54 protein-coding genes and 1 pseudogene (1 of these 55 cut by a window edge) are annotated in these 57,671 nt (G+C 34.2%); 36 read left to right on the forward strand and 19 right to left on the reverse strand.

Features of this window, described 5'->3' with window-relative positions:
- The first annotated feature begins 25 nt into the window (after positions 1–25).
- From CJF12_RS18950 to CJF12_RS18985, 8 genes are all read left to right on the forward strand, one after another.
- Positions 26–1,045, forward strand: coding sequence for an NAD-dependent epimerase/dehydratase family protein (locus CJF12_RS18950; RefSeq protein WP_034682609.1), 1,020 nt, complete (start codon positions 26–28; stop codon positions 1,043–1,045).
- A gap of 24 nt (positions 1,046–1,069) precedes the next feature.
- Positions 1,070–1,816 (forward strand): glycosyltransferase family 2 protein, encoded by a 747-nt coding sequence (locus CJF12_RS18955; protein WP_034682610.1) that lies wholly within the window; start codon positions 1,070–1,072, stop codon positions 1,814–1,816.
- 105 nt (positions 1,817–1,921) lie between these two features.
- Positions 1,922–2,869, forward strand: a complete 948-nt coding sequence (locus CJF12_RS18960; protein WP_034682611.1) for a sugar transferase — start codon at positions 1,922–1,924, stop codon at positions 2,867–2,869.
- 92 nt (positions 2,870–2,961) lie between these two features.
- Complete coding sequence (rfbC, locus tag CJF12_RS18965) at positions 2,962–3,507, forward strand: dTDP-4-dehydrorhamnose 3,5-epimerase (protein ID WP_034682612.1); 546 nt, start codon at positions 2,962–2,964, stop codon at positions 3,505–3,507.
- A 94-nt stretch (positions 3,508–3,601) separates the two neighbouring features.
- Positions 3,602–4,903: a 30S ribosomal protein S12 methylthiotransferase RimO gene (gene rimO, locus CJF12_RS18970; protein WP_034682613.1), complete on the forward strand. Its 1,302-nt coding sequence runs from the start codon at positions 3,602–3,604 to the stop codon at positions 4,901–4,903.
- 415 nt (positions 4,904–5,318) lie between these two features.
- On the forward strand, positions 5,319–5,957 hold the full coding sequence (locus CJF12_RS18975; RefSeq protein ID WP_034682617.1) for a hypothetical protein: 639 nt from the start codon (positions 5,319–5,321) through the stop codon (positions 5,955–5,957).
- Between the two features lie 18 nt (positions 5,958–5,975).
- Complete coding sequence (locus CJF12_RS18980; RefSeq protein WP_228379072.1) at positions 5,976–6,713, forward strand: hypothetical protein; 738 nt, start codon at positions 5,976–5,978, stop codon at positions 6,711–6,713.
- A gap of 333 nt (positions 6,714–7,046) precedes the next feature.
- Positions 7,047–7,418, forward strand: coding sequence for a septal ring lytic transglycosylase RlpA family protein (locus CJF12_RS18985; RefSeq protein ID WP_034682619.1), 372 nt, complete (start codon positions 7,047–7,049; stop codon positions 7,416–7,418).
- 71 nt (positions 7,419–7,489) lie between these two features.
- On the opposite strand, the gene CJF12_RS18990 is transcribed toward CJF12_RS18985, so the two are convergent.
- The 4 genes from CJF12_RS18990 to CJF12_RS19005 all read right to left on the reverse strand — a co-directional run bounded on the left by CJF12_RS18990 (position 7,490) and on the right by CJF12_RS19005 (position 12,162).
- The gene (locus CJF12_RS18990) at positions 7,490–8,254 is read right to left on the reverse strand and encodes an exodeoxyribonuclease III (RefSeq protein ID WP_034682622.1); all 765 of its coding nucleotides are present in this window, start codon (positions 8,252–8,254) and stop codon (positions 7,490–7,492) included.
- Between the two features lie 85 nt (positions 8,255–8,339).
- Positions 8,340–8,717 carry an MliC family protein gene (locus CJF12_RS18995; RefSeq protein WP_034682673.1) on the reverse strand — a complete coding sequence of 126 codons (378 nt, stop codon included), beginning with the start codon at positions 8,715–8,717 and terminating at the stop codon, positions 8,340–8,342.
- A gap of 122 nt (positions 8,718–8,839) precedes the next feature.
- Positions 8,840–10,384 (reverse strand): T9SS response regulator signal transducer PorX, encoded by a 1,545-nt coding sequence (gene porX, locus CJF12_RS19000; protein ID WP_034682623.1) that lies wholly within the window; start codon positions 10,382–10,384, stop codon positions 8,840–8,842.
- A 134-nt stretch (positions 10,385–10,518) separates the two neighbouring features.
- Positions 10,519–12,162, reverse strand: coding sequence for a S41 family peptidase (locus tag CJF12_RS19005; RefSeq protein ID WP_034682624.1), 1,644 nt, complete (start codon positions 12,160–12,162; stop codon positions 10,519–10,521).
- A 122-nt stretch (positions 12,163–12,284) separates the two neighbouring features.
- Between CJF12_RS19005 and CJF12_RS19010 the strand changes: the two genes are divergently transcribed.
- The 9 genes from CJF12_RS19010 to CJF12_RS19050 all read left to right on the forward strand — a co-directional run bounded on the left by CJF12_RS19010 (position 12,285) and on the right by CJF12_RS19050 (position 20,581).
- Positions 12,285–13,511 carry an HD domain-containing protein gene (locus tag CJF12_RS19010; RefSeq protein ID WP_034682625.1) on the forward strand — a complete coding sequence of 409 codons (1,227 nt, stop codon included), beginning with the start codon at positions 12,285–12,287 and terminating at the stop codon, positions 13,509–13,511.
- A gap of 72 nt (positions 13,512–13,583) precedes the next feature.
- Positions 13,584–14,615 carry a UDP-3-O-(3-hydroxymyristoyl)glucosamine N-acyltransferase gene (gene lpxD, locus CJF12_RS19015; protein WP_034682627.1) on the forward strand — a complete coding sequence of 344 codons (1,032 nt, stop codon included), beginning with the start codon at positions 13,584–13,586 and terminating at the stop codon, positions 14,613–14,615.
- Positions 14,608–16,005 (forward strand): bifunctional UDP-3-O-[3-hydroxymyristoyl] N-acetylglucosamine deacetylase/3-hydroxyacyl-ACP dehydratase, encoded by a 1,398-nt coding sequence (locus CJF12_RS19020; protein WP_034682629.1) that lies wholly within the window; start codon positions 14,608–14,610, stop codon positions 16,003–16,005. The genes lpxD and CJF12_RS19020 overlap by 8 nt, the downstream gene beginning before the upstream one ends.
- A complete protein-coding gene (gene lpxA, locus CJF12_RS19025) occupies positions 16,006–16,800 on the forward strand; it encodes an acyl-ACP--UDP-N-acetylglucosamine O-acyltransferase (protein ID WP_034682631.1) in 795 nt (264 codons plus the stop codon). It begins immediately after the preceding gene.
- Positions 16,801–16,827: 27 nt separating this feature from the next.
- Positions 16,828–17,391 (forward strand): elongation factor P, encoded by a 564-nt coding sequence (gene efp, locus CJF12_RS19030; RefSeq protein WP_034682633.1) that lies wholly within the window; start codon positions 16,828–16,830, stop codon positions 17,389–17,391.
- A 72-nt stretch (positions 17,392–17,463) separates the two neighbouring features.
- On the forward strand, positions 17,464–18,366 hold the full coding sequence (locus tag CJF12_RS19035) for a UDP-3-O-(3-hydroxymyristoyl)glucosamine N-acyltransferase (protein ID WP_034682635.1): 903 nt from the start codon (positions 17,464–17,466) through the stop codon (positions 18,364–18,366).
- Entirely contained in the window at positions 18,366–18,932 is a 567-nt protein-coding gene (locus tag CJF12_RS19040; RefSeq protein WP_034682637.1) for a hypothetical protein, read from the forward strand. Before CJF12_RS19035 ends, CJF12_RS19040 begins: the two co-directional genes overlap by 1 nt.
- 90 nt (positions 18,933–19,022) lie before the next feature.
- Positions 19,023–19,895 carry a succinate--CoA ligase subunit alpha gene (gene sucD, locus CJF12_RS19045; protein WP_034682639.1) on the forward strand — a complete coding sequence of 291 codons (873 nt, stop codon included), beginning with the start codon at positions 19,023–19,025 and terminating at the stop codon, positions 19,893–19,895.
- Positions 19,896–19,912: 17 nt separating this feature from the next.
- Positions 19,913–20,581, forward strand: coding sequence for a porin family protein (locus tag CJF12_RS19050; RefSeq protein WP_034682641.1), 669 nt, complete (start codon positions 19,913–19,915; stop codon positions 20,579–20,581).
- A gap of 75 nt (positions 20,582–20,656) precedes the next feature.
- Here the strand turns inward: CJF12_RS19050 and CJF12_RS19055 are convergent, their stop codons facing one another.
- From CJF12_RS19055 to CJF12_RS19065, 3 genes are all read right to left on the reverse strand, one after another.
- Positions 20,657–21,967 carry an ABC transporter permease gene (locus tag CJF12_RS19055; RefSeq protein WP_034682643.1) on the reverse strand — a complete coding sequence of 437 codons (1,311 nt, stop codon included), beginning with the start codon at positions 21,965–21,967 and terminating at the stop codon, positions 20,657–20,659.
- Positions 21,968–21,971: 4 nt separating this feature from the next.
- A complete protein-coding gene (locus CJF12_RS19060) occupies positions 21,972–22,883 on the reverse strand; it encodes an ABC transporter ATP-binding protein (protein ID WP_034682644.1) in 912 nt (303 codons plus the stop codon).
- 105 nt (positions 22,884–22,988) lie between these two features.
- The gene (locus CJF12_RS19065; protein ID WP_034682646.1) at positions 22,989–23,339 is read right to left on the reverse strand and encodes a T9SS type A sorting domain-containing protein; all 351 of its coding nucleotides are present in this window, start codon (positions 23,337–23,339) and stop codon (positions 22,989–22,991) included.
- A gap of 119 nt (positions 23,340–23,458) precedes the next feature.
- Here CJF12_RS19065 and hemB point away from each other — a divergent pair, with 119 nt between their 5' ends.
- From hemB to CJF12_RS19080, 3 genes are all read left to right on the forward strand, one after another.
- Complete coding sequence (gene hemB / locus CJF12_RS19070) at positions 23,459–24,448, forward strand: porphobilinogen synthase (protein ID WP_034682647.1); 990 nt, start codon at positions 23,459–23,461, stop codon at positions 24,446–24,448.
- A gap of 222 nt (positions 24,449–24,670) precedes the next feature.
- Positions 24,671–25,681, forward strand: a complete 1,011-nt coding sequence (locus tag CJF12_RS19075; protein WP_034682649.1) for an endo-beta-N-acetylglucosaminidase family protein — start codon at positions 24,671–24,673, stop codon at positions 25,679–25,681.
- Between the two features lie 143 nt (positions 25,682–25,824).
- The gene (locus CJF12_RS19080; RefSeq protein WP_095591034.1) at positions 25,825–27,162 is read left to right on the forward strand and encodes an IS1182 family transposase; all 1,338 of its coding nucleotides are present in this window, start codon (positions 25,825–25,827) and stop codon (positions 27,160–27,162) included.
- Between the two features lie 181 nt (positions 27,163–27,343).
- On the opposite strand, the gene CJF12_RS19085 is transcribed toward CJF12_RS19080, so the two are convergent.
- Positions 27,344–27,637, reverse strand: a complete 294-nt coding sequence (locus tag CJF12_RS19085; protein WP_034685785.1) for a TM2 domain-containing protein — start codon at positions 27,635–27,637, stop codon at positions 27,344–27,346.
- A 103-nt stretch (positions 27,638–27,740) separates the two neighbouring features.
- Here CJF12_RS19085 and lptB point away from each other — a divergent pair.
- Positions 27,741–28,466: pseudogene (gene lptB / locus CJF12_RS19090) on the forward strand (LPS export ABC transporter ATP-binding protein); the annotation flags it as partial.
- Between the two features lie 357 nt (positions 28,467–28,823).
- On the opposite strand, the gene CJF12_RS20525 reads toward lptB, so the two are convergent.
- Genes CJF12_RS20525 through hmpA form a run of 3 tightly spaced genes read right to left on the reverse strand, consistent with a single transcriptional unit; the run spans position 28,824 to position 30,678 of the window.
- Complete coding sequence (locus CJF12_RS20525; protein ID WP_084675663.1) at positions 28,824–29,039, reverse strand: DUF2798 domain-containing protein; 216 nt, start codon at positions 29,037–29,039, stop codon at positions 28,824–28,826.
- Positions 29,020–29,469, reverse strand: coding sequence for an RrF2 family transcriptional regulator (locus tag CJF12_RS19100; protein WP_034685784.1), 450 nt, complete (start codon positions 29,467–29,469; stop codon positions 29,020–29,022). The genes CJF12_RS20525 and CJF12_RS19100 overlap by 20 nt, the downstream gene beginning before the upstream one ends.
- Positions 29,470–29,475: 6 nt before the next feature.
- Complete coding sequence (hmpA, locus tag CJF12_RS19105) at positions 29,476–30,678, reverse strand: NO-inducible flavohemoprotein (RefSeq protein ID WP_034685783.1); 1,203 nt, start codon at positions 30,676–30,678, stop codon at positions 29,476–29,478.
- A gap of 345 nt (positions 30,679–31,023) precedes the next feature.
- Here hmpA and CJF12_RS19115 point away from each other — a divergent pair, with 345 nt between their 5' ends.
- The 4 genes from CJF12_RS19115 to CJF12_RS20300 all read left to right on the forward strand — a co-directional run bounded on the left by CJF12_RS19115 (position 31,024) and on the right by CJF12_RS20300 (position 35,900).
- Positions 31,024–32,103, forward strand: coding sequence for a baeRF3 domain-containing protein (locus tag CJF12_RS19115; RefSeq protein ID WP_034685781.1), 1,080 nt, complete (start codon positions 31,024–31,026; stop codon positions 32,101–32,103).
- Between the two features lie 185 nt (positions 32,104–32,288).
- On the forward strand, positions 32,289–34,016 hold the full coding sequence (locus CJF12_RS19120; protein WP_084675665.1) for an ABC transporter ATP-binding protein: 1,728 nt from the start codon (positions 32,289–32,291) through the stop codon (positions 34,014–34,016).
- Positions 34,017–34,076: 60 nt separating this feature from the next.
- Positions 34,077–35,027: a helix-turn-helix transcriptional regulator gene (locus tag CJF12_RS19125; RefSeq protein ID WP_034685780.1), complete on the forward strand. Its 951-nt coding sequence runs from the start codon at positions 34,077–34,079 to the stop codon at positions 35,025–35,027.
- A 78-nt stretch (positions 35,028–35,105) separates the two neighbouring features.
- Positions 35,106–35,900, forward strand: a complete 795-nt coding sequence (locus CJF12_RS20300) for a hypothetical protein (RefSeq protein ID WP_051887329.1) — start codon at positions 35,106–35,108, stop codon at positions 35,898–35,900.
- Between the two features lie 136 nt (positions 35,901–36,036).
- Here CJF12_RS20300 and CJF12_RS19135 read toward each other — a convergent pair whose 3' ends face one another.
- The gene (locus CJF12_RS19135; protein WP_034685778.1) at positions 36,037–36,564 is read right to left on the reverse strand and encodes a DinB family protein; all 528 of its coding nucleotides are present in this window, start codon (positions 36,562–36,564) and stop codon (positions 36,037–36,039) included.
- A gap of 185 nt (positions 36,565–36,749) precedes the next feature.
- Between CJF12_RS19135 and CJF12_RS19140 the strand changes: the two genes are divergently transcribed.
- The 5 genes from CJF12_RS19140 (at position 36,750) to CJF12_RS19160 (ending at position 41,054) form a co-directional block, all read left to right on the forward strand.
- Complete coding sequence (locus tag CJF12_RS19140; RefSeq protein ID WP_034685776.1) at positions 36,750–37,334, forward strand: hypothetical protein; 585 nt, start codon at positions 36,750–36,752, stop codon at positions 37,332–37,334.
- 119 nt (positions 37,335–37,453) lie between these two features.
- Positions 37,454–38,023 carry a cob(I)yrinic acid a,c-diamide adenosyltransferase gene (locus tag CJF12_RS19145; protein ID WP_034685773.1) on the forward strand — a complete coding sequence of 190 codons (570 nt, stop codon included), beginning with the start codon at positions 37,454–37,456 and terminating at the stop codon, positions 38,021–38,023.
- Positions 38,013–38,660 carry a thiamine diphosphokinase gene (locus tag CJF12_RS19150; RefSeq protein WP_034685771.1) on the forward strand — a complete coding sequence of 216 codons (648 nt, stop codon included), beginning with the start codon at positions 38,013–38,015 and terminating at the stop codon, positions 38,658–38,660. The genes CJF12_RS19145 and CJF12_RS19150 overlap by 11 nt, the downstream gene beginning before the upstream one ends.
- Positions 38,657–39,532 (forward strand): tyrosine-protein phosphatase, encoded by an 876-nt coding sequence (locus CJF12_RS19155; protein WP_034685769.1) that lies wholly within the window; start codon positions 38,657–38,659, stop codon positions 39,530–39,532. The genes CJF12_RS19150 and CJF12_RS19155 overlap by 4 nt, the downstream gene beginning before the upstream one ends.
- A gap of 130 nt (positions 39,533–39,662) precedes the next feature.
- A complete protein-coding gene (locus tag CJF12_RS19160; RefSeq protein ID WP_034685767.1) occupies positions 39,663–41,054 on the forward strand; it encodes a type III PLP-dependent enzyme domain-containing protein in 1,392 nt (463 codons plus the stop codon).
- Positions 41,055–41,512: 458 nt separating this feature from the next.
- Here CJF12_RS19160 and CJF12_RS19165 read toward each other — a convergent pair whose 3' ends face one another.
- Entirely contained in the window at positions 41,513–42,175 is a 663-nt protein-coding gene (locus CJF12_RS19165; RefSeq protein WP_034685765.1) for an HAD family hydrolase, read from the reverse strand.
- Positions 42,176–42,361: 186 nt separating this feature from the next.
- Here CJF12_RS19165 and speB point away from each other — a divergent pair, with 186 nt between their 5' ends.
- From speB to CJF12_RS19180, 3 genes are all read left to right on the forward strand, one after another.
- Entirely contained in the window at positions 42,362–43,216 is an 855-nt protein-coding gene (gene speB, locus CJF12_RS19170) for an agmatinase (RefSeq protein ID WP_034685764.1), read from the forward strand.
- A gap of 68 nt (positions 43,217–43,284) precedes the next feature.
- Positions 43,285–44,127 (forward strand): bifunctional helix-turn-helix domain-containing protein/methylated-DNA--[protein]-cysteine S-methyltransferase, encoded by an 843-nt coding sequence (locus tag CJF12_RS19175; protein ID WP_034685762.1) that lies wholly within the window; start codon positions 43,285–43,287, stop codon positions 44,125–44,127.
- 46 nt (positions 44,128–44,173) lie between these two features.
- A complete protein-coding gene (locus tag CJF12_RS19180; RefSeq protein ID WP_034685792.1) occupies positions 44,174–44,782 on the forward strand; it encodes an alpha-ketoglutarate-dependent dioxygenase AlkB family protein in 609 nt (202 codons plus the stop codon).
- 40 nt (positions 44,783–44,822) lie between these two features.
- On the opposite strand, the gene CJF12_RS19185 is transcribed toward CJF12_RS19180, so the two are convergent.
- The 4 genes from CJF12_RS19185 to CJF12_RS19200 all read right to left on the reverse strand — a co-directional run bounded on the left by CJF12_RS19185 (position 44,823) and on the right by CJF12_RS19200 (position 50,812).
- A complete protein-coding gene (locus CJF12_RS19185) occupies positions 44,823–46,682 on the reverse strand; it encodes a CocE/NonD family hydrolase (protein WP_034685760.1) in 1,860 nt (619 codons plus the stop codon).
- A 373-nt stretch (positions 46,683–47,055) separates the two neighbouring features.
- Positions 47,056–49,827 carry a TonB-dependent receptor gene (locus CJF12_RS19190; RefSeq protein ID WP_034685758.1) on the reverse strand — a complete coding sequence of 924 codons (2,772 nt, stop codon included), beginning with the start codon at positions 49,825–49,827 and terminating at the stop codon, positions 47,056–47,058.
- A 77-nt stretch (positions 49,828–49,904) separates the two neighbouring features.
- Complete coding sequence (locus CJF12_RS19195; protein WP_034685755.1) at positions 49,905–50,324, reverse strand: SH3 domain-containing protein; 420 nt, start codon at positions 50,322–50,324, stop codon at positions 49,905–49,907.
- 5 nt (positions 50,325–50,329) lie between these two features.
- Complete coding sequence (locus CJF12_RS19200) at positions 50,330–50,812, reverse strand: BON domain-containing protein (RefSeq protein ID WP_034685753.1); 483 nt, start codon at positions 50,810–50,812, stop codon at positions 50,330–50,332.
- A gap of 202 nt (positions 50,813–51,014) precedes the next feature.
- Here CJF12_RS19200 and CJF12_RS19205 point away from each other — a divergent pair, with 202 nt between their 5' ends.
- Both CJF12_RS19205 and CJF12_RS19210 read left to right on the forward strand, forming a co-directional pair.
- Positions 51,015–52,265, forward strand: a complete 1,251-nt coding sequence (locus tag CJF12_RS19205; protein WP_034685751.1) for a dicarboxylate/amino acid:cation symporter — start codon at positions 51,015–51,017, stop codon at positions 52,263–52,265.
- A 278-nt stretch (positions 52,266–52,543) separates the two neighbouring features.
- Positions 52,544–53,401 (forward strand): hypothetical protein, encoded by an 858-nt coding sequence (locus tag CJF12_RS19210; protein WP_051887328.1) that lies wholly within the window; start codon positions 52,544–52,546, stop codon positions 53,399–53,401.
- 117 nt (positions 53,402–53,518) lie between these two features.
- Here CJF12_RS19210 and CJF12_RS19215 read toward each other — a convergent pair whose 3' ends face one another.
- Both CJF12_RS19215 and CJF12_RS19220 read right to left on the reverse strand, forming a co-directional pair.
- On the reverse strand, positions 53,519–56,320 hold the full coding sequence (locus tag CJF12_RS19215; RefSeq protein WP_034685747.1) for a GH92 family glycosyl hydrolase: 2,802 nt from the start codon (positions 56,318–56,320) through the stop codon (positions 53,519–53,521).
- A 109-nt stretch (positions 56,321–56,429) separates the two neighbouring features.
- Positions 56,430–56,891 carry a hypothetical protein gene (locus tag CJF12_RS19220; protein ID WP_034685744.1) on the reverse strand — a complete coding sequence of 154 codons (462 nt, stop codon included), beginning with the start codon at positions 56,889–56,891 and terminating at the stop codon, positions 56,430–56,432.
- A gap of 135 nt (positions 56,892–57,026) precedes the next feature.
- On the opposite strand from CJF12_RS19220, the gene CJF12_RS19225 reads away from it, so the two are divergent.
- On the forward strand, positions 57,027–57,671 hold the 5' portion of the coding sequence (locus CJF12_RS19225; RefSeq protein ID WP_034685741.1) for an Mrp/NBP35 family ATP-binding protein. The gene runs 465 nt beyond the window's last position; the window shows 645 of its 1,110 coding nt (coding positions 1–645); its start codon is at positions 57,027–57,029; its stop codon lies off the right edge, out of view.

Raw genomic sequence — 57,671 nt, forward strand, 5'->3', positions numbered from 1 at the left:
TTTAGATATATTTTTCAAAAAGACTATGAAAAAAATTGTGATACTAGGTGGTGGTGGTTTTATCGGTGGACATCTTGGAAGGAGATTAAAGCATGAAGGTCATCATGTGAGAATTTGTGATATAAAGAAACATGAATATTTTGATCATAATGAAATTTGTCATGAGTTTATAGTTGGTGATCTGACCGATCCTAGTGTTGTAAAGCTGGTAGTTGAAGAGGGCGTAGATGAAGTTTACCAGCTAGCTGCAGATATGGGAGGAGCTCTTTACATTTTTACAGGAGAACACGATGCTGATGTCATGCATAACTCTGCAACAATTAATTTAAATGTGGCAAGAGAGTGTGTTTTAAAAAAAGTAAAAAAAGTTTTTTATTCTTCTTCTGCATGCATGTATCCCGAACATAACCAATTGGATTCTGATAATCCTAATTGTGAAGAAAGTTCTGCATACCCGGCAAATCCGGATTCAGAATATGGATGGGAGAAATTATTTTCAGAAAGATTATATCTGGCATACAACAGAAACTATGATTTAAATGTAAGAGTTGCCAGGTTCCATAATATATTTGGGCCTCAGGGAACTTGGATGGGAGGAAAGGAGAAATCACCTGCGGCAATGTGTAGAAAGGTGGCTGAGCAGAATGAAGGAGGACAAATTGAAGTATGGGGAAATGGAAAGCAAACCAGATCTTTCCTTTACATTGACGAATGTATTGAGGCTGTTTTAAAATTTATGGAATCTGATTTTTTTGGACCTGTAAACATTGGGAGTGAGGAAATGGTATCTATTAATGAATTGGCACAGATGGCTATAGATATTTCTCAGAAAAACTTGGAAATAAATAATTTAGAAGGTCAAGACTTTTTTGATAAATATGGATTCAAATGTCCTTTAGGTGTTAAAGGAAGAAATTCCCATAATAAGCTTTATAAAGATAAAATGGGTTGGGAGGTATCGCAGCCATTAAGGGTTGGGATGGAGAAAACATATCAATGGATTTTAAAGCAAGTTGAAAATAAGGCTGTTGAACATTCTATTTAGTACAATTCTGAAGCACAAAATGAAATGAAAATTAGCATTATTACAGTTTGCTGGAACAGTGAAAAATATCTAAAAACTGCTATAGAGTCAATTCTGAATCAATCATATAACAATATTGAATATATTATTATTGATGGAGGGTCTACCGATAATACTTTAAATATTATCAAGTCTTATGAGCCATTATTTGAAGGCAGAATGCGATGGATAAGTGAGAAGGATAATGGTATATATGATGCAATGAATAAAGGCCTAACTATGGCTACCGGAGATATTCTTGGATTGCTTAATTCTGATGATTTTTACATTTCCCAAAATTCTATAGAGAAAATAGTTAATGGCTTTATTACCAATAAAGTAGATTCGGTTTTTGCTGATCTTTATTATGTAAAAGAACAAGATACAGATAAAATTGTCCGAAAATGGAAAACCGGAAACAGAAAATCATTTATAAAAGGTTGGCATCCAGCACATCCTTGTTTTTTTGTAAAAAAAGAAATATATGAAAAATATGGATTGTTTGATTTAAAATATAAAATAGCCGCAGACTTTGAAATTATGTTGAGATTCTTAGAGAAAAATAAAATTTCATCATTTTATCTTGAAGAATTTATTCTAAAAATGAGACTAGGCGGGGAGTCCAATAAAAATTTTTCTAATATAAAAAAAGGAAAGAAAGAAATTTTGGATGCTTTTCAAAAGCATAATATAAAAATACCATTTTATTATAGTTATAAACGATGGATATCAAAAGCGATACAGCATTTATAGATTAAATTTTAGAAATAACTAAATCATATAAAAATTTATATAATATATTTGTATTCCAGCGACTGGAAAAAATAGAGGTAGATTTTTTTGAGAACCTACAATAGCATGAAAAAATATTTACATCTTGCTCATCATAGTGAAAGATATCTTTTTATTAATATAAGTAATATTACGAGAAAAATTTTAGAAGAAGAACAATTTAAAAAATCTCATAAATCAGTTTTTTTTAATTCAGAAAATGATCAGAAAAGTATTTTTGAATATATTAAAAAATTGAATGTAAAAACTATAATCATCGAAACATCAGATCTAAACCGTCTTCCTGAAAAGATTACTAATGAAATTATTGAAGCAAAACTTCAAGGTGTAAAAGTCTTTGAAGTACACGAGTTTTATGAAAGGATTAATGGAAGAATTCCTCTCGTAAAGTTAAATACTGATGAGTATTTGGCAGATGATATATTTTCTATTGGATTAGAAAGAAATGATTTCATCTTAAAAAGGATTATTGATTTATCTGTATCAATAGTATTTATGCCTATTGCCTTATTGGTTATTTTAGTAGGCTCATTGCTTGTATTCATGAACTCTCCGGGAAATGTTTTTTTCTCTCAGGAGCGGGTTGGAAAAAACTCCAAAAAATTTAGAATTTATAAATTGAGAACAATGAGGTCTAAACATAATGGGGATTATACAAAAGACAATGATGACAGGCTTTTAACTGTAGGACGATTTCTAAGGATGACCAAAATTGATGAGTTGCCTCAACTTTTCAATGTTTTAAATGGGAATATGAGTCTTATTGGACCGAGGCCTGAGCAAGAGAAATATGTAGAGGAATCTGTAGCAGAAAATTCTTATTTTGATCTTAGGCATCTTGTAAAACCAGGAATTACTGGATGGGCACAAGTCAATTTGCCTAGGGCTACTCCTAAAGATAATTTGAAAAAGTTAGAGTATGACCTTTACTACATTAAAAACTATTCCCCACTATTAGATATAAAGATTTTAATTAAAACGGTTAAAGTAATATTTACTTTAAATAGTAATTAAATTGTACACCTGGAGGTAAAAATTTGACTTTTAAATACTGATATAATAAACAGCATTAATTCATATCAACATACCTATCATATAAAAACCTTATGAAGATTAAAGAAACACCACTTAAAGATTGCTATATTATAGAACCCACCATTTTTGAGGATGATAGAGGGTATTTCTACGAGAAATTCAATGAAAATAAATTCCAGGAATTAACCGAAATGAATGGTCATTTTGTACAAGATAATATCTCCAAATCATCTTATGGAGTATTAAGAGGATTGCATTTACAAAAAGGAGAACATGCACAAGCTAAATTAGTTTCGTGTCTCGAGGGAAAAGTATGGGACATTGCTGTTGACCTGAGAGAGGACTCACCAACGTTTGGAAAATGGTTTGGAATAGAACTTACAGAAGAAAACAAACTGCAACTCTATGTGCCAAGAGGTTTTGGACATGGTTTTTCAGTAGTAAGTGAAACTGCAGTATTTAGTTATAAATGTGATAATTTTTATAATAAAGAATCGGAAGGTGCTGTGAAATTTAATGATCCGGATCTCAATATTGATTGGAAGATTAAAGAAAGTGATATGATCCTTTCTGAAAAAGATCAGAATGCACCAAGCTTTAAAGAGAAGAACTTTTAAATAAAAAATTGAAAACCACTTTATTAAAGTGGTTTTCAATTTTTAGCATAACCTTTTTATTATTTCGTATCTTTGCAAACTCAAAATCAAAAAGATGCGCACAAAATCTGTAGGTAAAAAGAAAATCAATATTGTAACGCTTGGCTGTTCCAAAAATGTTTATGATTCTGAAGTACTAATGAGTCAGCTTAAAGCAAACGGTAAAGAAGTGGTTCATGAAGACAGAGGAGATATTGTTGTCATCAATACTTGTGGTTTTATTGACAATGCAAAAGAGGAATCTATTAATACTATTCTTGATTATGTAGATGCTAAGAATAGAGGGGAGGTAGAAAAAGTTTTTGTTACAGGTTGCTTATCTGAAAGATACAAGCCAGATTTGGTTAGAGAAATTCCGGATGTTGATCAATACTTTGGAACCAGAGATCTGCCTATCCTATTAAAACATTTAGGTGCGGACTATAAACATGAATTAGTAGGAGAGAGACTAACGACGACTCCTAAACATTATGCCTACCTGAAGATATCTGAAGGCTGTGACAGACCTTGTTCTTTTTGTGCGATCCCGTTAATGAGAGGAGGACATGTTTCTACACCAATAGAAAAGTTAGTTAGCGAAGCACAAAAGCTGGCAAAAGTAGGAACGAAAGAGCTTATTTTGATAGCACAGGATCTTACTTATTATGGTTTGGATATTTATAAAAGGAGAGCACTTGGTGACTTATTAAAAGAGTTAGTGAAAGTAGAGGGAATTGAATGGATTCGTTTACATTATGCTTTTCCTAGTGGATTTCCGGAAGATGTTCTGGATATTATCCGTGAAGAACCAAAGGTTTGTAACTATATAGATATTCCTCTTCAGCATATCAATTCAGACTTATTAAAATCGATGAAGAGAGGAACGACTCATGAAAAAACAGATGCTCTTTTAGCAAAATTCAGAGAAAAAGTTCCTGATATGGCTATTAGAACAACTCTAATTGTTGGTTATCCTGGAGAAACGGAAGAGAGATTTCAAGAGCTGAAAGACTGGGTAAGAGAGCAACGTTTTGATAGACTTGGCTGTTTTACTTATTCACATGAAGAAAATACAACTGCTCACGTTTTGGAAGACGACATTCCTCAAGAAGTAAAAGAAGTGAGGGTAGAAGAAATCATGGAGTTGCAATCTCAGATTTCATGGGAGAAAAATCAACAGAGAATTGGTGAAGTTTATAAATGTGTTTTCGACCGAAAAGAAGGAAATTATTTTATTGGACGAACTGAATATGATTCACCGGATGTAGATAATACTGTTCTTGTTTCTGCAGACAATACTTACATTTCAATAGGTGAATTTGCTATGGTTAAAATTACTTCAGCTGAAGAATTTGACCTGTATGGTGAATTAATTTGATAAAAATGTAAAATTAAGTAAAAATTTCATATAATATGGCGTAGAATTGTAATTTCTACGCCATATTGTTTTATTATTTATGTTATTTTGAATTAAATTCGCAAATGTATGTTATTTTGTTCTATTTTTATTTTTTTTTAGTAATATATTGTATGTCAATTGTTTGTGTTGTTTTTTTTAGTTGAAAACGACCATTGTAAAATCGTGAATTATGCATTCTGACAAATTAATCTTAACTTTGCCATAAGAATACGTTTATCAATTTCCGTTGCTAAATGCTATAATGTATATATTAAAACTATATTCAATTTTCGCTTTCCCTCGAATATTATTGAACAGGTTGGTATATGTACATTAGTATTATTAATATAAAGTTATTAATGGGAAAATAAATTAAACAATTTTTTAAAAACATATGAAAAAAAAATTATTACTAGCGACTGCACTTGTTTCATTTGCGGCGCTTTCACAGGCACAACAAAAAGGTGTTGGTATTAACACGACTACACCCGCTGCTACACTGGATGTAGTAGCAGATACAGCAAATAACAGAATGCCGGACGCTGTTTTAGTTCCAAGAATGACAGTTGACCAATTGGCGGCTAAAGATGGAGCTTATGCAGCTGCGCAAAATGGGGCATTAGTTTTTGTTACTTCAGGTAGAGGTTCCGGAGGAAAAACAGGAAACGTAACAGGAGCCGGTTTTTATTATTATGATGATTCTACTTCAAAATGGGCTGCTGTAGGTGGAGGTACAGCACCTAACCCTGCAATGAATATTACCGCAGAACAGACAAGTAGCTATACGGCTACTGTTACTGATGACATCATTTTATTAAACATTACCAGTGCTGGAAATACACTTACTTTGCCAACATCGGGTATACCAGTAGGTAAAAAATATTATGTAACCAACAGAGGTGGTAATAGTATGGATGTTAGTCCTCTTCCTCGCGAAGAAGGTACTCAGAATATTCCTGGTCAACAAGGTTTAATATTTATGTACTTAGGAGGATCTGGAAACGGTTCATGGTCTATAATTTCTGGTTTCTAATTTTTTAATATACAAATGATGAATAATTTTACAAAAAAGATATTGGCTTCTGCAGTTTTTAGTTTAGCTATTAATTTTTCCCATGCTCAAATAAGAATTGTAAACTCCGTAAATAATAGTTCCGCAAACAACAGCTCTGCCTTCATTGATGCTTCATCCAATTCAACGACGAATGCAACGACAAATGTTGGTAAAGGGTTGCTTTTTCCTAGAACAGACTTAACTACTTTTACCTCTCTTAGCGGAACACCTGTAGGTATTAGGACATCATATCCGACTCGTTTTGATGGTATGGTTGTTTATAATACTGCTACCAGCGGTGTTGCAGGGGTTGGAGAAACTCAAGGAACACTTACTCCAGGATTTTGGTATTATGACAATAAATCTAATACTGTTAATGGGGGTACTTGGAGACCAATTATAGGAGAATCTGGAAACTCTGGTTCTGGAACATTCAATATTCTTACTACTGAGACTCCTACCCATACTAAAGTAGACAGTGAACAAGTTTATGCTGTAAAGGGTACATTTACTGCAAGTGGAACTTCAACAACTGTAAACATTCCTCCTCCTGCCGGAATAACAGGTATGTATGGAATTACAATTTATAAAAAAGGAACTAATATGGTATATGCAAGAGAGCTTTATTCTTATGATATTGCAAATGCAACTGGAAATGCAATTACAGGCTCACCAACCATGTCTGTAGTTTACCCAGCAGGTACGTATGATTATGTATTAGAATATTTGAAATAAGGTTTATCCTTTCAATGTATAAAAAAACCAATGAAGATTCTTCATTGGTTTTTTCTTGCTAAAATTTACTTTTTTATTTGATATGTAATTAATTGATTTTCAGGTCTATTTTTGGTGTGTATTTACTGATTTAATAAAAATAAGTTAATTAAATTAACATTTAGACTTGTTTTTTAACGTTTTTTAACAGCCTGCTCTAGAAGCCCTATTGGTAGAGAGTTACAAGCTCTGTTAACGTAAAGTTTAGTTTTTGTTAACTCTTTTTAACATTTGAGCTATGGACTTAAGCAGATTCACAATACATTTGCCCAGTCAAAACCAATAAAATTCAAAATGATGAAAAGATTCATTCTTGTAATCATAATGATGATTTCAGCCCTTGGTATTTATTCTTTCAAGAATAGTGCCATAGATGCGAAAAAAACAAGTTATGCATCGTACTACCACGATAAATTTAACGGTAGAAAAACAGCGAACGGAGAAATTTTTGATAATTCAAAATTTACCGCAGCAAACAGAACGCTTCCTTTTGGAACTAAAGTGAAAGTTACCAATTTAAGCAATGGAAAAGAGGTTGTAGTAAGAATCAATGATAGAGGGCCTTTCCATTCAGCAAGAGCATTAGATATGTCTAAAGCCGCGTTCGATGAAATCGGAAATATCGATTTAGGTACTATTCCGGTTGAATATGAAATTGTCGACTAAATTTATGATTTTTAAATTTTAAAAGCCAACTGATTCAGTTGGCTTTTTTCTTTTATATCTATACAGAACTATTATATGTTTAATTCTATCAGTGCAGGGCAATGATCAGAATGTACAGCTTCTTTTAAAATGACTGCTCTGGATAACTGATCCTTTAAAGTATAAGAGGCGAAATTATAATCTAATCGCCAGCCTTTATTCTTAGCCCTTGAATTTTGTCTATAGCTCCACCATGTATAATTATCAGGTTCGTTATTAAAAAACCTAAAACTATCTATCAGTTCACATTCTTCAATGAAATTGGTCATCCACTCTCTTTCCATAGGCAGAAAACCTGAAACGTTTTTTAAGCGAACGGGATCATGGATATCGATGGTTTGGTGGCAAATATTAAAATCTCCCGATATAATAAGGTTGGGGATTTCCTTTTTAAGATTTTTAATATAGTTCAGAAAATCATGACAGAACTGCATTTTAAAATCCAGTCTTTCAATATTGGAAGCTGAAGGAACATAAACCGAAATTACGGAGTAGCCATCAAAATCAGCGCGAATAATCCTGCCTTCATTATCATAGCTTTCAATTCCGCAGCCATACTCTACATGAATAGGCTGAATTTTTGATGCTATTCCGACGCCGCTATAACCTTTTCTCACTGCAGAATGCCAATAGCTATGGTAGCCTAACTTTTGAAGACTGTCGATATCTATCTGGTCGTTTCCTGCTTTGCTCTCCTGTATGCAAATAATATCCGGGTCTGCTGTCTTTAACCATCCTAGGAAATCTTTAGTAAAAGCTGCTCTGATTCCATTGACATTGTAAGTAATTAATTTCATAAATAAGAATAAAATTTTTCAAATGTAGCAAAATTAAAAGAGCCGGTTCTGATTTCGGAACCGGCTCTTTTAATTACATAATATTTTATTGTTTAAAAATTACATTACCATCTTTTGAGAGTTCTATTTCTTCACCTTTTCCTCTTAACTCATAGTGGTCATTTTTATACCAGATTCCCGATGCTGGTTTCTGACCTTCCAATTCTATAGTTTCTCCATTGAATACCAGGGTAGCAGTATTCTTGGTGTTATTAAAACTCATGTCCAGAACCTTTCCACTTTTGTCTTTCGCTGTACTTTTAACAATATCATCCTTAGTTGTTGCAACAGATACGGAATCTGAGGATGAAGAAGATAGAGTATCAGAAGATGAAATAGATGAAACTGCCATGGTTTTCTGCTTATTGCATGAAGTTAATAATAATGCTGTAAAGGCAGCCAGGGCCAAAATGTTACTTTTCATAATAATATGCTTATAGTTGTGGTCTGAATTAATGCAAAACGGATGCCTTAAAAAATAAAGGCTGAAAAAAATGAAACCATTTTTTTCAGCCTAAATCCCAAATTAATAAACTATGAAAAAAACTATTTGGGTTCTAAAACGCTAATAGGAATAATACATTCTTCCAATGAGATCCCACCATGTTGATATGTTTCTTTATAATAATTGACAAAGTGATTGTAGTTTTTCGGATAGGCCAGGAAAATATTATTTTTTGCAAAGATATACTTCGAACTTAAGTTTCCTTTTGGCAAAAATAGTTTCTCCGGATTCGTAATAGCCCAAACGTCACTATCATCGTACGTTAAACTCTTACCTGTTTTATAACGGATATTAGTAGATGTTTCTCTGTCTCCAACTACTTTACTCGGTTTCTTCACATAGACAGTTCCATGGTCTGTTGTAATCACTAATTTATAGCCATTTTCAGCAGCTAACTTGATGATCTTAAGTAGTGATGAGTTTTCAAACCAGTTTAAAGTTAAAGATCTGAAAGTTTTATCATCACGAATCAATTGATCTACAATATGATTATCCGTTTTTGCGTGAGAAAGAATATCGATAAAGTTGTAAACAATTACTAATAAGTCATTGTTTTTATGTTGATTAAAATCATCGTAAATCTTTTTTTCAAAATCAGCATTCAAAACTTTCAGATATTTCATTGATTTAGATCCTAAACCAATTCTCTTCATTTGATCTTCAAGGAAGTCACGCTCAAATTCATTCTTATTTCCTTCTTCGTTATCATTAAACCATTTGTCCGGGAAACGTTTTTCTATTTCTGAAGGTAAAAGCCCGGCAAAGAAAGAGTTTCTGGCGTATTGCGTTGCTGTAGGTAGGATACTGTAATAGTAATCTTCAGTTACCTTATTATAATATTTAGTAAATAGAGGTTCAACAACCTTCCACTGATCATATCTCAGGTTATCTATCATTAAAAGAAGAACTTTACTCTTCTCTACTTCAGGCTTTACTTTCTCTTTGAAGAGTGTATGGCTCATAGCTGGTTTTTCATTTCCATTCAACCAATCCTCATAATTATTTTCAATAAATTTGGCGAACTGAATGTTGGCTTCTTCTTTTTGAGACTGCAAAAGATCTGCAAATTCATTATCTGCTACTTTGTCAAATTTAATTTCCCAGTTGAGGATTTTCTTGTAATATTCAGCCCAATCCTGATAAGATCTTAAATAAGAAAGCTCCATAGAAAGATTTCTGAATTCCTGCTGATATTGCAATATTGTTTTTTGCTCAACCAGGTTGTCTTCCTGAAGATTCTTTTTCAGTGATAATAAAATCTGATTAGGATTCACCGGCTTAAGAATATAGTCAGCAATCTGTGAACCTATTGCCTCCTCCATAATATGCTCCTCTTCACTTTTGGTAACCATTACTATTTTTAAGGAATTGTCCTTTTCTTTAATCATAGGAATTGCTTCAAGCCCGGAAATACCAGGCATATTTTCATCAATAAGTGTCAATGCAAATTTTTCGGAATCTATCAATTCTAAAGCCTCATTCACATTATTTACCGGAGTTACATGGTAACCCTTTTTTTCTAAAAATACAATATGAGGTTTAAGTAAATCTATTTCATCATCTATCCATAATATTTTTTCCGACATAATATTTATTTTTTACATGGTTATAGTATCAAAATTGCGACCAAATCTCTTTAAAATCTGTGAAAATGAGCAGATGAAAAGTTAAATTATAGTTAAATGAAAATACGCTAAATTATCCAGACTGAATACTTTTTTTAATGTCCCGTTTTCAGGTACTCCAAAGCTCTTTCCATAACTTCATCTTTTCCTTTTCTAATACCCTTTAAAGTAGGCTTTACAACAATATCAGGAATGATTCCGATTCTTTGAGTTTCTCTTTGGTCAGGATAGTAAGCGCCCAACCCGGTGAAGCTTGTGTCTAAATCAGCAATTTTGAAATAGATGACATCCCCATTGGCTCCCGAAGTATTGCTTCCGATAATTTTAGCTTTTGGATGCTGTTTAAACATCATTGTGGTAGTTTCTGCTTGGCTCTGTGTGTTCTCGTTGACCAATACTACAACATTTCCTTTATAGTAATCATTGTTTTTTGTGCCAATGATATTTCTTACGCTGTAAAACATGCTGAGGTAATTGGTTTCTGGAAAATTGAACCGATAATATATTGTTGGTTCAGGGAGTAGTAATATACTTAAAGGTCTGATGGTTTGTTTAGGGTAGTTTCTTAAATCAAAAATGATGGATTCTGTACTTTTTAGATTCAGATACATTTCATTTACATCTTCTCTTTCAATAACTTCCATATTTACATATCCTATTTTGCTATCTTCATCTAAAAATTTCCATTTTTCCGGAACCTTCTTTTTTTCATAAACAATATTTCCAGGAAAATAGGTCTTAGTTTTTAGAGTGAGGTTTTGTCCGTTCCTTTCGAGTCTTAGCATGATGCTGTCATGATTAGAAAAAAGAAACAGGTTTTTAACTTTTTTGATCTTTCCCCACGAGTTCGATGCCGGTATATACTTTGAAAAGGCATTGACTATTTGTGGAATTGTCCGGTTGTTGATATCATATATTATATCTCCGACTTTCAGAGCAGTTTCTTCATTGAATTTATTAGGATTAATTTTCGTAACCACTAATTTTCCCTCTGCATAAGAATAGTCTACCGGAACTTTCTTTCTTCCATATTGGTTTAAACTGATAAGTGGTGAAAACAAAAAAGCATGAGAATCGTCAGTTCTGGCAACCAGCTCAGCTAATGTTAAATGAAAACTTTCATCATTATTGACATTGAGAAATTTAGGGATCATTTCACTTAAGACATCATCCCAATTCTGATCAGTTGCATATTTATAAGGAAAGAAATATTCTACATAATTCCAGTATCTGAATAATTCTAAAAGAGCAATCGAACTAGAGCTAAACTTAGAACCATAAGAACGTTCATTTCTGAAAAATACTTTTCTTCCTCCTTTTCCAAAATAATAATGATCATCAATATTTCTATTTTCTTCGATGAACTGGAGTTGTTCACTGACCTCCTGCGTGAAGATACTTTTATCTTTAATCCATTCCAGATTGAAGTTCTTTAGAAAATAAACTTTGGTATTGTTTAATTTACACTCATGGCATTTTTCAACATTCCCAAGACTCTCCATCCATTGAGAATACAATTCATTCAGCTCGTTTTTACTGCTGACTTTATCAAGCTCTTCAATTTTGTTAATTAATTGTTTGTCCCAATCGAATTTTCCTTTGGCGACATTAGGATGGTAATATTTTAAAAATCCCCATACTTTACCAAAGGATTTAAGCTTTTGAGTTTGCGAAATATTTTGAGCGAAAAAAATATTTACATTGAAAAATAATAGAATGATTATGGAAATCGCTCTCATAAAGCTTGATGATTGTTTTAGACTTTCAAAGATATAAATCTATCCATTAAAGTTTATAGTAGAGGGATTAATACCTAAGATTAAATTTCCCTAACTTTGTTTACCAATACTTCAGTTTTCAAATGCAGAATAAATTAAAGATCATCAACGATCCAGTTCATGGATTTATTAAAATCCCCCACGAAATTTTATTTGATGTCATTGAACATCCTTACTTTCAAAGACTAAGAAGAATTTCTCAAACGGGACTTCTTAATTTAATTTTCCCCGGAGCTACTCACACCAGGTTTCACCATGCGCTTGGGGCTATGCATTTAATGTTTACAGCCTTAGAAACATTAAAGCAAAAAGGAGTTAAAATTTCTGAGGAAGAAGAAAAAGGGGCGATGCTGGCAATTTTGATGCATGATATTGGGCATGGTCCGTTTTCGCATGCATTAGAAAGTATGTTGATGGACGACTGGCATCATGAAAATCTGTCCTTATTATTAATGAATGAATTAAATGAGGTGTTTGGAGGGCAGCTGTCGTTAGCTATTGAGATGTTTCAGGGAAAATACCATAGAAAGTTTTTCAATCAGTTGATATCTTCACAGCTGGATGTCGATCGGCTGGATTATTTAAAAAGAGATAGTTTTTTTACCGGGGTCTCTGAGGGAAATATTAATACCCAGAGAATTATATCCATGATGAATGTTTGTAAAGAAGGAGAGTTGGTAATTGATGCTAAAGGAATATATTCAATAGAAAACTTTCTGACTGCAAGAATGTTCATGTATTGGCAGGTATATTATCACAAAACATCGGCACTGGCTGAATTTCTCCTGGTCAAAATTTTAGAAAGAGCAAAATACCTTGTCTCACAGGGTGCAGATCTTCCAGCGACTGAAAATTTGAAATACTTTTTAAACAGAGAGAAGAGTGCTGCTACTGATGAAGATATTAAAAGATTTACCCAGCTGGATGATAATGATGTTATTCAGGCCATGAAAAGCTGGCAAAATTCTGATGATTTCATTTTATCTTACTGGTGTACTTGTGTGGTAAAGAGAGACCTTCCTAAAACAATTATTTCATCGCATCCTTTTGAGCCCAAGTTTATTGAGGAAAAAATAAAAAATACCAATGAGTTTTTTGGAATTAATAACGGAGAAGAATTGGTACATGAGATCAAAAGAAAACTCTTGCCATATGATGCAAAAAAACAGCCTATTTATTTATTGCAGAAAAATGGTGAAAAAATTAGACTGGACGAGTCAGAAGATCAGCTTTTATCAGGGTTAATCGTCAATAAGACCACCATATATATTTTGACATTCCCCAGAAATTTCACCAAGATAATTTCTTAAATAATATTAAAATTATCTATCCTAAAACTAAAAAATGTTTACGAATAATAGAATTTCTTATCTTTGCAGAATATGGAATTTACAGCTTCGCAAATTGCAGGTTTTATTAACGGCAAAATAATAGGTGATGAGAATGCACTTATTACTGGAGTTTCACCAATCGAGAATGGGGAATCAGGACATCTTTCTTTTATAGCTCAAGATAGGTTTTCTCATTATTTGGATACTTCAAAGTGCTCAGTAATTATTGCTTCTGAAAAACTTTTAGTAAAAGATACTTACAATCCTACTATCATTGCCGTAAAAGATGCTTATCTGTCTTTTCAGGTCCTGATGAATTTATATCAGGAAATGCAGGGAAGAAAAGAAGGTATTGAAGATGGATCATCTATTCATGATACTGCAGTGATTGCTGATAAAGTTTATATAGGAGCATTTACTTATATTTCAGAAAAAGCAAAAATCGGTGAGGGTACACAAATTTATCCGCACGTATACATAGGTAAAGGAGTGAAAATAGGAAAAAACTGTAAAATAGACAGTGGAGCACGAATCTATGATTATTGTATCATTGGAGATAACTGTGTGATTCATTCTAATACCGTAGTTGGTGGAGATGGGTTTGGATTCCAGCCTACACCTGATGGATTTAAAAAAATTCCTCAACTTGGAAATGTCATTATTGAAGATGATGTGGAAATCGGTTCCAACTGTAGTATAGACAGAGCAACTATTGGCTCTACTATAATTGGAAGAGGAACTAAAATAGATAATCTTATCCAAATTGCACACAACGTCAAGATCGGTCAGAACAATGTTATTGCAGCCCAGGCAGGAATTGCAGGGTCTACAACTATTGGTGACTGGAATCAGATCGGTGGGCAGGTAGGAGTCGTAGGACATATAAAAATTGGAAATCAGGTGAAAATTCAGGCTCAGAGTGGTGTGAATTCAAGCGTGAATGACAAAGAAACATTATATGGTTCGCCGGCAATTAGTTACAATGACTATCTTAGAAACTACGTTCATTTCAGGAACTTTACTGAAATTGTTAAAAGAATAAATAATCTTGAGAATACCTCAAAAGATCATACTAATGAGTGATATGCAAAAAACACTTCAGGAAGAAGTAACACTTTCTGGAATTGGCCTTCATACTGGTAAAGAAGTAAAACTTACCATTAAACCTGCTAAAGAAAATACGGGTTTTGTCTTTGTAAGAACCGACCTTGAGGGACATCCCCAGGTTGAAGCTGATGTCAACTACGTTGTAGCAACTGAGCGGGGAACAACTTTAGAAAAATTAGGAGTAAAAATCAATACTTGTGAACATCTACTTGCAGCCTTAGTAGGCTGTGATGTCGATAATGCAATATTGGAAATGGATGCTTCCGAACCTCCGATTATGGATGGGTCTTCAAAGTTTTTTGTTGAGGCTATTGAAAGTGTTGGCGTTACAGAGCAAACTATTGCCAGAGAATATCTGATCATAAAAGAAGTTCTTAGCTATACAGATCCTGCAACGGGTTCTGAAATCACCATTATTCCATCAGATAATTACGAGATTACAACAATGGTAGATTTTGGGACTAAAGTATTAGGTACCCAAAATGCTACTCTTAAGCATATTTCAGAATTTAAAGAGGAGATTTCATCAGCAAGAACATTCAGCTTCTTACATGAATTAGAAATGCTCTTAGACCATGGTCTTATCAAAGGAGGCGATATTTCTAATGCTATTGTCTACGTTGATAAAGATTTAACTCCTGAAACAACAGAAAAATTAAAAAAAGCATTTGGTAAAGACAATGTGTCTATCAGACCGAATGGTATTCTTGACAACCTGAATTTAAACTATCCTAACGAAGCAGCAAGGCATAAATTACTTGATGTGATTGGAGATTTAGCTTTAGCCGGTGTCAAAATAAAAGGAAAAGTAATTGCTAACAAACCAGGACATTTTGTTAATACTCAATTTGCAAAAAAATTGAACCGTCAATGGAAATTACAAAAAAAGAAAAATGTTCCTGACTTTGATTTAACTAAGGAACCGGTTTTTGATATCAACGGAATTATGAAGTTGATGCCTCACAGGCCTCCTTTTTTATTAATAGATAAAATTCTTGAATTATCCGATTCTCATGTTGTGGGTCTTAAAAATGTTACAATGAACGAACCTTTCTTTGTTGGACATTTCCCTAAAGAGCCAGTAATGCCTGGAGTTCTTCAGGTAGAAGCATTAGCACAGACCGGGGGTATTTTAGTATTGGCGAGCGTTCCGGATCCTGAAAATTACTCTACTTATTTCATTAAAATGGATAAAGTGAAATTCAAGAGAAAAGTCGTGCCAGGAGATACGATGATTTTCAAAATTGAATTGATTGAGCCTATCAGAAGAGGTATTGTTCATATGCAGGGATACGGATATGTAGGAGATACTGTAGCTGTAGAAGCAGAACTAATGGCTCAAGTTGCAAAAAATAAAGTTGATTAAATGATCCATCAATTAGCAGCCGTAGATAAACGCGCAAAAATAAGTAAAAATGTTATTGTAGAGCCTTTTACTACAATTGCTGGGGACGTAGAGATTGGAGAAGGAACCTGGATCGGCCCGAACGTTACCATTATGGATGGAGCGAGAATTGGTAAAAACTGTAGAATCTTTCCTGGAACTGTAATTTCTGCAATTCCTCAGGACTTGAAATTTGATGGTGAAGATACTCAGGTAATTATCGGAGATGAAACAACAATCAGAGAATGTGTAACCGTAAATAGAGGAACGAAAGCATTGGGATTTACCAAAATAGGTAAAAACTGTCTGATTATGGCAACTTCTCATATTGCTCACGATTGTGTTATCGGAGATCATGTTATTATTGTAAACGGTTGTGGTATTGCAGGACACGTGGAGATAGGTGATTATACTGTAATGGGAGGACTAAGTGCTGTTCATCAATTTGGGAAAATCGGTAAGCATGTAATGATTTCCGGTGGAACATTGGTAAGAAAAGATATTCCTCCATATGTAAAAGTTGCGAGAGAACCGATGTCGTACGCGGGAATCAATTCGGTAGGTTTGAGAAGAAGAGGATTTACCAATGAGAAAATTTTCGAAATTCAAAAAATTTACAGAGCTATTTTTCAAATGAAAATGAACGTTTCTCAGGCAATTACGCATATTGAGAAAGAAATGCTTCCAACGGCTGAAAGAGATGAAATTCTTCAGTTTATCCAAAACTCTCCAAGAGGTATTGTAAAAGGATACGGTACTGGTAAAGAGAGTAACTAATAAAAATAAAAAGATAATATAAAATTAATGGCAACAAGTAACGATATTAGAAAAGGCCTTTGCATTGAGTACAGTAATGATATTTTCAAGGTAATTGAATTTCTTCACGTAAAACCAGGAAAAGGACCTGCTTTTGTAAGAACAAAACTAAAGTCAGTAACTAATGGAAAGGTTATCGATAATACTTTTTCTGCAGGTCATAAAATTGATGAGGTAAAAGTTATTACAAGAAAATTCCAGTATCTTTATGATGATGAGAATGGATTTCACTTCATGAACAATGATGATTTCTCTCAATTATACATCAATAAAGAAATGATTGAAAATGCTCAGTTTATGAAAGCTGGAGAAGAAGTTACCATCATTTTGAAAGAAGCTGATGAAACTCCACTTTCAGCTGAACTTCCACAGTCTGTATTTTTAGATGTTATCGAGGCAGACCCAGGGGTAAAAGGAAACACTGCTACTAACGCTCTTAAAAATGCTATCGTTGAAACCGGAGCCAGAGTAATGGTTCCATTATTCATTGAGCCTGGAGACAGGATTAAAGTAAGTACTGAAGATGGTTCTTACTTAGAAAGAGTAAAATAATAATACAATTTACAAAAATTCGGTTTGCCTTTGCAGGCCGAATTTTGTTTTTTATAAGAAAATTAAATTTTTATGAGATTCCATTCTCCACAAAAACTTAAAACAATTGCTGACCTTATCGGAGCTAAATTTGTTGGTGCTGAAGATTTTGAAGTGTTGGGAACTAATGAAATTCACAGAGTAAAAGCCGGGGAGATCGTATTTGTAAATCACCCGAAATACTATGATAAAGCTCTTAATTCTGAAGCTACCATTATTCTTATTGACAAAGAAGTAGAGTGCCCGGAGGGGAAAGCTCTTCTTGTTTCCGATGACCCCTTTAGAGATTTCAATAAAATCAACACCCATTTTACCAGAATATATAACTTTACAGAAGAGCTTCATGATGTAGAAATAGGAGAAGGAAGTAAAATCCATTCTTCAGCAGTTCTTGGGAATAACATCAAAATAGGAAAAAATGTACTGATCTTTCCTAATGTTGTGATTGGTGACCGTACGATTATTGGTGATAATGTAATCATTCAGTCCGGAACTGTATTAGGAGGTGATGCTTTTTATTACCGTAAGCTTGATGGCAATTTTGACCGCTTAATTTCTGTTGGAAACGTTATAATAGAAGATAATGTAGAGATCGGAAATAACTGTACCATTGATAGAGGGGTTACAGATTCTACTATAATAGGAGCAGGTTCGGTCTTAGATAACCAGATTCAGATAGGACACGATACAGTTATTGGAAAAAGATGTTTGATTGCATCTCAGGTAGGAATTGCAGGATGCTGTATTTTTGAGGATGAAGTTACCATCTGGGGACAGGTAGGCGTTGCTTCAGGATTTACCATTGCAAAAGGGACTGTTCTTCTTGCTAAAACAGGAGTGAACAGAAATCTCGAAAAAGGAACTTATTTTGGTATGTTTGCAGAAGATTTTAAAAGTTATTTGAAAAAAGAAGTAAAACTGAGAAGATTATTATAATGAAGAAATTATTAGCACTGTTTCTTTTTATACATGCAATAGGTTTTGCTCAGAAATCACAAATTGAATCCAGGATAACATTGAGTGATGAGAGAGTAATAAATGCTAAAATTCCTTTTATTACTAATCTTTTTGATAGTAATCAAATTGATGAGATAACCATTTCTGACAGGAAAATAAAAATTTTGGAAAATGGGCAGATTATTAAATATCCAGCTTCTGAAATTCAAAAAATAGAATTTACAGACCTTAAAAATAAGCCAAAGGTTTTTATTTATTTCCCTTCGGAATCTACAAAAACTCTGGTAGAACTTGTATATGACGGGCAAAAAATAAAATGGCTGAAGGCCTATCGTCGTCATGGTTATGATGGATCTACTCTTACATCAGATGTATTATACAAAGGTACTGTAAGACAGCCTATGAGTATTTTGATCAATAACAGGAAGAAATTAAAAGAATTAATGGCTGATAAACCCGGGCTGGAACCACTTATTGAGAACATTAATTATAACAGACTTAAGGAGCAGGATTTAATCGATCTGTTGAAAAAATATGATGAATAAAATCAGATTCAAAAATTTTTTTAACGACAAATAATCATTATTTTTGTCTGTCGTATAAACTGAAAATAAATAAATTAAAACAACAATAAAATGTCAATTTTAGTAAACAAAGATTCTAAAGTAATTGTACAAGGATTTACAGGGAATGAAGGTACTTTCCATGCAAGCCAGATGATTGAATACGGAACTAATGTAGTAGGTGGAGTTACTCCGGGAAAAGGAGGAAGCGAGCACTTAGGAAAGCCTGTATTTAACACGGTTGCTGATGCTGTTGAAAAAGCAGGAGCTAATGTAAGTATTATTTTCGTACCCCCTGCATTCGCTGCTGACGCTATTATGGAAGCTGCTGAAGCTGGAATTAAAGTTATCGTATGTATTACTGAAGGAATTCCTGTAGCCGATATGGTAAAAGTAAAATCTTACATTGCTGACAGAGACTGCAGATTAATCGGACCAAACTGTCCTGGAATTATTACATCTGAAGAAGCTAAAATTGGTATTATGCCAGGTTTCGTTTTCAAAAAAGGTAAAGTAGGTATCGTTTCTAAATCTGGTACTCTTACTTACGAAGCTGCTGATCAGGTGGTAAGAGCTGGTTTCGGTATTTCTACAGCTATCGGTATCGGTGGTGACCCAATTATCGGAACAACTACAAAAGAAGCATTAGAATTATTCATCAACGACCCTGAAACTGAAGCGGTAGTAATGATCGGTGAAATCGGTGGTGGTTTAGAGGCTGAAGCTGCAAGATGGTATAAAGCAAGTGGTTCTACAAAACCAGTAGTTGGTTTTATCGCAGGACAAACTGCTCCTAAAGGAAGAACTATGGGACACGCTGGTGCTATTGTAGGTGGTGCTGAAGATACCGCTCAGGCAAAAATGGAAATTATGAGAGAAAACGGAATTAATGTTGTAGATTCTCCAGCTGACATTGGTGTTACTGTTGCTAAAGTGTTAGGATAATCTAAAACAAATATAATATGAAAAAACTTTTATTAACCTCAGCTTTAGCGTTCTCTACCTTATCTTTTGCGCAGATTAATTTTAGCAACACAAGATTTGGTATTACAGCAGGAGGTAACTATTCCCGAGTGCAAAATGCACATAACCCATCTGGCCCAAGATATGCCGTACAGGCAGGTGCTTTAGCTTTAATCCCTGTAGGAAAAGGAAACCAATTCTACATTCAGCCTGAAGTATTATATTATGGAGCCGGAGAAACCGGAAAAGATAAAGATGTTAAAGGAAGAGATGGTTATAATGCTGTTTATGCAAATAACTACCTGAGTGTTCCTCTTTATTTCAAAGGATATTTTTCTGAAGCAGAATCTGAATTCTTTGGAATGGTAGGACCTAGATTTAACTTCTTATTAAATCAGAATGTTAAAAATGCTCCGGCAGCAAGACCTTTTTATGACCCGGATGTAACTGATCCTAATAACCCTGAAGTTAGTGGAAAAGCGAATAATTTCAATTTTGCAATAGGTTTAGGAATTGGATATAGCTACAAAAGACAGTTAGAACTAGCTTTAAAATATGATTTTGGAGTGTCTAATACATATCCAGGACTTGCAAAAGAACCTAATGGAACTAGCAAAAGCAAGTCTGAGCAAGTTCTTAGCGTAAGTTTGAGTTATATATTTAACTAAGAATATTTTCATTCAAATAAAAAATAAATCCCGAGATTTTTCTCGGGATTTATTTTTTATTAATGGTTCTGGAAATTAGTTTCTAATCCATTTCCATAGCTCTTTTAGAGTTGCTTTATTTCCATACATTAAAATACCTACACGGTAGATTTTCCCTGCTAAAAATATCATAAAAATAGTTGTTCCTACCAATAAGGTTATAGATAAGGCAATTTGCCATGCCGGTACACCAAAAGGTATTCTTGCGATCATAGCGACAGGAGAGGTGAACGGAATAATCGATAACCAAAAGCCTAGCGGTCCGTCAGGATTATTCATTAATGAAAAACTGCCATACATCCCCAATGTTAGGGGTAAAATAGCAAATAACGTAAACTGTTGGGTTTCTGTTTCATTATCAACAGCTGATCCGATAGCAGCATATACAGAGCTGTAAAAGATATACCCTAACAAGAAAAATACAATAAATACAAAAATTATTAATGGGAAATTAAGTTCCAGTAAACTATGAGAAACCTCAGTAGCTATTTGTGTTATATCTAACTTACTCACCATTCCTTCATTTCCGCCGGGGATATTTTTTTGGATAGAAGTGAAGCCTGTATTTAGGATTAAAGCTCCGATAACCGACATGGTAATCCATATGATAAACTGAGTGAGGGCTACCATGGTTACCCCTAATATTTTTCCCATCATCAGCTCAAATGGTTTCACAGAAGAAATAATAATTTCTACAACACGGTTATTTTTCTCTTCCAGAACACTACGCATTACCCTTACTCCATAGATGATAATAAACATAAAGGTTACATACATTAAAACCATACTTAAACCTGTTTTTACTCCAAAAGTAAGGTCTGAGTCTTCTTTATTATTTTCCGATACATTGATGGTTCTTAAAGTAAAGCTCTTATCAAGATTATCGAGTTGGGTTTCGGCTATTCCTAATTGTTTGATTTTTTCCTTTTTAATCACATTGATGATATCGGAAACAATGCGTTGTTTAGTATCAAAGCCAATTTTATTATTAATCACCAGTCTGGTGTTTTTTTCCAGATCATCAAAATTTTGATTATTTAATTCCGGTAAAATAAGAATACCATCCAATGATTCATTGCCCTTTAAATTATCAATATCTGCCTTTTCATTAGCGGAGGGGACAAAAATATAATTAAGCTGTTTGCTGGAAGGCAGCTTATTTTTGAAAATGCCACTTTTGTCAACAACCTGGATGATGGTATGAGACTCATTGGCTTTAAACATGAGCCCGATTACTGCTCCAAAAGCAATAATCATAATAGGCGCCAGTAAAGTTAATATAATGAAGGACTTTTTCTTAACCTGAGTAAGAAACTCCCTTTTTGTAATTAAAAAAATATTATTCATAAAATTAAGAATGATTACTTACGGCGTTAATAAACACTTCATTCATGCTGGGAATTCTCTCATCAAATGATCTTACTTTTCCTACATGCACCAGATCTACAAGAATATCATTTTGGTCACTTTCATTTTTTAAATCGAAAGAAACCAGGTCATTTTCATTAGAAAAATTAAAGATTGAATATTTGTTCTTGAACGTTTCAAAGTTGGGATCATTTACTTCTGAAAGGGTAATTCCAAAAATATTTTTTTTGAACTTCTCTCTCACATCGAATACCTTGCCATCAAGAATCTTTTTGGAGTTATTGATCAGGGCAACATAATCGCACATCTCTTCAACGCTCTCCATTCTATGAGTAGAGAGGATGATGGTAGTTCCATTATTTTTAAGATCAATAATCTGGTCTTTGATAAGATTAGCGTTTACCGGATCAAACCCGGAAAAAGGCTCGTCAAGGATAAGAAGATGAGGTCTGTGAAGAACAGTAACGACAAACTGGATTTTTTGTGCCATTCCTTTTGACAGTTCAGAAAGCTTTTTCTTCCACCATTGATCAATATGAAGCTTTTCAAACCATTTTTTGGCTTCGTTCAAGGCATCATTCTTACTCATTCCTTTCAGCTCTCCAAAATATAGAATTTGATCCCCCACACTCATATTTTTATATAAGCCCCTTTCTTCAGGCATATAACCAATATTTTTAATGTGGTTTGGGTTGAGCTTTTCTCCGTTGATGTAAATATCTCCGGAATCGGCCTGCGTAATTTGATTGATGATACGGATAAATGAAGTTTTACCCGCTCCATTGGGTCCTAGAAGACCATAAATACTTCCCTTTGGGACATGTATGCTAAAATCATCCAATGCTGTCTTTTTCCCCGCATTGTAGGTTTTAGTAATATGTTCAGCTTTTAGCATTAAATTGTTTTTTACAATTAGTATGAAAATATCCCGAAAGTTACGGAATAATTAAAAGACAATTAATCTAAAAGAAAAAATCCTGATGATTATCAGGATTTAATTTTATTGTTTTACTATTTGAGTAACCTTTTGTGTGTTATCACTCAGTATATAACGAATCAGATATTTACCGGGTTTTAATTTCTCAATATTGATTTCTCCCGAATTCATATTAACAGTATAATTCGCAACCTGTGTACCCAAAATAGAATAAAAAGTTACATTTTTAACTTTTAAAGAAGGATCTTTTGCCCTTACAATAAGAAAATCCTTAGCAGGATTAGGGTAGGCTATGAAGACTCCATCATCAGATTTCTGTGAGATGGAACCAGGCTCTCTAAGCTGAGCTTTGATATTGCTGGAGAATCCAACAAAAGTGCCTACGAAAAGAATTAAAAGTAAAAGTTTTTTCATCAAATTAAATTTCTCAAGTATTTAAAAACAAAAATATAAAAAATCTACCATTCTTTGACATAATTTTTTATCGAAGTTGTAGTAAATTTGCAGAAACTTATTCAAAAAGTATTCCAAAAATGATACACTCAAGAAATAGAAGGCTAAGAGCTAATGAATCGATGAGAAGTTTAGTAAGAGAAAATATTCTTACCACTAATGATTTTGTAATGCCGATCTTCGTAATGGAGGGAGAAAACAAACAGGAGCCTATTCCGTCAATGCCTGGTATTTTCAGGCGTAGTATAGATTTGACGGTGAAAGAATGTAAAGAATTGTTTTCCCTTGGAGTGAAATCTGTCAATTTGTACATGAAAGTTTCTGATCATTTGAAAGATAATACGGGAAAAGAAGCATGGAATAAAGATGGATTAATGCAGAGTACCATCAGGGCAATCAAGGATACTATTCCTGAAATGATTGTAATGCCGGATGTAGCCCTAGATCCTTATTCAATTTACGGGCATGACGGGATTATTGAAAACGGTAAAATTGTAAATGATGCTACGGTAGATGCACTTGCAAGAATGTCTGTTTCCCATGCTGAAGCAGGAGCTGACATTGTGGCTCCAAGTGATATGATGGACGGACGTGTGTTAGGTATTCGTGAGGCATTAGAGCAAAGCGGCTTTACCGATGTTGGAATTTTAAGTTATTCCGCTAAGTATGCAAGTTCTTTTTACGGGCCTTTCAGAAGTGCTTTAGACAGTGCTCCGAAAGATAATGTTGAAATCCCAAAAGATAAAAAGACCTATCAAATGGATTTTCATAATTCGCGTGAAGCATTAAATGAAGTATTCAAAGATATTGATGAAGGAGCGGATATTATTATGATTAAACCGGGGCTTCCTTATCTGGATATTGTTTCTAAAGTCCGTGAAGCCATTGATCTTCCGATTGCAGTATATAATGTAAGTGGAGAATATGCGATGGTAAAGGCAGCTGCACAAAACGGATGGCTGGACAATGACAAAACGATTATTGAAAGTTTAACCTGCTTTAAAAGAGCCGGAGCTGATATGATCTTTACTTATTTTGCAAAAGAAGCTGCAATGCTTTTAAATAAATAATAGAATCACATAAAAATACTTAGAATGCCTCTACAAAATGTCTAACATTGTAGAGGCATTTTTATTTATTGGAAATTCAAATAGAATTTAGAATTGAAGTATGTAGGTATAAGGAAATGGGGCATATTGATATTTTTTTTGAGGTTTTTGCAATAAATTCATTATAAAAACTCATCATAAACTTTTTATATTTCTAACCTAAATCTAAAAATATAAATTGAGATGAAATTTACAAGCTTTTCTTTTGCGTTATGCCTTTTTATAATGGCAACGCTATGTGTCAGATGTTCAACAGAAAATGACCGGAGTTTAGCAGAGGATAAAGGGACTCCCTCTGCACAAAAATTAAGTGTGAATGCGCGTACTAATCTGAATGACCTAATCGCTTATAAAAATACCGATCATCAGATATCTGCGGGTTACTATCGTACATGGCGGGATAGTGCTACAGCAAGTGGTAATACTCCGAGTATGAGATGGCTCCCCGATAGCCTGGATGTAGTAATGGTATTTCCTGATTATACACCGGATACTAATCCCTATTGGAATACTTTAAAAACGAATTATGTACCTTATCTTCATAAAAGGGGAACTAAAGTTATTATAACCTTAGGGGATTTAAGCTCCGCCACTACTACCGGAGGACAAGATGCTGCCGGGTATGCAGCATGGGCGCAAGGTATTTATAATAAGTGGGTTGGAGAATATAACCTGGACGGTATTGATATCGATATTGAAAGCAATCCTACAGGCGCGACTCTTACAAAATTTGTTGCAGCAGCACAGGCTTTATCCAAGCATTTTGGTCCGAAGTCAGGAACAGGGAAAACATTTGTTTATGACACCAATCAGAATCCGACAACATTTTTTACACTGACGGCTTCTTATTATAATTTTGTATTTCTTCAGGCCTATGGAAGAAGTACATCTAATCTTACAAGTGTTTCCGCATTGTATGCTCCTTATATCAGCATGAAGCAGTTTCTGCCCGGTTTCTCTTTCTATGAGGAAAATGGCTATCCTGGAAATTACTGGAATGATGTGAAATATCCTCAGGATGGTACTGGCAGAGCCTATGATTATGCCCGATGGCAGCCTGCAACAGGTAAGAAAGGAGGAGTCTTTTCTTATGCTATAGAAAGGGATGCTCCATTAAGTTCCTTTAAGGATAACAGGCTTTTGGCTCCAAATTTCAGGGTAACTAAAGATCTGATCAAGATTATGAATCCTTAAAATAAACTAGGATATATAAATTTCAAAAACAGACTGGAATTATGAAAGAAAATGAAAGAGGCTGTCTCAAAAGAGATAGCCTTTTTTATGCAAAAAGGAAAGCTTTCGCTTTCCTAATAGTTGCAAATTGATTAATTTGCATTGTGTTAAGTACGTCAAAAGTAGTCTTTAAAGATTACACCCCCAAAGAAAATCTGCTTTTTCCTCCCAATTTATCGGAGTTGATTGATGAGCGACATCCTGTGAAAATTGTTTCAAACATTATTGATGGCTTGGATATCAAAAGCTTAATTAAAACCTACAAACCTGGCGGAACATCTTGCTACCACCCGAAAATGCTTTTGAAAGTTTTGATTTATGGCTATTTAAGCAATATCTATTCAAGCCGCAAAATGGAGCAGGCCTTGAAAGAAAACATCCATTTTATGTGGCTCTCTGCAATGAGCCGTCCCGATCATAACACCTTAAACAGGTTCCGTAGTGAACGATTGAAAGGTGAGATTAAAGCTATTTTCACACAAATTGTTCTTCTTTTGGAAAAGGAAGGTTTGGTAAGTCTGAAAACCACTTTTGTAGATGGCACCAAGATAGAAGCCAATGCCAATCGCTATACTTTTGTTTGGGGAAGAGCTGTCAAAAAACACAAAGAAAGGATTGCAGAGCAATTAGAAGAGCTTTGGAACTATGCAGAAACAGTTGCCAAAGACGAGCTTGAAAATACAGAAAGTATTGATTTTAAAGAAGTAGATTCTGAAAAAGTAACTCAAACCATCGAAAAGATCAATGAAGTTTTGAAAGATAAAAAAGTAGCTTCAAAAGTTCGTCAGAAACTGAATTATGCTAAGAAAAACTGGGCAGATAATTTAGAGAAATATAAAAAACAGCAAGAATTATTAGAAGATAGAAATTCCTATTCCAAAACCGATACAGACGCTACTTTTATGCGAATGAAGGAGGATCATATGCGAAACGGACAACTAAAACCCGCTTACAATCTACAAATTTCTACCCATAGACAATTCATTTTACATTATTCAATTCATCCCAACCCAACAGACACCAAAACATTAGCGACTCATTTACTGGGTTTTGAAGAAAGCTATCATAAAGCTCCCAAAGAGCTTGTTGCTGATGCTGGTTATGGCTCAGAAGAAAATTACAACTTGTTAAAATCTAAGAAAATAAAAGCTTATGTTAAATATAATTACTTCAGAAAAGATCAGAAATCGGGACAAATAACCACTTCACAAAACAATCCTAAATTGGCAAAAATCAGAGAAAAGGTTTTCAAACTTCTTAATACCAGCAAGGGCATCAAACTCAGAAAACAAAGATGCCATGATGTTGAACCTGTTTTTGCAGAGCTCAAACACAACAAAAATTTTAAACGATTCATGCTTCGGGGAAAAAATAAAGTCGAGGTAGAAATCGGCATACTCGCAATTGCCCACAATCTAAAGAAAATGTCAAAAGCAGCCTAAAACAGACTGCTTTTTTGACTTATATCTTCTTTTTTCCAAGATATTTTTTTTATTCAAAATATCGAAATCTTTTTTCAATGAAATACTAAAAAGAGACTGTCCTTTTGAGACAGCCTCTTTTTTGTGAAATGATGAGGTTTAGTTGAGTTATAGAAATACAATAAATACTTTTTATTGAACTTTACAACCAGCCTTTTTTTCCATAAACATACGTATCATCAAACTGTTTGTCACTCATGAATAAATATAAAATTCCTTCAATAAAAGGGATGATGGAGGCAGCTCCCAATGTTACAATATTCAATATAATTTGTATAATCCCTTCTTTTGTATATCCTAGATAAAATTTATTTAACGCAAGCCATCCTACAAGTATTCCTAGCAGTGCGGCCGGAATTTTCTTTTCCGAACGATAGGGGATGTTGGATTGCTGATTTTGATTATTTTCTGTTTTTGTATAGCCGTAATTTTCCATGATAACATATTTTATAATAGGTGAGTTGTTTTTAACATAAGTCGAACAAAAATAAGAGTAGTTACAAAATCATAACTTAAAACAAATTTATATCTTTGCCACTATGATTTTACGAGGAGAAAACTTAATCAAAGAATACGGTCCTAAAAAAGTTGTAAAAGGCGTTTCTGTACAGGTTCAACAGGGAGAAATTGTTGGTTTACTTGGTCCTAACGGAGCAGGGAAGACTACATCGTTTTATATGATCGTAGGGTTGGTTAAGCCGACCTCCGGAAAAATCTTCCTGGATAAACAGGAGATTACAACTGATGCGATGTACCGTAGAGCCCAAAAGGGAATTGGTTACCTCGCTCAGGAGGCATCGGTTTTCAGAAAGCTTTCTGTTGAAGAAAATATTATGGGAGTTTTGCAGTTGACAAAGCTTTCAAAAAAAGAACAGCAAATCAAATGTGATGAGCTGGTTGAGGAGTTTTCATTGCAGCACGTTCGTAAGAATAGAGGAGACCTTCTGTCAGGAGGGGAAAGACGTAGAACAGAGATTGCACGCTGTCTGGCAACCAATCCTAATTTTATTCTTCTTGATGAGCCCTTTGCAGGAGTTGACCCGATTGCAGTAGAAGATATTCAAAAAATTGTACGAAGTCTGGTTGATAAAAATATTGGAATTCTGATTACGGATCACAACGTTCAGCAGACATTGGCAATTACTAATAAAACCTATATTATGTTTGAAGGGAAAATCTTAAAAGAAGGTTTTCCTGAAGACCTGGCTAATGATCCGCAGGTAAGAGAAGCCTATCTTGGGGAAAACTTTGTGTATCAGAGTATTTTAGATAAGCCTAAAAAGAAAAAGTATGTCTATAATATTTGGGCTGGAAACTTTGATTCCAAATCACAACTGCAAAGTTTTGTAGATGATCAGTTTTCACAATTTGACGACCTGAGACTGATGTACGGCTTTGAAGATATAAGTTTTGCCTCTCTGGCTAATTCTGAAATCGAACATATCTTTAATGATATTGTTGATAAGAATGCCAATAATTCATTTGTATTCCAAAGAAAAGAAATTACTTCACAATATTCTCTTGAGCAAGCTGAAGCAGAATCTAAAGAAGCAAGCAAAGCGGAGCTTCATTATCTTACGTCCTATATTTATGAAGGATAGTCAGGCACTTTCTAAGATTGCTTAATGTTTTCCTTCATGTTGTTTCCGTCTGATTAATTTGCAACGAGGGAATAAAAAAATATTAAACACTAAACTTATGGTGTATGCAATGCACCAGGATTTTAGCCATTTATAAAGGAAATATTCGTCATAAATGTTTTCATTATTGTGTATGACGCTTAGTGTAAAAGTGATGATGGCAGTAATTAATAGACTTTTAAGTAGTGTTTCTTGCATTGTGTTGACTGGCAAAAATAATTTCCCAATTGTTAAAAATGAGATCAGATAGATAATGCTGGTTCATGCTACTGATGAAAGCCTGATAAGCAGTGTCTAAAAATGATTTCAGCTTACAATTGTATGACATAAATACACATGGTTTCGAATGGCAGTTGATGATTGGGCTATCATCTTGCTCTAAAAGATGAATAAGGTCTCCTAACCCTGTTTTATTTGCTTTTTCAGAAATAACAATTCCTCCATTCTTCCCCCTTTTGGTGATGACCAATTCTTTTTGAGATAAAAACTGAACCACTTTAATAAGATGATTACGTAATATATTTAGTTTTTCGGATAATTCATCCAAAGAACAGGAATTTGCCTTATTATTTTGATTCAAATAGATAAGGACGCGTAAACTATAGTCGGTAAAGTGGTTCAGTTTCATTGATGGTTAATTTAGATGAAGCAATTGTGGGCCAAATTCTTCATACAGGATGTCTTCTTTAGAAACACCAAGCTGTATTAAAGAATTATATTGCGCTTTTATAAAAGCCTCGGGACCACAAATATAATACTTTGCCTTATCAATGAGAATGTCATCTTTCATTTCATGCAGATCTATTCTTCCTTTTTTAGCAATGTCAGTATCAGTAGTAAGGTTTTCGTAGAAGATATGGGTGGTAAGCCAATAATTATTTTCATTTAATTGGTTAACATGATTTTTGAAAGCATGCACTTTCTCATCTCTGCAGCTATGCAACCATACTACTGTATTTTTCTGAAGATTGTTTTTATTAGTTTCCAGCATACTCAGTAGAGGAGTTATTCCTACACCCCCGCTAATCAATACCAGTGGATTTTCTGAACTTGGATTAGCGTGAAAAACTCCGGCCGGGGCACTTACCCATATTTCATCCCCAATTGCCTTTTGATGCAGTACATTAGAAACAACTCCATCTGGAAAGCTTTGAGTGTTTTTTTCCTTTTTTACAGATATTCTGTAATAATCGGGCATGAAAGCTGAGGATAAACTGTATTGTCTGGGCTGCTCATAACCCAATGAAGGAATAAATGTTTTTATAGAAATATATTGCCCCGGGAGATAGTCTGCAATAGTTTTTCCATCTTTGGGTTGTAAGTAAAAAGATTTGATTTCACTGCTTTCTTCTATAATATCAGAAATGATGAAAGCTCTCCAGCCTTTCCATCCTCCGTTTTTTTCCAGGGTAGATTTATAAATTCCGTCTTCAATAGAAATCATGATTTGGGCCAGTTCATTATATGCCTGGGTCCATGCTTCTATCAGTTCAGTATTCGCTGCTTCGCCAAGAACTTCCTGTATAGAAGATATCAGATGTAAACCAACGATATCATATTGTTCAGGAGTAATGTTTAAGCTGACATGCTTATTGCCTATAGATTTTAAAACGTCGATCAGAACTCCTGGATTTTCAATATGCTCGGCATAGGCTAATACGGCTCCTGCCAATGCATGTTGTTGCTTTCCACTAGCCTGGTTACTCATATTGAAAATATTTTTTAACTCAGGGTTGTGTTTAAACATTCGTGTGTAAAAATGTTTCGTAAGATCTGTACCATTGGTTTTTAAAACCGGAACTGTCGCTTTTACAAGCTTTTTTTGATTGTCATTCATCTTGTCTTTTTTTATGATGAAGCAAATGTACAAAAAATAATTAATTGTTGTATTTTAAATGCAACAATTAAAAAAAAGATTGTTGAAAAAGATTTCAATCATAAGATTATACCTTATTATCTGCTGCTGACAAGCGATTTTTATATTTTTTTTTCGATGGAATTTCTTATCTGGGTGAAACTAATACCAATATTTTTTAAAGGTAATTTTTGCTTTTTGAAAATATTTTTTACTTTTTCAAAATATATGATCTTTATGTAGTTTAAAGGTCTGGTTTTTGTATTGATTGTTATTAAAGTGATAAAATAAATCGTTAAATTTCACTATTAATAATAAAATACAAATATGTCATTACAAGAAAAATTACAAAAACTAGCCAATGAGAAAAGTGAACCATGTGTAAGTATTTCACTGAATACCCACAGAACTTTTCCTGAAAACCAACAAGATGAGATTATCCTAAAAAATCTTGTAAAAGAAGCTGAAAATCGTGTTATTGATGAGTATGGAAAAAGACCTGCAGCAGAAGTTCTGGAAAAATTAGAGAATATTGCGGGTAAGATTGATCATCAATATAATTTAGACAGCTTACATATATTTATATCCAAAGATACAGAGGAGATTATTAAATCAACCTGGGAATCAAGAGGAAACGTTGTTGAGATTGATGAAAAGTTTGCAGTAAGACCTCTTATCAAAGCTACAGTAAGAGCTCAGGAATATCTTATCTTACTTTTAACACAAAGTGGAACAAAATTATATGAAGCGTTAAACGATTCTATTATTAGAGAAGTTAAAGAAGAAGGGTTTCCGTTTCCTCAAAATCCGTTTTATATCACTCATTCAGATGTGAGAAGTGATTCAAAGCAAGTGGATAACCAAATCAAAGAGTACTTCAACAGAGTTGATAAGTCTGTAGTTGAAATTCACCGAAGCTCAGGGTTGAATGTGGTGGTTATCAGTACAACGGATAATTTTAGTAAACTTCTGGAAGTTGCTGATCTACCGAAGATTTATATAGGTCATGATAACAAGAATTATGTTTCTGCAGAGGAGCATCATATTGTAGAGCAGGCGTACGAGATCATTAAAGAAAAACAAAAAGAAAACCGTGCTTTAGCGATTGAAGAAATCAAAGAAGCTGTTCCACAGGGAACTGTTCTTACGGATTTGCAGGAAATTTATCAGGCATCTCTGGATGGAAGAGGAGATTTGTTAATAGTGCATCAGGATTATGAACAGCCTGTTAAAATGATTGATGAGCGTAATTTTGAATATGTAGAAGATTCTAAAGAACCAGGAGTGGTAGATGATATTGTATCTGTCATTGCATGGGAAGTATTCTCTAAAAAAGGAAGAGTTCATTTTACCAATCAGGATGAACTTTTAGACCTAGGAAAAATCGTTTTGAAAACGAGATACTAGAAATATATTTTATTTATAAAAGAGTAAGCTGGCTTCAAGTCAGCTTACTTTTTTTATAGACTATTTTAAAAAAGGCTTAAATTTACTAAAGATCTTTTGTAACAATGGCGAAACCTTTCAACAGAACAATTACTTTATTCGGAATATATAAGCAGCTTATCCCATTTATCAGACCTTACCGCTTAATGATCTATGGTACTTTGTTTCTTACTTTCCTGGGAGCTCTCGCTGCACAGGTCAACCCACTTGTATTAAAATATACGGTTGATGAGGTAACCCAGCTTACAACACTACCTCATCCTATGTCTGAAGGAATTCATGTGCTGGTTATTATTTCTATTATTTTACTGGGAAAAGAGCTGTTGAATATTTTTATCAACTTCGGACAGAAGTTTTATGGTGAAAAAATCAGAATTAATGTAAGTTCTGTACTGGCACAATCTGCTATTGATAAAATATTGAGCTACAGGGTAGCCTATTTTAATGATGAGAATCATGAATCCGGTAAGCTTCAGATCAGAATAGACCGGGGTATTGAAAGTTTAACAAAACTTGTTCAGAACTTTTTTATTGATATTTTGCCTCTATTTTCCAATGCAATAATCGCTTTGATTATTATGTATATGCAGAATGTATATGTGGGAATGGTTTCTACCATTATAGTTCCGATCTACTTTTATATAAGTTCTTTGCAGGCAAAAAAATTAGGCGGAGTTCGCCGTCAGCTGAGAAATCAACGGGAGCAAAAAACCTCCGGGCTTTTGAATCTGATTAACTCCATTATGGTTATTAAAAGCTTTGTCCGGGAAAAATTTGAAGGTAAAAAACAATACGACCTTCAGATGCAATTGATGGAAAGCCAGATGTTCACCAGGAAAACCAACTTTATTTATGACGGATTGAAAACTTTTATAGAACAATTTGGAGTTGTTCTTATTATTCTATTGACTGTTTATCTTGTTTTGGATCAACAAATGACTATTGGAGCGATTATGCTTCATATCATGCTTTTTAATAACGTTTCTTCGCCGATCCGTCAGCTTCACCGTATCTATGATGATATGAATGATGCGATGATTTATGCTGAAGGATATTTTGACATTCTGAATGCAGATGATGAAAAAGAGCAAAGCGGAACATTTATAGAAAAAGAAATTAAAGGGACATTTGAATTAATAGATATCAACTTTACGTATCCTAATGGAACAAAAGCTTTACACGATGTATCCATGACCATCGAAAATGGTAAAACTACTGCTTTGGTAGGATTGAGTGGGGCTGGAAAATCTACTATTATTAACCTTTTATGTAAATTTTATCTTCCGGATTCAGGGAAAATCTTACTGGATGGGGTTAATCTTAATAATTTTGACAACACCTTTTTACGAGATGATATTGGCCTGGTTCTTCAAAAGAACCATATTTTTCAGGGAAGTATTGAAGATAATATCAGGTATGGAAATATGAATGCGACGTTTGACCAGATTCAGGAAGCAGCAAAGAAAGCATACCTACATGACCAGATTTTAGATTTACGTGATCAATACAGACATGATGCAACGCAGCTTTCCGGAGGACAGCAACAAAGAATAGCTATTGCCAGATTGTTCTTGAAAAATCCCCCAATTATTTTCCTTGATGAGCCTACAGCAAGTTTAGACGCTATTGCAACCGAACAAATTAAAAACTCATTAGATGCTATTAAAGAAGGGAGAACTGTTATTATCATTTCTCACTCGTTGTCTCAAATTCTGGATTCAGACAAAATTTATGTAATGAAAAAGGGAAGAGTTGTTGAAAGTGGCACCCATAACGAGCTTGTACAGCAAAACGGCACATACAGAGAAATCTTTGATGCTTCAGCAAGAAGCCTTAATTTAGATAAACTGGTCAGCTCTTTTAAAGATAATTGATTATTAATGTAGCAATGTTGTCAACTATCTACTTTCATTAACTACCAGCCATTAAATAAAATGAACGATCATTATCTTAAAAAACTTGATAGAGTAACGGCAATTCTTACGCAGTTGCAGTCCAAACCGTTGGTAAGGGCACAAGATCTTGCCGAAAAATTTGAAGTAAGCATCAGAACAATTTACAGAGATATTAAGACACTCGAAAATGCAGGAATTCCCATTATTGGAGAGGCGGGGAGTGGTTACTCTTTAATGGATGGTTATAAGCTGCCACCTGTCATGTTTACTAAAGAAGAAGTATTAAGCTTTATTACTGCAGAAAAACTGATGCAGAAATTTTCCCACCAAAGCTTGGGATCTCATTACCAGACGGCAATGGAAAAAGTACGCTCAGTTTTGAAATATTCAGATAAGGATTTAATTCAGAATATTGAGAAGCAGATTGATGTATTTTATTACCATGCTCAATCCACCGATTCTATTAAAAATGTCATTCCAACCATTCTGGAGAGTATTGCCGAAAAAACTCAATTATCTATCGAATACAAAAGTGTTGACTCCAAAATTTCCAATAGAATTATTGAAGCTGTTGGGGTGTTTTTCGAATTTAATTATTGGTATATCATGGCTTTCTGTACCCTACGAAAAGATTTTAGGCAATTTCGTGTAGACAGAATTCTAGAGATTACGAAAACACCTAACCCTTTTTCTCAGGAGTATGGGCAAATCAAAGATTATAGAGTAAGCTCCAAGGAGAAATTGACGATAGTAAAACTGTTGGTAGATAAAAAAGTAATAGGCCACCTGGCAAATTCCAAAAAATATTACGGGCTTGTAGAAGAAATCGAAACAGATGAAGGTGTTTTACTCACTTTTGAAACAGAATGGATTACTGAAGGATTTCCACGATGGTTAATTACTTTTGCAGATTATGCTACTATTTTAGAACCTGAAATTCTGAGAATAAAGCTCAAAGAATTGATTACAGATATTTCTAAAAGAATATAAACTAAAATTACAGGAGTGTTTATCAAAAGCAAATGATTCATTAGATTTGCAATTATATTAAAAATAAAAAACACATTTATGAAAAGATTACTATCAGCTTTAGGTTTAATGATCTTTGGATCATTGTTCTCACAAAATATTGCTTTCGATAAACTTTACTGGAATTCAGATGCTAACAATTACTTTATAGGCCGCTACCCGGTATCTGGGTCAAACGGATTAGCTATTAATTGGTATGGAGGAGTAAGACTTCAAACAGCTGCAGGAGTAGGGGTTCAAGTATTAAATAACGGAAATGTAGGAATAGGAACAACAACTCCTAATTATAAATTGGATGTTGCGGGTAATGCTCAATTTCAAGATATTATTAGTGGGGGTACGAATTCTTGGATTTTTCATACGCCTGATGGTGGTGGTAAAAATTTACATATTGCTCCTAGAAGTTTAGATAATACGGAATGGGATTGGAGTAAGCAACTTACTATTAATGGAGAAAATGGTAATGTTCAATTATTAGGAAAGCTCGAAGCGAAAGAAATAAAAGTAACACTTACGCCAACAGCAGATTTTGTATTTGAAGAAAATTATCATCTTCCAAAATTAGAAGAAGTTGAAAAACATATTAAAGAGAAGAAGCATTTACCGGAAATTGCTGATGCAAAAGTAATGGAAAAAGACGGTGTAAATATCGGAGAGTTTCAGATTAAGCTTTTACAAAAGGTTGAAGAATTAACCCTTTACTCGATAGAGCAAAACAAACAAATTAAAGAACTTCAGAAAGAAAACGCGACTTTGAAAAGTCAATCTGAAGAGATTAAAGAATTGAGAAAACAAGTTCAAGAGCTTCTTCAGATGAAGACTAAGAATCAGTAATTTTTGATAGCTCAAAGGAAGTTTCTTTATTTTTTCTTGTTTTTCCCAAGCTAGAAATTAGGTTTTATTAAACTTTTTATCAGATTAAAATATAAAACATGCTCAGAACTTTCTGAGCATGTTTTTTTAGCTAAATCTAATGATTGATGTAAAGTTTTAGATGTATAATTGATCTTTCCCAGAAGAAAGGAGGTTCAATTCCTAGGGCTCTTAAATAAACATAACCCTGACCACGGTGGTGAATCTCATTATCTACGAAGTAAAGAATGTTTTGATACACCGGAAATTCATATTGCCCGAATAAATTGAAAGTTTCCTGAAAACGTTCTTCGGAGATCTGTTTGAAATAATGATTGATTACCTCTGTCTCTTCATCCCATTTTTTAAGAATTTCTTCTTTGGTTTTAGGATTAAAGCCTTCCTCATTATAAGCTTCCATATTTTTTTCGGTAATTCCTTTTAAGGCTGGTCCGCCAATGCTGATTAGTTCTACGGCTAATTTTGCAAAAGGTCTCATTCCTGCAACAGAAAATTCAAATAAATCTTTTTCAGGGAAAGCTTCAATGACTCTTCTTGTCAGGTTTCTGTGCCCTTGCCAGTGTTCCAATAATTGCTCAGAGGTCATAAACTGTTTTGTAGCTGTGGCAGTTGCTGTAGTTGTCATAATATTTTTGTTTTATTTGTTATTGTTGATACAAAGATAATAGGCGATGATGACAACAGTTTGTCAGTAGTATTTTCGAAATAAAAAATATTTATTTTCTTGTGTTCCAAAATATCATTGAAATTTTTCCGTTTAGAAAAAAGATGGATTGACCCAAGCGGGTAATTATTATAATTTTCAGAGAAATGAAGAAGTTTATCTTAGCTGTTACCATTGTTCCCCTGGTAATCTCATGTAATAAAATTGGTGAAAAAATAGATCAAACGGTTCAGAAAACAACTGAAACGGTACAGCAGAAAGCTCAGGCAGCTGTAGAAGAAAGGGTGAAAAATACGGTTAATGAATCCATAAAATCTCTTACAAATTCTCAGGACATCCAGTTTAATGATGTTTTCCCTAACTCCGGGAAAGACTTGATTTCTGCGGAAAGTGGAAAAAAATTCGTATTTCCTAATGGTACTGAAGGGTATATTTTTAAATATAAGGCCGATAAAGAAACTTTAATTCCTTTTCTGGAAGGCCAGGCTACTACTAATGAAAGTAAGTCTGACCAGAAAGCACGAAAAATAAATGGGCAGAGTATCATCGATAAAATAAGTTTTATTGAAAAATTTCTGCCCGAAAATACGATTGATAAAAATATTTTAGAAGATATAAAGAACGATGATGGTATCGAATATTACAAACTGAAAAGATTTCCGAATAGCAGTACCATTATTTATAACTCTAAAAACAAGACAGTGTTGCAATATGTAGAGGTAAATAAATAATTTGAAGATGGTCGTTTTTTATCGGCCATTTTTTATGAAGTATAGAGGGCTAGAAATGATTTTCAGAAACAGAACATTAAGGTATTGTAGAGATAATTTTAAAAAAGTAATTTAGTAGTATGAAAATTTATACTAAAACAGGAGATAAAGGACAAACTGCTTTGTATGGTGGAACAAGAGTTTCTAAAGCGAGTGCCAGGGTAGATAGCTATGGCAATATAGATGAGTTGAATTCATTCATAGGTATTGCAAAAAGTCATATTGAAGATGCGGAGGTGCTAAAGCAACTAAAGAAAATTCAATTTGATTTATTTACAGTAGGATCTGAGGCGGCAACGCCGGTTGATAAGCTGATGCTTGCTAATGGAAAGTCACGTCTTCCACTAATTATTTCAGAAACAGAAATTGAAGAGTTAGAACAATGGATGGATGCTTTTGAAACTAAACTGGAACCTCTTCAATATTTTATTCTTCCGGGTGGTGGTAAGCCTGCTACGTTTTTACATGCTGCAAGAACAATATGCCGTAGAGCTGAACGTTCTCTGGTTTTCTTAAATGAATCAGAAGAGGTACGTCCCGAACTGATCAAATATCTTAACAGGCTTTCAGATTATCTTTTTGTTTTGGCCAGATACGTTTCAAAACTAAATAACGAACAGGAAGAATATTGGAATCCGAATGAAAGATAAAGCATTACTTTTCATCAACGGAGACGTTCCAAAATCATTTCCCAATCCTGATCATTATGGTTTAATTGCCTGTACAGATGGAGCTTTTCATTACTTGAAAAGGCAAGGTTTTCCTTTGGAAAGGTTAGACTTTATTTCCGGTGATTTTGATTCTCATTCAGGATCGGATGAAGACGTATATGAGGATAAATTCATCCTTACACTAGATCAGGATAAAACAGATTTTCATAAAGCTTTAGAAATTATTTTAGAAAAAGGGTTTTCTGAGATCGATGTTTTAGGAGGAAGTGGTGGAGAACAGGATCACTTTTTAGGTAACCTTACGGTTGCCTATGCATTTAAAGATCGGTTAAACATTAAATTTTATGACGAGTTTTCTGAATATTATTTTATTCCTCAAAATTTCAGTTTGAAGGGTGTGAAAAATAGAATGATTTCTCTTTATCCTTTTCCTTCAGTGGAAAATATAACGACCAAAGGGTTGAACTGGTCATTGACTGATGGAAATTTAAGTATTACCTCAAGAATAGGAACCCGGAATTTTGCTGTTGAAGATGAAGTCTCTATCGAATACAGTGCAGGGGACCTATTGTTTTTTGTAGGGATCAATGAAATAGAATATCCTACAATATATTGAAAAAACTACTCAACATATCAATTTTATTTATTACGATACTCTGTGTTTTTTCTTGCAAAACACAACGTTTTACTTCTCCAGAATATGGTAAAAATGGTATTGAAAGCCACATTGCCATTAAAAAAATATATAATTTCAGGACAGTAGGCCATATAAAAAATAGAAATGGAAAAATACTTAGGGAAGGAATGCTGTATAGAAGTGGACATCTTCATAATTTACGGGCATCCTCTTTTGATAACCTTCAGAAAAGAGGAATCAAAGAAATTATTGATCTGAGAAACGAAAAGGAGATTACTTCAAAGCCCGACCATCTTCCTGATAACATCATTTATAAAAAATACTCTGCTTTTGAAGATCAGGGAGATCAGCTTTCACAGGCTAAAAAATTGGTTTTAAAAGGAAAAGTAAATGCAGCTGATGCAGATCAAAGAATGATTCGGTTTTATCGTGAGTATGTCACAGAAAATCCTGAAACAATCAGAAAGATTATTACAGAAATTCTCGAATCTGAACAGCCTGTTCTTTATCACTGTACTGCCGGAAAAGACAGGACAGGAATTATTACGGCATTAATTCTGACTATTTTAAAGTTTGATAGAACAACAATTGATAATGAATATCTTTTGTCCAATAATTTTAGAAAAGATTTAGTTATGAAAAGGCTTAAGCTTGCTAATACCCTTCATTTTGTATATCCTAAAATGGATTTGCAGGTATTGGAAAAGCTAAGTTGGGTCGAAAAACGATACCTTGATGCTTCATTTAATGAAATTGATAATAAATATGGTTCAATGAATATTTATATTCAACAGGTTTTGGGAATTGATGAGGATAAAAGACAATCTTATATTCGTAAGTTTACTTATTGATAATCAATAAATGTCTACTTGTATTTCAGCTTGATACCTTTCTACAACAAGTTGTAAATTTATGATAATTTTAATAGTAAAAAATCAAACTTTTTTAGCAATTTTGCATTCTTAATTCACTTGTTAAAAAATGAAAATAAAATACTCGGAACTTATTGATCAGACATTATATTTTCCAACGGAAGAATTTAATGTTTCTGAGAACAATTTGTTGTTTCATGATATTCCTTTAATGGAAGTCGTTGAAAAGTTTGGAACTCCTTTAAAGGTAAGTTACCTCCCGAAGATTTCTCAAAATATTCAAAAAGCAAAAAGCTGGTTCAAAGAGGCTTTTGAGAAAACCGAATATAAGAAAAATTACAGATACTGCTACTGTACAAAATCCAGTCATTTTAATTTTGTTATTGAAGAAGCGCTGAGGAATGATATTTCGATTGAAACTTCTTCTGCGTACGATATGGATATTGTCAAATCTCTTTATGAAAAAGGAAAGGTAGATAAAGATATTGAGGTGATCTGTAACGGATTCAAAACAGATGATTATCTGGCAAAGATTTCAGATATGATCAATAAAGGTTTTGAAAACATTACACCTATTCTTGATAATTACCGGGAACTGGATAAGTTGACGGAGAGTATTGATTCTACTTTTGATATTGGAATCAGAATAGCCTCTGAGGAAGAACCTAAATTCGAATTTTATACTTCGAGATTAGGAATCGGATATAAAGATATCATCCCTTATTACAGTCAGAAGATTGCTGAGCACCCGAATGCAAGATTGAAGATGCTTCACTTTTTCATTAATACAGGTATCAAAGATACAGCATACTACTGGAATGAATTGTATAAATGTCTTCGTGTATATGCACGTTTGAAGAAAATCGCTCCTGAAGTTGATTCATTGAATATTGGTGGAGGTTTCCCGATCAAAACTTCTTTGAATTTTGATTATGACTACCAGTATATGGTGGAGGAAATTGTTTCACAAATTAAAAAATTCTGTGAAGAAGAAGGAGTAGAAGAGCCTAATATTTATACCGAATTTGGAAGCTTTACTGTTGGGGAAAGTGGTGCGAATCTTTATAAAATTATTTCTCAGAAACGTCAGAACGACAGAGAAAAATGGAATATGATAGATTCTTCATTCATGACAACGCTTCCGGATACCTGGGCGATTTCCAGACACTTTATTATGCTTCCTTTGAATCGTTGGGAAGATACTTATGAAAGAGTTTTTCTGGGTGGTCTAACATGTGATTCAGACGATTATTATAATTCAGAGCAGCATACCAATGCTATTTACCTGCCTGTTTTCAGTGATACGAAGCCATTGTATATCGGTTTTTTCCATACAGGAGCTTATCAGGAAACTATTGGAGGGTATGGGGGTGTGCATCACTGTCTGATGCCTCAGCCAAGACATATTCTGATTCAAAAAGATGAAAATGGAGAGTTTCAGTATGAAATTTTCCGTGAAAGACAAGAGCCGGAAGATGTATTGAAACTTCTGGGATATTAAATAAATTGATCTGTCATTTGTAACTGACAGGTCAGTATAAAAAATAGGCTGTTTTACTTTTAAAACAGCCTATTTTCTTTATATATCAAACCTGAAATTAATAGATGTCAGTCAGAGCAAAATCGTTGAATCGCTGAATCGTAAAATAGCTTATAAATATTGCGTAAACTTTGTTACTACTTCTTTGCATTCTTATAATAAACCGGTATAATAGTAAAAACTTTGCGTTTAGAAATAATCAATAAAAGACACTAAATTTTTTTTAACATTTTAGCGACTACAGTTCAATGCATGCTGTATATGAAGTACACATAAATTCTATAAGAATCAAAGATTTTTATGATCTGCGCAATCTGCAAAATCAGCGAGAAAAAAAAAGGTAATAGTCTTCGATAGTAAAATAGAGTAGTTCAGTCTAGATCTCTTATAATGATCAGCTCCGATTCTTTCAACCTGTTTTATACAAAATGCTTTGAAATTCTATCCAATTCAAGCTCACTATAATCTGAAATAGTAATATTGGCCAGACTGTAATCCTGATTGATGGAATGCTCACTTCTATAAGCTGCACAAAAAATATGAGCCCTGTATGCTGCCAAAATTCCATTGGTGGAATCTTCTATAACCATACAGTTTTCAAGAGGTTCATTAGCTACTTGTGCTGCTAAGAGAAAAACTTCAGGATGAGGTTTTGATTCTTTTAGTTCCGCGCCGCTGATTTTTCCGTTAAAATATTTTTCCAATCCGAATTTTTCAAAAACCATATTGATGGTTACCATGCTGGCAGAAGAAGCAATAACTAATTGTACTTTATTTTCATAATAATGTTCAATTAATTTTCTGACTCCGGGAATGAGATCAAAGTCAGCATCATTATAAAAATAATCCTTAAAATAAGCTCGTTTAATATCCGCCAATTGTTCGTGAGTATGGGGGAGGTTATACTTCTGAATTAATGTTTCACAAACTTTTTTGGTTGAATTTCCTGTAAAGGAAGTATACAAATCTTCCGAAACTTCAATCTTCAGATCATCAAACATTTTGAAATACGCTTTTCTATGTAACGGCTCCGTGTCTACGATTACCCCATCCATATCAAAAAGCACAGCTTTTAAGGACATAAATTAAATTTTAGATGCAAAAATAGGTATTAAAGATTAAATGACACTAGCCCTTTAATTATGGACGTAATTTGAAATTTCAATAACCCAAACTCTTAACTTATAACTTTCCTTCATCTTCCAACTTCTTTGTATCTTTGCCAGAAATAAGTCAATTTTTAAATCATTTAATTTTTAAATAAAAACATGAAAACATACGCTGGAATTCCTGAAGAAAATGCGTCATTGGAAAATTCAAAAGTAATTTTGGTGACTGTTCCTTATGATGGGACTTCAACATGGGGGAAAGGAGCTGATAAAGGTCCTGAATTATTTTTAGATGCTTCGGAAAATATGGAGCTTTATGACATCGAAACAAATACTGAACCTTATTTGGATGGAGTTTACCTGGCAGGTGAAGTTTCTGAAAACTCTTCGCCTGAAGCGATGACAGAAGCTGTTTATCAAAAGACAAAAGAACTTTTGAAAAATGAAGGTAAATTATTTACCCTTTTTGGAGGAGAACATTCGGTATCTATTGGTTCGATCCGTGCAGTAGGAGAGAAGTATGATAATTTAACAATTCTTCAACTGGATGCTCATACAGATTTACGTCCTGAGTTCCATGGCTCTACTTCTAATCATGCTTGTGCTGTTTTTGAAGCAAATCAAAAACATAATCTGGTACAGGTGGGAATCCGTTCCATGGATGTTGAAGAGTATCAGTATTTACCGGAAGGGAGAGTATTTTTTGCACATGAAATTGCCGTAAATGATAACTGGATCAATGATGTATTGGAACAAGTATCAGGAAACGTATATATTACAATTGACCTGGATGCCTTTGATCCTTCAATCTGCCCTTCAACGGGAACTCCTGAACCAGGAGGCTTACAATGGTACCCAACACTGGAATTACTGATGAAAGTATTTCAAAAGTGTAATGTAGTTGCTTTTGATATTGTAGAATTAATGGATTCTCCGATGGCTAAACCAAGTGCATTCCTGGCAGCAAAATTATACTACAAAATGTTAGCTTATTATCACATCAGCCAAGATTAATATTCCGCAAGAATCGGATTTTTTTTGAGGAATTTTCTTTGGAAATTTGTGAGGTAAAATACAATGATATGTCCACACAAAGTCAAATAGATTATAATCGAATTGCTAAAGCGATAGAATATATCCAGAGCAATTTTAAACTTCAGCCAAGTTTGGAGGAAGTTGCTGAGAAAATTCACCTTAGTCCGGCCCATTTTCAGAAAATATTTACAGATTGGGCAGGAACAAGTCCGAAAAAGTTTTTGCAGTTCATTAGTCTTGAACATGCTAAAAATTTATTAAAAGAAGAAAAATTAAGCTTATTTGATGCGGCTTACGAAACAGGGCTTTCCAGCACAAGCAGGCTTCATGATCTGTTTGTAAAAATAGAAGGAATGTCACCGGCCGAATACAAAAATGGCGGGAAAAGTCTTGTTATCAATTATAGCTTTTCCGAAAGTCCTTTTGGAGGTGTTATCGTCGCTTCTACAGAAAAAGGAATCTGCCACATGGCTTTCGAAAATGATCAGAAAACAGCATTAGGAAATTTAAAAGCACAATTTCCTAATGCTTCTTTTTTTGAAAGACAAGATGATCTTCAAAGAAATGCCCTGTCTATCTTTGACAAAGACTGGAACCGTTTGAATACCATAAAACTTCATTTAAAAGGAACTGACTTTCAACTTAAGGTTTGGGAAAGCCTGCTTACTATTCCAATGGGTAAATTATCTACTTACGGTAATCTAGCTGAGAAAATTGGAAACTCAAAAGCATCCAGGGCTGTAGGAACGGCAATTGGGAGCAATCCGGTAGCTTTTCTGATTCCATGCCACCGTGTGATTCAGTCTTCCGGAAATATGGGAGGATACCGATGGGGAAGTGAGCGGAAACAATTGATGGTTGGTTGGGAAGGAGCCCAGGTGTATTCTTAAAATTAACTATTCATGTAATTTGTTTTAAAAAAGCTAATTAAAAATGATGAACTTATTTGAAGAAATATCAGATTATCCAATCAACATACTTCCTGATGACGGAATTGTAAATTATTATGGAAAGATTTTTTCAAAAGAAAAATCTGATTTCTATTATGATTATTTATTCAATCAGATTCCCTGGGAAAATGACGAGGCAGTAATTTTTGGAAAGCTGATATTGACGAAAAGAAAAGTTGCGTGGTTTGGGGAAAGAGCATTTGAATATACATATTCCAACAGAACGAAATATGCAAAGTTTTGGACTCCTGAATTATTGGCACTTAAAAGAAAATGTGAAGAAGTTTCCGGAGATACTTATAACTCATGTCTATTGAATTTATATCATGATGGAAGCGAAGGAATGGCGTATCATAGCGATGGAGAAAAAGACTTGAAAAAACATGGTGCTATTGCTTCTCTAACCCTTGGAGCAGAAAGAAAGTTTTTATTTAAACATAAAAGGACTAAAGAAAAAGTAGAGATTTTTCTGGAAAACGGAAGCCTGCTTGTAATGAAAGGAGAAACACAGGATAATTGGCTGCACAGGCTACCACCTACAACAAAAGTAAAAACTCCCAGAGTTAATCTTACATTCAGAACTATTGAAGAATAAAAAATGGTGGCTTGAGAATCTCAGCCACCATTTTTATGCTTTATTTGATCACTTCAGCTTCTATTGCACTGTCGTTGTATATTTTTATAAAGGCTTTTGTATAGTCTTCTTTTGATGCCATATTAGGGTTATCCATAAACTTTTGTGGATTTACAGAAAATAGAGGGAACCAGGTACTGCTGATCTGAATCTGGATTTTATGTCCTTTTTTAAAAGTATGGACTACATCCTGTAATCTGAAGTTGATTGCTGTTTTTTGATTAGGGATCAATGCTTCTGCTTTTTCTCTTGAATTTCTGAACCTTGCAGGCATAATTTCACTTCTTACCATTTGATGGTAATTGGCGTAGATCACTCCATCTTTCTTTTCTGCCGGTTTAAAATCCTCAGGATATACATCGATTAATTTTACTGCAAAGTCTGCATCGGTAGAAGTAGAAGAAATGTTAAGCTTTGCCAATATTTCACCTGCAAATGTTATGTCTTCTGTTAGAACATCCGTAGTAAAAGTAAGTACATCCGGTCTTCCTTCTGAAAACCTCTGGTCTTCGGACATATAATTTCTTGGAGTGAATCCATTAAAATCTTTAAGATTTGTGGAGCTGAGAACAGGATTATTAGGATCGCTGTAATATTCTGAAGTACCTTGCCCTGCACTCTTTTTTAAAGTTCCGTTTACCAAATAAAAATTAACTTTTTGAGCTTCTTTTGGAGGGTAATTGGTAAACTCTCTCCATTCTTTAGCACCTGTATCATACATTACAGCTTCCGGAATACCTGCATCTTGCTTAGTATTTCCTTTCAGGTAATGATTAAAGAATTTGGTTTCAAGGTTTTTTTGGTAATAAGTGGCCAGGCTATCACCAAAGTAAATTTCGTTATGAAAATGCTTACCCATTTCCTGAGACCATCCACCATGAGAGAAAGGACCCATGACGATCGTGTTTTTTGCTTTTGGGCTTGTTTTTTCAATGGTTTTATAGATATTGAGAGGTCCCGACAAATCTTCTGCATCAAACCATCCGCCTACAGTCATCACGGCATGATTAACATTTTTCAGATGGGGTAAAAGACTTCTTTTTTGCCAGTATTCGTCATAGTTGGGATGGTTCATAATTTCGGTCATAAAGAAGTTATTTTTGTAATACTTCTCATACCCATCTTTTAAAGTTCCCATTTCTCTGTAGAATTTTAATCCGTCTTCTGAAACAGGTTTTATAAAAGAGTCCATATACCAGCCTTGCTTTTCAGCTTTAGTTTTCTGAACACCAAAAACCGGAAATGTTCTGAAATATCCTAACATGAATTTCCCATTATGCAGAAAGTCATCATTCCAGAAGTCAGAAATAGGAGCCTGTGGAGACGAGGCTACTAAAGCAGGATGATCAGCAAGAATTCCCACAGCCGTATAAAAACCTGGATAAGAAGTCCCGAACTGCCCCACTTTACCATTATTGTCTTTTACATTCTTCAATAACCAGTCAATAGTGTCATAAGTATCGGTACTTTCATCTACGTCTTTTTTAGTTTTACGTTCCACCTGAGGAGTCATATTGGTAAACGTTCCTTCACTCATATATCTTCCGCGTACGTCCTGATACACAAAAATATATTTGTCTTTCATTAAATACTGGTTTGGGCCAACTTTCGTTTTGTACTCATTTTCACCGTACGGAGCAATACTGTAGCAGGTTCTCTGCATTAAGAAAGGATACTTGTTTTTGTTTGATATATCTTTTGGAATGTATACTGCTGTAAAAAGCTTAACACCATCACGCATGGGAATATAGAATTCCTGTTTTGTAAAATTTTCTTTCACAAAATCATCTTTTTGGGGAGCATTTTGGGCATTTCCAATAATAAAAAAGAAAATAAATAAAATGGATATATGGATTTTCATAAATAAAATTTGTAGCTAATTTAAAAATAAAAACGGTTCTGCCTGAGAGAATTTTACAGTAGCTACAAAAAGCGAGTTGTTTCCATATCAGCCTCAAAGATTTTTAAAAGCATAATGTTTAATCGAAAAGGCGCGAAGATCCTTAAAATAATGCATTTTAAGGTGCAAAGGAGGCACTTAGAAAAGAAAAAGGAGAAGAGAAATAGATCTATTAATCACGAGATATGCTAAAATCTTCGATTTCAGAAACGGAACATAGGTCGAGTGGAGGAATCTCAACAAAGTAAATCACATAATTAAAGTCAGGTGCTTAAAATTATATTAAGAGATTTCTCCTATTGTCGAAATGACAGACACTGGTGTAAATTCACATTTATTTGCCCTGCATCTTCTTACCTGCAAATTTATTAAGCTTCATAGTGAGAGAAAACATCACGTAGCGCTTGAGAATAAGATCTTCACGATCTTCAAAATAGGAGTTCATAATGGTTCTTCTTACACTTTGGTTCTGATTTAGAACATCATATATTTTAACTTTAGCGGTCAGCTGCTTATTGAAAAAAGCATAGCCCAAACTGGTATTCCAGAAATAAAAATCTCTTTTAAAGCCGGGTGCAATATTAGAGCTGGTATTGTATTCAAAGTCATTTCCAAAAACAAGATTACTCTTAAAAATATAATTGGTCAATTGTAATTTGAGCGCTTGATTAGTTGTTTCAACCCTTTCTACGCTATAGTTGGTGTAATTTGAAAAATTATATCCGATAGAGTAAGATGGTTTTATGGTAAATTTGTCTTTGACCTCATAGGTAAGATTTAATCCCGGATTAATACTGTAGGAACCGCTTGAAAATTGCTGTCCGTTGATGAATCCCCGGTTATATCCATAATTCATATTAAATCTTGGATTGATTGTGAATTTATTTTCTTTCCACTTAAAACTTTTGCTGAACCCTCCCCCCAAATCAACATTTTTATTGCCACTAACATTAGCATAAGTAACAAACTGTTTCCCGGAATTATCAAAATAGGAATAATTGGTCACATCATTATTGGAATAGGTAAAACCAAGATTCACATAGTAGCTCGTATTTTTCAGGATGTTAAAATTATTGAAGTAAAGATAGGTTCTGTTAGTCCATGTATTTTTAAGATTCGGATTTCCCTGATAAGCGATAAGCGGATTAGAAAGATCAATATAAGGCGTAAGCTGTTCTGCACTGGGAATGGTGAAGTCCGCATAAGTATATAAGCTGAGTCTTTTGTTTTGAGAAAATGAATACTGAAAATTCATATTGTAGTTGGGAAGGACAAAATTTTTCTGCAGATCATATTGTTTTCCATCATAAGTAGCATTTACTTTCATATCGGAAACATCAAGTTGTGCGGAAGCCCATATATTAATTTTCTTTTTATTGAAATCATATGATAATTCAGGTGAAAGCTGATTAATCCTTTGATCCATACTATTGGACAATATAGAATTGTAATTGGAATATTGCCCTGAATTGATATCAAAATCATTGACATCTCTTATTGTTCTGGACGATCTTGAGTTATAGTTTAAATTAAGACTTGCGCTTGCAGAATCAGAAATAGGTTCAGTATACCCGGCACTGAACCGATAATTGTTGCTTTGATTTTTATTTTTGGCGAGCTGATCCCTATTGTCATTGGTATTCTGATTCTGATAAAAAATGGTTTGTGATTTATTTAGATTATTGCTTTTAGATTCAGAAATAGAACTGTTCATATTAGCATAAGCCACTCTTCCTTTTTTCTTGAATTTTTTAGAAAAATAAATATTAGGATTGAAAGAGTTATTCTCAGAATCAGTCCTTGTATAAGAATCACTTTCATTAAGAAGGACATTATCCCTTAATGTAGATGATTTTGAATTATTAAAATTAAACCCTTCGGTTCTGGAAAATGAAGGAGAAATATAGATGCTGGTCAGCGAATCAAATTTAATTCGTGCAGAGGTATCAAAGCTGTATTGCTTGTTTTCATTTTCTCCGTTGCTTTCAGAGTTGGTCTTTAAGGTGTAATCGGGAAGTAGTGTGGTTCTGGAAACTTTGGAGCGGGTTTCCATATTATTGTTGGAATGCATTAAACTGAACGTCTCCAAATCGGCATTTTTTCCCAGCTTATCACTGTAATTAAACCCCAATGTTGTTGATTTCTGAATTCCTTTCGTGTTGTTTCCTCCTTGAGAATAGTATGTAGATCCGCCTACCGTAGTAATGCTTCCGCCCTGCATCATCCAGGAGTTTCTGCCACGTCCCATACTATCAAAAACTTCATCATTCGAAAAACCCTGAGAGTTGATGTTATTTGATGATGCAAGTAGGCTGATTTTGGTATCCTTTTTAAAATAGCTTAGGAGTCCGCTTCCTTCATATCTTTTATCTGAGCCTAATCCTAATGTAAATCTGGAAATCAGTCCTTTATTCTTCTTTTCATCAATGTTGAAATTAATGGTGGTATTGTTTGATTTGGCTGTTTTCCCATTCAACTCTTCCTCTTTGGTCTTTGTAGTGGTAAATTGAATGTTTTTAATGATATCAGCCGGAAGATTTTGTAATGCGATTTTACCATCCTTATCGAAGAAAGGCTTTCCGTTAATCATAATCTGATCGACATCTTTCCCATTAACAGTAATCTTTCCTTCATTACTGACTTCTACACCAGGAATCTGCTTCAGCAACTCCTCAATTTTACTATCCGGTCGTACCTTGATGGATGAAGCGTTGAACTCAATGGTATCCTTTTTTATTTTAACCGGTGATACTGTGATTTTCACTTCTTCAATGTCGAAAACAGTATTTTTCTCAAGTATAATTTCCCCTAAGGCATGCGATTGATCTATTTTGTCAAAATTTTTAGAAAAGGAAGTTAATTTTTCTGCATCAATTTTTAATACGGTTGGCTCGTTCAGCTCATTGGCTTTAAGAGAAAACTTACCCTCTTTATTGGTAGATGTATAATTAACAATAGAGGAATCCTTTTGTTTGAGAAGGTAGACGGTGGCATTTTCTACAGGTTTCTTTTCAAAACTGATTACCTTTCCGCCGATATTGATTTGTTGTGCTTTTAATAATGTAATATTGAATATAAAAATCAATATCCATATAATTTTTTTCATCAAATATTTTTTACGGCCCAAAAGTATAAAAAAAATCCCCGAAATTTCTTTCAGGGATTTTATTGTTATTTTATGGATTACGCCTTCAAATATCTTGAATAAGCATATCCTTCCTGTCCGTCAGCAGTTTTTACTTTCCACCAATCGTCAGAAGTTTGTTCAATTAAAGTTACTGAAGAACCTTTTGAAGCTTTTCCTACTACAGCAGCTTCAGTAGATGGTTCCTGTCTGATATTTAGGTTAGAATCTTCTGTAGCAACAGTAAGCGCTGCACCTGAAGCAAGTCCTGCAACCTGTACATCAATATTGATGTCTGAAGCAGAATACGTAGAATCAATAGTTCCTAAAGCATTCCAAACTGCATCTTTTGCTGCTGTGTTTGAAGCCGCTCCTGAAACATATAAAATTCCGTCTTGTTCCTGAACCTGAAGATTTGAAATTCCAGCAGACTGAGCTGCAGAAATTACCCCTGAATATTTATCTTGTAATGTGCTCATTTCTATTATTTTACAGTGTAATTATAATTAACTTTTCCAGCCTTTAAAGCATCTACAGACTGCTTGATTTTTCTTGCCTGTTCTTTAGAAACGCTTCCTGTAAGTGTAAGTTCTCCGTTTACAACCTCTACTTTTACAGAAGGGAAATCCTTAACAGCATCCTGAACTTTTTTCTGAACCACCGGGTCTACCGCAGAAGTTGTGTCCACTGGTGGAGTTGCAGGAGCAATAGTAGCCATATCCATAACGTCTTTTACTCCGTTTACAGCTTTTAACTCTTTAATCATAGCATCTTTAGAAGCTTGATCCGGGAACGTTCCGCTTAGGTGAGCTACTCCTTCTTTTACTTCAACGGAAGCACTAGGATTTGAAGTAACGATTGTTGTAGCTTGAGTCTGAAGATCGGCGTCAGAAACTTTCTTTTTACAAGAAATAGCTCCGAAAGATACTGCCAGAGCAAGGGCAGCCATTGCGATAGTTTTTTTCATAGTTGTATATTTATTTAATGTATTGATACCATAAATGTAATAATAAAATTTGTACCAAACGGTTAAAAATTAACTAAAAGTTTTATAATTTTTATACAATGTTTTTATAATCAGGGTTTTAATTAAGGGCTTTTATTCCGATTTAATAAATTTTAACGTACAAATTAAAAACTATTATATTTGTGCCACTTGAACTATTTATATGAAAGGACAAAATAAACTGTTTATTGCAATTATTATTGCGCTGATATTGGGTGTAGGAATTGGGGGATTTGTTCATGTGCAATATCCGGAAAGTGCAGTACCTTTTTCTAAAAATATTAAATTACTGGGTACCATATTTATACGATTGGTTCAAATGATCATTGCTCCTTTGGTTTTTACAACGTTGGTTGTAGGGATTGCTAAAATGAGTGATATTAAAATGATCGGAAGGGTAGGAACCAAGGCAATGCTATGGTTTATCTCTGCATCTTTAATGTCCCTTTTTATTGGATTGATGCTGGTTAACTGGCTGGAGCCGGGACATGTTACTAAACTTCCCATCCAGGATGCTGCCTCAGCAGAAGATCTTTTGAGAAGCAGTAAAGGATTTAGCCTGGAAGATTTCGTAAAACATGTAATTCCTAAAAGTTTGTTTGAAGCTTTTGCTACCAATGAAGTACTTCAGATTGTTGTATTTTCAATTATGTTTGGAATTGCTTTAGCAAATTTAGGAGAAGAATATGCTCAGCCAGTGATCAAATTATTTGACATTGTAGCTCATGCTATCTTAAAAATGGTGGGATATATTATGTGGTTTGCCCCATTTGGAGTATTAGGAGCTATAGCAGCGGTAGTTGCCACAAATGGTTTTGAGATATTTAAAGTATATGCCATCTACCTTAGAGACTTTTTCTTTGCACTGGGAGTGCTTTGGCTAGTTCTTTTGTTAGTTGGATATTTTATTTTAGGAAACCGACTTTTTGAATTATTGAGAAGAATTAAAGAGCCTTTGCTTATTGCTTTTTCAACAACCAGTTCAGAAGCTGTTTTTCCGAAGTTAGTAGAAGAATTGGAAAAATTTGGCTGTAACAGCAGAGTGGTATCATTTATTCTACCCTTGGGATATTCATTCAACCTGGATGGAAGTATGATGTATATGACTTTTGCTTCAATCTTTATCGCTCAGATTTATGGAATAGAAATGACTTTGGGACAGCAAATCACTATGCTTTTGGTTTTGATGCTTACTTCAAAAGGAATTGCGGGAGTACCAAGAGCCTCTCTGGTTATTATCGTAGCAACTTGTTCTATGTTTGGAATTCCACCGGAGGGAATTGCTTTAATCTTGCCAATTGACCATTTCTGTGATATGGGAAGAAGTATGACCAACGTATTAGGAAATGCTTTAGCTACTTCTGCTGTTTCTAAATGGGAAGGGCAGTTGGAAGATACTAGTGCTAGTGTATAAATCATTTTATCATTCTAGATAATATTTCAAAATTATTCAAGCTATAAAAAACTAAACTCTTCTTCAATTGAAGGAGAGTTTAGTTTAAATATTGGTATGAAGGTTTAGAATGACAGATTAAGAAAAAATTAAAATTTACTAGGTAAATTAGATCTTATTGGTTTGATGATATATTTTTGCACTATGATTGCCTGGAGTAGAATATAAAAGATAGATTATCTATTCAATAAATATTTTATTTTCATGGCTAAGTGGAAAACATTTAAAATAAAATACAAATGAAATCAAAATTATTCTTGCCCATACTTATGTTGGGGACATCTTTTACTTTTGCACAACAGCAAACATTTCCATCTGTTACTATAGAAAGCTATTCTCCTAGATTATTTTTGAAAAGAAATACTGATAATGGAGGATTTGTCCGAGGAATTCAAACACAATTTGCTAATGGTGACAATGGTTGGTTTTTTGGGGATTTACAGGGTACACAATGGATTGTTTCTAAAGGAGATCATAGCGATCGAAAGCTTATTATACTTGAAAATGGGAATGTTGGGATTGGAGCGACTCCTGCATACAAGTTTGATGTTTTTGGAGATGCACGATTCAATGACTTTATTAGTGGCGGAAGTAATTCCTGGATTTTTCATACACCTGATAGTGGTGGTAAAAATTTACATATCGCTCCCAGGAATTTAGCTAATACGGCGTGGGATTGGAGTAAACAATTTACTATTAATGGAGAAAATGGTAATGCTCAGCTATTAGGAAAGCTCGAAGCTAAAGAAATAAAAGTAACACTTACACCAACAGCAGATTTTGTATTTGAGGAGAATTATCATCTTCCAAAATTAGAAGATATTGAAAAGCATATCAAAGAAAAAAAGCATCTTCCTGAGATTGCCTCAGCAAAAGTAATGGAGAAAGAAGGTGTAAATGTTGGTGAGTTTCAAATTAAATTGTTACAAAAAATAGAGGAGCTTACTCTTTATTCGATTGAGCAAAATAAGAAAATACAATATCAATCGGAACAACTTAAGGAGCTTCAGGAAGAAAACAAAACTTTAAAATCACAATCTGAAGATATTGAAGAGCTGAAAAAACAAGTACAAAAGCTAATATCTCTTAAGAATTAAAAGTAAGTGGCTTTTGTAAGTAAATCGTTTTTGATTCAACTACAGAAAAAGAATTATAAAAACTAACCCCCTCTTTCCATTGGAAAGAGGGGCTTTTATTTGTATCAAATATTGAATTTATCTCACTGAAATTTCGTCAATGAAAACATAAGAATCTCCACCGGCTCCCTGATGCCATTCAGGAAGCTTTCCGAAATGATAGGCTTTTACTTTGATATAGCGGGCTTCAGTAGGGAAAATCTCTGCACTAAAATCTTTGATTTGCACCTTTTCATCTTTGGAATCAATCGTATTATCGATGGTCTTTAGAAGAATGAAATCTTTACCATTCATAGAAGCATAATATTCTACTTTTTTGGGCATTAAGATCCAGGCTCTACTGTCCTGAAGATAAGTAGACGTCAGTTGAGTAATCTGTTGGGGTGATTTAAAATCAATGATTGCTTCAAAAGTTTGTCCCTGATAGCCTTGCCATTCTCCTTTTCTCCAGTTAACAGCTCCGTTGATTCCATCAATGAGGGCCAGTTTTCCTCCTGCTGTATATTGGGGATTTACAGTTGAGTTTATGGTGATATCCCAATGATTAGGTCTTCTGTTGAAATTTGCTGTTGTTATGGAACTTTTTTCCCCTTTCCTTTCAGCATAGGCAGACACTTGGGTAGTTTTGTTAATCGTAAAAGGGCCTTTATAGGCTGTGAATTTTTTTCGTACATTTTTATCATTCTCATCAAGCGTCATATAGTATACTTTATCCTTTTCATTGAGTGGGGTGATTTCTACTTTCGTTGAAAAATCAAAAAGCCTGTCAGCAGAAATGAGAGGAGAAGCGGTTTGCTCAGTATATTTGAAATCTTTTACAGGCTTTACGTTTTCAAACCCTAATTTTCTCAGCTCCTCTTTACTCGTGTTTTTGGTGATGGTTCTTGTTGTTCCATCTTCCAAATGAATGATAATTTCATCAAAATAAGGTGTTACTGTTTCCCATTCTGGTTTTCCGGGAGTGACAGAATAAATCCCAATTGTGCTTAAAACATACCATGCGCTCATCTGACCGCAGTCTTCATTTCCAATCAGTCCATCCGGAGTATTTTTGTAGAAGTTGTCAAGTATATATTTTATTTTTTCTTCTGCCTTTTGAGGTTGGTCAACAAAATTATACAGATAAGCGATATGGTGACTAGGTTCATTTCCCTGGGCATATTGTCCTATTAAACCTGTAATATCTACCTGTTCTCTTCCTGTCGTAGCATTGGGTGCAGAGAAAATAGCATCAATAAATTGTTCAAATTTTTTCTTTCCTCCATGTGCTTGAATAAGTCCTGGTATATCCTGAGGAACAAAATAGGAATAATGCCAGGAATTACCTTCTGTGTAATTGTTATTAACTTCTCTGGGATCAAAAGGTTCATACCAGTTCCCGTTTTTTCTGGCCTGCATAAAACCATTTTTTGGATTGTATAGATTCTTCCAGTTTTGAGAACGGTTCATGAAGTATTGATAATCTTCTTTTTTACCTAAAATTTTAGCCATTTGTGCGATACACCAGTCGTCATATGCATACTCCAAGGTTTTGGAAACACTTTCATGTTCATCATCAATACTGATGTAGTTATTTTGTTTATATGCATTTAACCCAAAAATGTCCAACATTGCCGAGTTTTTAGAAGCTTCAAATGCTTTTTCATAATCAAAACCTGTAATTCCTTTGGCCATAGCATCTGCAATTACAGAGACTGAATGGTAGCCAATCATACATTCGGTTTCATTAGAAGCCAGTTCCCACACAGGGAGTTTACCTCCTTGCTCATATTGTTTGATAAAGGTATTGATGAAATCGGCGGTTCTTTTTCTGTAGATTAGAGTCATTAGCGGATGTGCCCCTCTGAACGTGTCCCAAAGTGAGAATACGGTATAGTAATCAAATCCTTTTGCCGTGTAAAATTTATGATCTCGGCCTCTGTATTTTCCATCCACGTCCATATTGATGTTAGGCTGTGTGAAAACATGATAAAGTGCTGTATAGAAAATGGCGAGCTTGTCCCGGTTTTCAGATTTTACTTCGATTTTTGAAAGTTCCTTATTCCAGTCATTCTCAGCTTGCTTTTTGATTAAATCGAAATCATTGGATTTTCCTTCAGCCAGCATATTTTTAGCAGCTCCTTCATAGGTAGTCGGAGAAAGAGCCACTTTGATACTTATTTTTTCACCCTTTTTTACAGCTGTTGAAAATGCCAATGCCAGTCTGGTTCCTGTATAAAGACGGTCTTCCTGTTTTCTATTAGTTTCTTTTTTTGAAACTTTCATGGGCTTTGAAAACTCGATCCTTGCATAAATATATTGGTTGGTTGCCCAGGCTTCACTTCTTCTGAAAACTTCAATGGTTTTGTCATCAATGATTTTTACCTCCCCTTCAAGAAGCTTATCCCTGTGGTTTAGATCCAGAATAATATTAGCATTTCCCGCCGTATTGAAAGTGTACTCATGATATCCGACTCTCTTTGTAGTTGTCAAGCGAACATCAATGTTGTTTTTATCCAGTTTTACGGAATAGAATCCTGCTGTAGCTTTTTCATTTTTATGAGAGAATTTTGAAGCATAGTCTTTACTATTCAAGCCCGGATTTCCCATTGTTGGCATCAGCATAATGTCACCGTAGTCTGAAACTCCTGTACCATTGAGGTGGGTATGAGAAAATCCATAAATGACAGAATCAGAATAATGATATCCGCTGCATCCATCCCAGCTTCCGTCGATTCTGGTGTCCGGTGAAAGCTGTACCATTCCAAAAGGCACAATAGCTCCCGGAAACGTATGGCCATGCCCTCCGGTTCCTATAAAAGGATTAACATACTGAGCATAGTTTTGAGCATAGATGATCTGAGCAATGAATAATAAACTGAGTACTAAACTTTTTTTCATAAAATAATTTATAGTAACGAATATATTGAAAAATAAAGATAAGAATCATTGTAATGGACTTTGAAAATCATTTTAGATTAACCAGTTCATTGACAATCAGAGTGTAGAGTTACACTTCACCTTCAAAAACATCCTCCAAATAATGCTGCTTGCTCTTGTCTTTCCTGTCTGTGCCTAAAAACTTTTTCCATGCCCGAGATTCATGATATACAATTCCCATTTCCCAAACACAATAAGTCGGGATATGGATATTTTTTCGCTCCCAGATCTCAAAATGACCGGAACCATCATAATAGACGCTTTCCCATAATTCATTTTCACTTCGCCAGGTACAGACTAAAAGCAGATAATTTTGGCCACATCTGTGCATAATGACAAACCCTATATCATCAATATCCTGAAATTTTTCTTCAGTATTTTCTATACATTTTTTGGCATTGATGATGTCCTGTTGGGAAATATTCTGTAAGTCTTCTGCCAGATTATACCATTTGAATCTTGTTTTTCCAACAATGAATATACCTTCTGGAGAAGCGAATTTTGATGGATAGGCAGCTAATGATGTCTTCATTATTTTAGGTTATTAAATTGAGGTTTTGAAAGAGCTTAATTTTAGTGATCTGATTTATCACCTTGTGTTATAGATTTTATTGATTCTAAATTATAGAAAAATTCCGTAAATTTGTAAACAATTTATAGCAATTTTATGTTGACGAAAGAAAAGGTTCAAGGTTTCCTTAAAGAAATAGAAGTAGATGATTTAGTAAGTAATCTTCAGATTGTAGGGAATGATGTTTATATCGATATGACAGCTCATTCACCGGCAATGCATGAGAAGAAAAAGTTAGAAGCTGCCATGAAACAGGCCTTTGCAAGTGAATTCGGAGAAGAAGTTCATTTGAAACTTAAAATCGTTTCTCCGGAACCTAGCGAAATTCAGCAGAGTCAGATCAAAGGAAAACAAATTTCCGGAATTCAGAATATTATCGCTATCGCTTCAGGAAAAGGAGGGGTAGGTAAGTCTACCGTTGCTGCAAATATAGCGGTAACTTTAGCTAAGATGGGCTTTAAAGTAGGTTTACTGGATGCCGATATATATGGGCCGTCAGTTCCTACCATGTTTGATACAGAAGGTGAAAAGCCTGTTTCTGTAGAAGTAAACGGGAAAAATCTGATGAAGCCTGTTGAGAACTATGGTGTGAAGATGCTTTCGATAGGTTATTTTTCCGGAGCTAATCAGGCTGTAGTTTGGAGAGGTCCTATGGCTTCCAAGGCATTAAATCAGATGATCAGAGATGCTGCCTGGGGAGAATTAGACTTTTTATTAATAGACTTACCTCCGGGAACAGGA

Source organism: Chryseobacterium piperi (genome assembly GCF_002285635.2).
GTDB classification, from domain to species: domain Bacteria; phylum Bacteroidota; class Bacteroidia; order Flavobacteriales; family Weeksellaceae; genus Chryseobacterium; species Chryseobacterium piperi.

Excerpts from the sequence above, each read along its gene's own strand:
- CJF12_RS19020 (WP_034682629.1), top strand. The coding sequence starts at position 14,608 with ATGAGTGATATGCAAAAAACACTTCAGGAAGAAGTAACACTTTCTGGA.
- CJF12_RS19200 (WP_034685753.1), bottom strand. The coding sequence starts at position 50,812 with ATGAAAAAAACTATCGCAATGGCTGCCCTTGCTCTGGCAGTATCTTTC.
- CJF12_RS19220 (WP_034685744.1), bottom strand. The coding sequence starts at position 56,891 with ATGAAGACATCATTAGCTGCCTATCCATCAAAATTCGCTTCTCCAGAA.
- CJF12_RS19055 (WP_034682643.1), bottom strand. The coding sequence starts at position 21,967 with ATGAATAATATTTTTTTAATTACAAAAAGGGAGTTTCTTACTCAGGTT.
- CJF12_RS19215 (WP_034685747.1), bottom strand. The coding sequence starts at position 56,320 with ATGAAAAAAAGTTTAGTACTCAGTTTATTATTCATTGCTCAGATCATC.
- CJF12_RS19120 (WP_084675665.1), top strand. The coding sequence starts at position 32,289 with ATGATCTATGGTACTTTGTTTCTTACTTTCCTGGGAGCTCTCGCTGCA.
- CJF12_RS19100 (WP_034685784.1), bottom strand. The coding sequence starts at position 29,469 with ATGAAACTGAACCACTTTACCGACTATAGTTTACGCGTCCTTATCTAT.
- CJF12_RS18950 (WP_034682609.1), top strand. The coding sequence starts at position 26 with ATGAAAAAAATTGTGATACTAGGTGGTGGTGGTTTTATCGGTGGACAT.
- CJF12_RS19175 (WP_034685762.1), top strand. The coding sequence starts at position 43,285 with ATGTCCACACAAAGTCAAATAGATTATAATCGAATTGCTAAAGCGATA.
- CJF12_RS18975 (WP_034682617.1), top strand. The coding sequence starts at position 5,319 with ATGAAAAAAAAATTATTACTAGCGACTGCACTTGTTTCATTTGCGGCG.
- CJF12_RS19005 (WP_034682624.1), bottom strand. The coding sequence starts at position 12,162 with ATGAGAGCGATTTCCATAATCATTCTATTATTTTTCAATGTAAATATT.
- CJF12_RS19210 (WP_051887328.1), top strand. The coding sequence starts at position 52,544 with ATGAAATCAAAATTATTCTTGCCCATACTTATGTTGGGGACATCTTTT.
- CJF12_RS19135 (WP_034685778.1), bottom strand. The coding sequence starts at position 36,564 with ATGACAACTACAGCAACTGCCACAGCTACAAAACAGTTTATGACCTCT.
- hmpA (WP_034685783.1), bottom strand. The coding sequence starts at position 30,678 with ATGAATGACAATCAAAAAAAGCTTGTAAAAGCGACAGTTCCGGTTTTA.
- CJF12_RS19050 (WP_034682641.1), top strand. The coding sequence starts at position 19,913 with ATGAAAAAACTTTTATTAACCTCAGCTTTAGCGTTCTCTACCTTATCT.
- rfbC (WP_034682612.1), top strand. The coding sequence starts at position 2,962 with ATGAAGATTAAAGAAACACCACTTAAAGATTGCTATATTATAGAACCC.
- CJF12_RS19115 (WP_034685781.1), top strand. The coding sequence starts at position 31,024 with ATGTCATTACAAGAAAAATTACAAAAACTAGCCAATGAGAAAAGTGAA.
- CJF12_RS18960 (WP_034682611.1), top strand. The coding sequence starts at position 1,922 with ATGAAAAAATATTTACATCTTGCTCATCATAGTGAAAGATATCTTTTT.
- rimO (WP_034682613.1), top strand. The coding sequence starts at position 3,602 with ATGCGCACAAAATCTGTAGGTAAAAAGAAAATCAATATTGTAACGCTT.
- CJF12_RS19145 (WP_034685773.1), top strand. The coding sequence starts at position 37,454 with ATGAAAATTTATACTAAAACAGGAGATAAAGGACAAACTGCTTTGTAT.
- CJF12_RS20525 (WP_084675663.1), bottom strand. The coding sequence starts at position 29,039 with ATGCAAGAAACACTACTTAAAAGTCTATTAATTACTGCCATCATCACT.
- CJF12_RS18955 (WP_034682610.1), top strand. The coding sequence starts at position 1,070 with ATGAAAATTAGCATTATTACAGTTTGCTGGAACAGTGAAAAATATCTA.
- CJF12_RS18990 (WP_034682622.1), bottom strand. The coding sequence starts at position 8,254 with ATGAAATTAATTACTTACAATGTCAATGGAATCAGAGCAGCTTTTACT.
- CJF12_RS19140 (WP_034685776.1), top strand. The coding sequence starts at position 36,750 with ATGAAGAAGTTTATCTTAGCTGTTACCATTGTTCCCCTGGTAATCTCA.
- CJF12_RS18980 (WP_228379072.1), top strand. The coding sequence starts at position 5,976 with ATGAATAATTTTACAAAAAAGATATTGGCTTCTGCAGTTTTTAGTTTA.
- CJF12_RS19065 (WP_034682646.1), bottom strand. The coding sequence starts at position 23,339 with ATGAAAAAACTTTTACTTTTAATTCTTTTCGTAGGCACTTTTGTTGGA.
- lpxD (WP_034682627.1), top strand. The coding sequence starts at position 13,584 with ATGGAATTTACAGCTTCGCAAATTGCAGGTTTTATTAACGGCAAAATA.
- efp (WP_034682633.1), top strand. The coding sequence starts at position 16,828 with ATGGCAACAAGTAACGATATTAGAAAAGGCCTTTGCATTGAGTACAGT.
- CJF12_RS19150 (WP_034685771.1), top strand. The coding sequence starts at position 38,013 with ATGAAAGATAAAGCATTACTTTTCATCAACGGAGACGTTCCAAAATCA.
- CJF12_RS18995 (WP_034682673.1), bottom strand. The coding sequence starts at position 8,717 with ATGAAAAGTAACATTTTGGCCCTGGCTGCCTTTACAGCATTATTATTA.
- lpxA (WP_034682631.1), top strand. The coding sequence starts at position 16,006 with ATGATCCATCAATTAGCAGCCGTAGATAAACGCGCAAAAATAAGTAAA.
- CJF12_RS19060 (WP_034682644.1), bottom strand. The coding sequence starts at position 22,883 with ATGCTAAAAGCTGAACATATTACTAAAACCTACAATGCGGGGAAAAAG.
- CJF12_RS19010 (WP_034682625.1), top strand. The coding sequence starts at position 12,285 with ATGCAGAATAAATTAAAGATCATCAACGATCCAGTTCATGGATTTATT.
- CJF12_RS19125 (WP_034685780.1), top strand. The coding sequence starts at position 34,077 with ATGAACGATCATTATCTTAAAAAACTTGATAGAGTAACGGCAATTCTT.
- hemB (WP_034682647.1), top strand. The coding sequence starts at position 23,459 with ATGATACACTCAAGAAATAGAAGGCTAAGAGCTAATGAATCGATGAGA.
- CJF12_RS19185 (WP_034685760.1), bottom strand. The coding sequence starts at position 46,682 with ATGAAAATCCATATATCCATTTTATTTATTTTCTTTTTTATTATTGGA.
- CJF12_RS19190 (WP_034685758.1), bottom strand. The coding sequence starts at position 49,827 with ATGAAAAAAATTATATGGATATTGATTTTTATATTCAATATTACATTA.
- CJF12_RS19195 (WP_034685755.1), bottom strand. The coding sequence starts at position 50,324 with ATGAGCACATTACAAGATAAATATTCAGGGGTAATTTCTGCAGCTCAG.
- porX (WP_034682623.1), bottom strand. The coding sequence starts at position 10,384 with ATGTCGGAAAAAATATTATGGATAGATGATGAAATAGATTTACTTAAA.
- CJF12_RS19075 (WP_034682649.1), top strand. The coding sequence starts at position 24,671 with ATGAAATTTACAAGCTTTTCTTTTGCGTTATGCCTTTTTATAATGGCA.
- CJF12_RS19205 (WP_034685751.1), top strand. The coding sequence starts at position 51,015 with ATGAAAGGACAAAATAAACTGTTTATTGCAATTATTATTGCGCTGATA.
- CJF12_RS19040 (WP_034682637.1), top strand. The coding sequence starts at position 18,366 with ATGAAGAAATTATTAGCACTGTTTCTTTTTATACATGCAATAGGTTTT.
- speB (WP_034685764.1), top strand. The coding sequence starts at position 42,362 with ATGAAAACATACGCTGGAATTCCTGAAGAAAATGCGTCATTGGAAAAT.
- CJF12_RS19180 (WP_034685792.1), top strand. The coding sequence starts at position 44,174 with ATGAACTTATTTGAAGAAATATCAGATTATCCAATCAACATACTTCCT.
- CJF12_RS19035 (WP_034682635.1), top strand. The coding sequence starts at position 17,464 with ATGAGATTCCATTCTCCACAAAAACTTAAAACAATTGCTGACCTTATC.
- CJF12_RS19165 (WP_034685765.1), bottom strand. The coding sequence starts at position 42,175 with ATGTCCTTAAAAGCTGTGCTTTTTGATATGGATGGGGTAATCGTAGAC.
- CJF12_RS20300 (WP_051887329.1), top strand. The coding sequence starts at position 35,106 with ATGAAAAGATTACTATCAGCTTTAGGTTTAATGATCTTTGGATCATTG.
- CJF12_RS19160 (WP_034685767.1), top strand. The coding sequence starts at position 39,663 with ATGAAAATAAAATACTCGGAACTTATTGATCAGACATTATATTTTCCA.
- CJF12_RS19085 (WP_034685785.1), bottom strand. The coding sequence starts at position 27,637 with ATGGAAAATTACGGCTATACAAAAACAGAAAATAATCAAAATCAGCAA.
- sucD (WP_034682639.1), top strand. The coding sequence starts at position 19,023 with ATGTCAATTTTAGTAAACAAAGATTCTAAAGTAATTGTACAAGGATTT.
- CJF12_RS18985 (WP_034682619.1), top strand. The coding sequence starts at position 7,047 with ATGATGAAAAGATTCATTCTTGTAATCATAATGATGATTTCAGCCCTT.